The 54,719-nt window shown below is 69.4% G+C and carries 56 protein-coding genes and 1 tRNA gene (2 of these 57 only partly in view); 34 read left to right on the forward strand and 23 right to left on the reverse strand.

What is annotated here, in order from left to right:
* On the reverse strand, positions 1-938 hold the 5' portion of the coding sequence (locus tag VHAB30_RS01345) for a CDP-6-deoxy-delta-3,4-glucoseen reductase (RefSeq protein WP_159275545.1). Its footprint begins 127 nt before the window's first position; 938 of the gene's 1,065 nt are visible here — the first part of the coding sequence; its start codon is at positions 936-938; its stop codon lies off the left edge, out of view.
* A gap of 74 nt (positions 939-1,012) precedes the next feature.
* Here VHAB30_RS01345 and VHAB30_RS01350 point away from each other — a divergent pair, with 74 nt between their 5' ends.
* From VHAB30_RS01350 to VHAB30_RS01360, 3 genes are all read left to right on the forward strand, one after another.
* Entirely contained in the window at positions 1,013-1,948 is a 936-nt protein-coding gene (locus tag VHAB30_RS01350) for an SDR family oxidoreductase (protein WP_159275546.1), read from the forward strand.
* Between the two features lie 12 nt (positions 1,949-1,960).
* Positions 1,961-2,383, forward strand: a complete 423-nt coding sequence (locus VHAB30_RS01355; protein ID WP_159275547.1) for a RidA family protein — start codon at positions 1,961-1,963, stop codon at positions 2,381-2,383.
* Between the two features lie 85 nt (positions 2,384-2,468).
* The gene (locus VHAB30_RS01360) at positions 2,469-2,918 is read left to right on the forward strand and encodes a GAF domain-containing protein (protein WP_159275548.1); all 450 of its coding nucleotides are present in this window, start codon (positions 2,469-2,471) and stop codon (positions 2,916-2,918) included.
* A 104-nt stretch (positions 2,919-3,022) separates the two neighbouring features.
* Here VHAB30_RS01360 and VHAB30_RS01365 read toward each other — a convergent pair.
* Positions 3,023-3,107, reverse strand: a tRNA-Leu gene (locus tag VHAB30_RS01365).
* Between the two features lie 41 nt (positions 3,108-3,148).
* Between VHAB30_RS01365 and cysM the strand changes: the two genes are divergently transcribed.
* The 3 genes from cysM (at position 3,149) to VHAB30_RS01380 (ending at position 4,908) form a co-directional block, all read left to right on the forward strand.
* Positions 3,149-4,051 (forward strand): cysteine synthase CysM, encoded by a 903-nt coding sequence (cysM, locus tag VHAB30_RS01370; protein WP_095746540.1) that lies wholly within the window; start codon positions 3,149-3,151, stop codon positions 4,049-4,051.
* 64 nt (positions 4,052-4,115) lie between these two features.
* Positions 4,116-4,691, forward strand: a complete 576-nt coding sequence (locus VHAB30_RS01375; protein WP_159275549.1) for an NUDIX domain-containing protein — start codon at positions 4,116-4,118, stop codon at positions 4,689-4,691.
* Complete coding sequence (locus VHAB30_RS01380) at positions 4,681-4,908, forward strand: sulfurtransferase TusA family protein (protein ID WP_159275550.1); 228 nt, start codon at positions 4,681-4,683, stop codon at positions 4,906-4,908. The genes VHAB30_RS01375 and VHAB30_RS01380 overlap by 11 nt, the downstream gene beginning before the upstream one ends.
* A 68-nt stretch (positions 4,909-4,976) precedes the next feature.
* Here the strand turns inward: VHAB30_RS01380 and galU are convergent, their stop codons facing one another.
* Together galU and VHAB30_RS01390 are read right to left on the reverse strand one after the other, a co-directional pair.
* Positions 4,977-5,870 (reverse strand): UTP--glucose-1-phosphate uridylyltransferase GalU, encoded by an 894-nt coding sequence (gene galU / locus VHAB30_RS01385; RefSeq protein ID WP_159275551.1) that lies wholly within the window; start codon positions 5,868-5,870, stop codon positions 4,977-4,979.
* Positions 5,871-5,973: 103 nt separating this feature from the next.
* The gene (locus tag VHAB30_RS01390; RefSeq protein ID WP_159275552.1) at positions 5,974-8,844 is read right to left on the reverse strand and encodes a valine--tRNA ligase; all 2,871 of its coding nucleotides are present in this window, start codon (positions 8,842-8,844) and stop codon (positions 5,974-5,976) included.
* Positions 8,845-8,949: 105 nt separating this feature from the next.
* On the opposite strand from VHAB30_RS01390, the gene yaaA reads away from it, so the two are divergent.
* From yaaA to VHAB30_RS01440, 10 genes are all read left to right on the forward strand, one after another.
* Positions 8,950-9,735, forward strand: a complete 786-nt coding sequence (gene yaaA / locus VHAB30_RS01395; protein WP_159275553.1) for a peroxide stress protein YaaA — start codon at positions 8,950-8,952, stop codon at positions 9,733-9,735.
* A 153-nt stretch (positions 9,736-9,888) separates the two neighbouring features.
* Positions 9,889-10,731: a 2OG-Fe(II) oxygenase gene (locus tag VHAB30_RS01400; RefSeq protein WP_159275554.1), complete on the forward strand. Its 843-nt coding sequence runs from the start codon at positions 9,889-9,891 to the stop codon at positions 10,729-10,731.
* Positions 10,732-10,750: 19 nt separating this feature from the next.
* Entirely contained in the window at positions 10,751-11,650 is a 900-nt protein-coding gene (locus VHAB30_RS01405) for an alpha/beta fold hydrolase (protein ID WP_095949647.1), read from the forward strand.
* Positions 11,647-12,528: an NADPH-dependent 7-cyano-7-deazaguanine reductase QueF gene (gene queF, locus VHAB30_RS01410; RefSeq protein ID WP_159275555.1), complete on the forward strand. Its 882-nt coding sequence runs from the start codon at positions 11,647-11,649 to the stop codon at positions 12,526-12,528. The genes VHAB30_RS01405 and queF overlap by 4 nt, the downstream gene beginning before the upstream one ends.
* Before the next feature lie 143 nt (positions 12,529-12,671).
* Positions 12,672-13,577, forward strand: coding sequence for an SDR family NAD(P)-dependent oxidoreductase (locus VHAB30_RS01415; RefSeq protein ID WP_062479791.1), 906 nt, complete (start codon positions 12,672-12,674; stop codon positions 13,575-13,577).
* Positions 13,578-13,704: 127 nt separating this feature from the next.
* The gene (locus VHAB30_RS01420; protein WP_095746534.1) at positions 13,705-14,595 is read left to right on the forward strand and encodes a LysR substrate-binding domain-containing protein; all 891 of its coding nucleotides are present in this window, start codon (positions 13,705-13,707) and stop codon (positions 14,593-14,595) included.
* Positions 14,596-14,608: 13 nt separating this feature from the next.
* Complete coding sequence (locus VHAB30_RS01425; protein WP_099795466.1) at positions 14,609-15,496, forward strand: LysR family transcriptional regulator; 888 nt, start codon at positions 14,609-14,611, stop codon at positions 15,494-15,496.
* 115 nt (positions 15,497-15,611) lie between these two features.
* Positions 15,612-16,766: a mandelate racemase/muconate lactonizing enzyme family protein gene (locus VHAB30_RS01430; protein ID WP_159275556.1), complete on the forward strand. Its 1,155-nt coding sequence runs from the start codon at positions 15,612-15,614 to the stop codon at positions 16,764-16,766.
* A gap of 76 nt (positions 16,767-16,842) precedes the next feature.
* Positions 16,843-17,850 (forward strand): Bug family tripartite tricarboxylate transporter substrate binding protein, encoded by a 1,008-nt coding sequence (locus tag VHAB30_RS01435; protein ID WP_159273126.1) that lies wholly within the window; start codon positions 16,843-16,845, stop codon positions 17,848-17,850.
* Position 17,851: 1 nt separating this feature from the next.
* Positions 17,852-18,559 carry an arylmalonate decarboxylase gene (locus VHAB30_RS01440; protein ID WP_159275557.1) on the forward strand — a complete coding sequence of 236 codons (708 nt, stop codon included), beginning with the start codon at positions 17,852-17,854 and terminating at the stop codon, positions 18,557-18,559.
* Between the two features lie 33 nt (positions 18,560-18,592).
* On the opposite strand, the gene VHAB30_RS01445 is transcribed toward VHAB30_RS01440, so the two are convergent.
* Complete coding sequence (locus tag VHAB30_RS01445) at positions 18,593-19,795, reverse strand: M20 aminoacylase family protein (protein ID WP_159275558.1); 1,203 nt, start codon at positions 19,793-19,795, stop codon at positions 18,593-18,595.
* Positions 19,792-20,790: a tripartite tricarboxylate transporter substrate binding protein gene (locus VHAB30_RS01450; RefSeq protein WP_390903969.1), complete on the reverse strand. Its 999-nt coding sequence runs from the start codon at positions 20,788-20,790 to the stop codon at positions 19,792-19,794. The genes VHAB30_RS01445 and VHAB30_RS01450 overlap by 4 nt, the downstream gene beginning before the upstream one ends.
* Positions 20,791-20,918: 128 nt before the next feature.
* On the opposite strand from VHAB30_RS01450, the gene VHAB30_RS01455 reads away from it, so the two are divergent.
* Positions 20,919-21,962 (forward strand): GlxA family transcriptional regulator, encoded by a 1,044-nt coding sequence (locus VHAB30_RS01455; protein WP_159275559.1) that lies wholly within the window; start codon positions 20,919-20,921, stop codon positions 21,960-21,962.
* Positions 21,963-21,978: 16 nt separating this feature from the next.
* Here the strand turns inward: VHAB30_RS01455 and VHAB30_RS01460 are convergent, their stop codons facing one another.
* From VHAB30_RS01460 to VHAB30_RS01470, 3 genes are read right to left on the reverse strand one after another with little or no spacing between them, the layout of a single operon-like run.
* Positions 21,979-23,358, reverse strand: coding sequence for an MmgE/PrpD family protein (locus tag VHAB30_RS01460; RefSeq protein WP_159275560.1), 1,380 nt, complete (start codon positions 23,356-23,358; stop codon positions 21,979-21,981).
* Positions 23,359-23,368: 10 nt separating this feature from the next.
* On the reverse strand, positions 23,369-24,529 hold the full coding sequence (locus tag VHAB30_RS01465; protein ID WP_159275561.1) for an acyl-CoA dehydrogenase family protein: 1,161 nt from the start codon (positions 24,527-24,529) through the stop codon (positions 23,369-23,371).
* Positions 24,530-24,534: 5 nt separating this feature from the next.
* Positions 24,535-25,317 (reverse strand): citryl-CoA lyase, encoded by a 783-nt coding sequence (locus VHAB30_RS01470; protein ID WP_159275562.1) that lies wholly within the window; start codon positions 25,315-25,317, stop codon positions 24,535-24,537.
* A 144-nt stretch (positions 25,318-25,461) separates the two neighbouring features.
* Between VHAB30_RS01470 and VHAB30_RS01475 the strand changes: the two genes are divergently transcribed.
* The 3 genes from VHAB30_RS01475 to VHAB30_RS01485 are packed head-to-tail and all read left to right on the forward strand — an operon-like array spanning position 25,462 to position 30,335.
* Positions 25,462-27,798, forward strand: a complete 2,337-nt coding sequence (locus tag VHAB30_RS01475) for an acyl-CoA dehydrogenase (RefSeq protein WP_159275563.1) — start codon at positions 25,462-25,464, stop codon at positions 27,796-27,798.
* A 44-nt stretch (positions 27,799-27,842) separates the two neighbouring features.
* Positions 27,843-28,832 (forward strand): Bug family tripartite tricarboxylate transporter substrate binding protein, encoded by a 990-nt coding sequence (locus VHAB30_RS01480; RefSeq protein ID WP_159275564.1) that lies wholly within the window; start codon positions 27,843-27,845, stop codon positions 28,830-28,832.
* 3 nt (positions 28,833-28,835) lie between these two features.
* On the forward strand, positions 28,836-30,335 hold the full coding sequence (locus VHAB30_RS01485) for a class I adenylate-forming enzyme family protein (protein WP_159275565.1): 1,500 nt from the start codon (positions 28,836-28,838) through the stop codon (positions 30,333-30,335).
* On the opposite strand, the gene VHAB30_RS01490 is transcribed toward VHAB30_RS01485, so the two are convergent.
* Positions 30,298-30,765, reverse strand: coding sequence for a nuclear transport factor 2 family protein (locus VHAB30_RS01490; RefSeq protein WP_159275566.1), 468 nt, complete (start codon positions 30,763-30,765; stop codon positions 30,298-30,300). The two genes, VHAB30_RS01485 and VHAB30_RS01490, sit on opposite strands and share 38 nt — an antisense overlap.
* Before the next feature lie 181 nt (positions 30,766-30,946).
* On the opposite strand from VHAB30_RS01490, the gene VHAB30_RS01495 reads away from it, so the two are divergent.
* Together VHAB30_RS01495 and VHAB30_RS01500 are read left to right on the forward strand one after the other, a co-directional pair.
* On the forward strand, positions 30,947-31,126 hold the full coding sequence (locus tag VHAB30_RS01495; protein ID WP_062477985.1) for a DUF3606 domain-containing protein: 180 nt from the start codon (positions 30,947-30,949) through the stop codon (positions 31,124-31,126).
* 180 nt (positions 31,127-31,306) lie between these two features.
* On the forward strand, positions 31,307-31,987 hold the full coding sequence (locus tag VHAB30_RS01500) for a hypothetical protein (protein WP_159275567.1): 681 nt from the start codon (positions 31,307-31,309) through the stop codon (positions 31,985-31,987).
* Here VHAB30_RS01500 and VHAB30_RS01505 read toward each other — a convergent pair.
* The gene (locus tag VHAB30_RS01505) at positions 31,933-33,090 is read right to left on the reverse strand and encodes a DNA topoisomerase IB (protein WP_159275568.1); all 1,158 of its coding nucleotides are present in this window, start codon (positions 33,088-33,090) and stop codon (positions 31,933-31,935) included. The two genes, VHAB30_RS01500 and VHAB30_RS01505, sit on opposite strands and share 55 nt — an antisense overlap.
* Before the next feature lie 102 nt (positions 33,091-33,192).
* Between VHAB30_RS01505 and VHAB30_RS01510 the strand changes: the two genes are divergently transcribed.
* Complete coding sequence (locus tag VHAB30_RS01510) at positions 33,193-34,248, forward strand: purine-nucleoside phosphorylase (RefSeq protein ID WP_159275569.1); 1,056 nt, start codon at positions 33,193-33,195, stop codon at positions 34,246-34,248.
* A gap of 6 nt (positions 34,249-34,254) precedes the next feature.
* Here VHAB30_RS01510 and VHAB30_RS01515 read toward each other — a convergent pair whose 3' ends face one another.
* A complete protein-coding gene (locus VHAB30_RS01515) occupies positions 34,255-34,938 on the reverse strand; it encodes a TIGR02117 family protein (protein WP_159275570.1) in 684 nt (227 codons plus the stop codon).
* 7 nt (positions 34,939-34,945) lie between these two features.
* Positions 34,946-36,130, reverse strand: coding sequence for a DNA polymerase IV (dinB, locus tag VHAB30_RS01520; RefSeq protein ID WP_159273409.1), 1,185 nt, complete (start codon positions 36,128-36,130; stop codon positions 34,946-34,948).
* A gap of 169 nt (positions 36,131-36,299) precedes the next feature.
* On the opposite strand from dinB, the gene VHAB30_RS01525 reads away from it, so the two are divergent.
* A complete protein-coding gene (locus VHAB30_RS01525; RefSeq protein ID WP_159275571.1) occupies positions 36,300-37,151 on the forward strand; it encodes an RNase A-like domain-containing protein in 852 nt (283 codons plus the stop codon).
* A gap of 20 nt (positions 37,152-37,171) precedes the next feature.
* Complete coding sequence (locus VHAB30_RS01530) at positions 37,172-37,450, forward strand: contact-dependent growth inhibition system immunity protein (RefSeq protein WP_159275572.1); 279 nt, start codon at positions 37,172-37,174, stop codon at positions 37,448-37,450.
* 7 nt (positions 37,451-37,457) lie between these two features.
* On the opposite strand, the gene VHAB30_RS01535 is transcribed toward VHAB30_RS01530, so the two are convergent.
* Entirely contained in the window at positions 37,458-38,051 is a 594-nt protein-coding gene (locus tag VHAB30_RS01535; protein WP_235926384.1) for a YiiX family permuted papain-like enzyme, read from the reverse strand.
* 87 nt (positions 38,052-38,138) lie between these two features.
* Here VHAB30_RS01535 and VHAB30_RS01540 point away from each other — a divergent pair, with 87 nt between their 5' ends.
* Entirely contained in the window at positions 38,139-38,699 is a 561-nt protein-coding gene (locus VHAB30_RS01540) for a putative glycolipid-binding domain-containing protein (protein WP_095949630.1), read from the forward strand.
* A 44-nt stretch (positions 38,700-38,743) separates the two neighbouring features.
* Complete coding sequence (locus tag VHAB30_RS01545; protein WP_159275574.1) at positions 38,744-39,862, forward strand: hypothetical protein; 1,119 nt, start codon at positions 38,744-38,746, stop codon at positions 39,860-39,862.
* Here VHAB30_RS01545 and VHAB30_RS01550 read toward each other — a convergent pair.
* Both VHAB30_RS01550 and VHAB30_RS01555 read right to left on the reverse strand, forming a co-directional pair.
* On the reverse strand, positions 39,859-40,851 hold the full coding sequence (locus VHAB30_RS01550; protein ID WP_159275575.1) for a Bug family tripartite tricarboxylate transporter substrate binding protein: 993 nt from the start codon (positions 40,849-40,851) through the stop codon (positions 39,859-39,861). The genes VHAB30_RS01545 and VHAB30_RS01550 overlap by 4 nt on opposite strands.
* Entirely contained in the window at positions 40,848-41,774 is a 927-nt protein-coding gene (locus tag VHAB30_RS01555) for a LysR family transcriptional regulator (RefSeq protein ID WP_159275576.1), read from the reverse strand. Before VHAB30_RS01555 ends, VHAB30_RS01550 begins: the two co-directional genes overlap by 4 nt.
* Positions 41,775-41,893: 119 nt before the next feature.
* On the opposite strand from VHAB30_RS01555, the gene VHAB30_RS01560 reads away from it, so the two are divergent.
* The 4 genes from VHAB30_RS01560 to VHAB30_RS01575 all read left to right on the forward strand — a co-directional run bounded on the left by VHAB30_RS01560 (position 41,894) and on the right by VHAB30_RS01575 (position 47,720).
* Entirely contained in the window at positions 41,894-44,671 is a 2,778-nt protein-coding gene (locus VHAB30_RS01560; RefSeq protein ID WP_159275577.1) for a tannase/feruloyl esterase family alpha/beta hydrolase, read from the forward strand.
* On the forward strand, positions 44,668-46,020 hold the full coding sequence (locus VHAB30_RS01565) for an alpha/beta hydrolase family protein (RefSeq protein WP_159275578.1): 1,353 nt from the start codon (positions 44,668-44,670) through the stop codon (positions 46,018-46,020). The genes VHAB30_RS01560 and VHAB30_RS01565 overlap by 4 nt, the downstream gene beginning before the upstream one ends.
* A gap of 29 nt (positions 46,021-46,049) precedes the next feature.
* Positions 46,050-47,024, forward strand: coding sequence for a tripartite tricarboxylate transporter substrate-binding protein (locus VHAB30_RS01570; protein WP_159275579.1), 975 nt, complete (start codon positions 46,050-46,052; stop codon positions 47,022-47,024).
* A 282-nt stretch (positions 47,025-47,306) separates the two neighbouring features.
* Positions 47,307-47,720, forward strand: coding sequence for a hypothetical protein (locus VHAB30_RS01575; RefSeq protein WP_159275580.1), 414 nt, complete (start codon positions 47,307-47,309; stop codon positions 47,718-47,720).
* Positions 47,721-47,802: 82 nt separating this feature from the next.
* Here the strand turns inward: VHAB30_RS01575 and VHAB30_RS01580 are convergent, their stop codons facing one another.
* Positions 47,803-48,447 (reverse strand): O-methyltransferase, encoded by a 645-nt coding sequence (locus VHAB30_RS01580; protein ID WP_159275581.1) that lies wholly within the window; start codon positions 48,445-48,447, stop codon positions 47,803-47,805.
* A gap of 81 nt (positions 48,448-48,528) precedes the next feature.
* Between VHAB30_RS01580 and VHAB30_RS01585 the strand changes: the two genes are divergently transcribed.
* Entirely contained in the window at positions 48,529-49,161 is a 633-nt protein-coding gene (locus VHAB30_RS01585; protein ID WP_159275582.1) for a TetR family transcriptional regulator, read from the forward strand.
* A 49-nt stretch (positions 49,162-49,210) separates the two neighbouring features.
* Here VHAB30_RS01585 and VHAB30_RS01590 read toward each other — a convergent pair whose 3' ends face one another.
* The 3 genes from VHAB30_RS01590 to VHAB30_RS01600 all read right to left on the reverse strand — a co-directional run bounded on the left by VHAB30_RS01590 (position 49,211) and on the right by VHAB30_RS01600 (position 52,012).
* Positions 49,211-50,368: an alpha-hydroxy acid oxidase gene (locus VHAB30_RS01590; RefSeq protein WP_159275583.1), complete on the reverse strand. Its 1,158-nt coding sequence runs from the start codon at positions 50,366-50,368 to the stop codon at positions 49,211-49,213.
* A gap of 135 nt (positions 50,369-50,503) precedes the next feature.
* On the reverse strand, positions 50,504-51,397 hold the full coding sequence (locus VHAB30_RS01595) for a LysR substrate-binding domain-containing protein (protein ID WP_070062186.1): 894 nt from the start codon (positions 51,395-51,397) through the stop codon (positions 50,504-50,506).
* A 33-nt stretch (positions 51,398-51,430) separates the two neighbouring features.
* A complete protein-coding gene (locus tag VHAB30_RS01600) occupies positions 51,431-52,012 on the reverse strand; it encodes a TetR/AcrR family transcriptional regulator (protein WP_062478023.1) in 582 nt (193 codons plus the stop codon).
* A gap of 88 nt (positions 52,013-52,100) precedes the next feature.
* Here VHAB30_RS01600 and VHAB30_RS01605 point away from each other — a divergent pair, with 88 nt between their 5' ends.
* A complete protein-coding gene (locus VHAB30_RS01605; protein ID WP_095746511.1) occupies positions 52,101-52,523 on the forward strand; it encodes a nuclear transport factor 2 family protein in 423 nt (140 codons plus the stop codon).
* 73 nt (positions 52,524-52,596) lie between these two features.
* Positions 52,597-53,040 (forward strand): cyanase, encoded by a 444-nt coding sequence (gene cynS / locus VHAB30_RS01610; protein WP_159275584.1) that lies wholly within the window; start codon positions 52,597-52,599, stop codon positions 53,038-53,040.
* A gap of 14 nt (positions 53,041-53,054) precedes the next feature.
* On the opposite strand, the gene VHAB30_RS01615 is transcribed toward cynS, so the two are convergent.
* From VHAB30_RS01615 to VHAB30_RS01625, 3 genes are all read right to left on the reverse strand, one after another.
* Positions 53,055-53,819 (reverse strand): SDR family oxidoreductase, encoded by a 765-nt coding sequence (locus VHAB30_RS01615; protein ID WP_062478031.1) that lies wholly within the window; start codon positions 53,817-53,819, stop codon positions 53,055-53,057.
* Between the two features lie 161 nt (positions 53,820-53,980).
* The gene (locus VHAB30_RS01620) at positions 53,981-54,583 is read right to left on the reverse strand and encodes a Pr6Pr family membrane protein (protein WP_159275585.1); all 603 of its coding nucleotides are present in this window, start codon (positions 54,581-54,583) and stop codon (positions 53,981-53,983) included.
* 13 nt (positions 54,584-54,596) lie between these two features.
* Positions 54,597-54,719: the end of a DUF1161 domain-containing protein gene (locus VHAB30_RS01625; protein ID WP_159275586.1), read on the reverse strand. The gene runs 240 nt beyond the window's last position; only the last 123 of its 363 coding nucleotides appear in the window; the start codon falls outside the window, past its right edge — the gene reads right to left on this strand; the stop codon is at positions 54,597-54,599.

Consider the following 54,719-nt stretch of genomic DNA (forward strand, 5'->3'; position numbering starts at 1 on the left):
ACCTGGTGGCCCGACAGGTCGGTGAAGTCTTCCAGCACCGCCTGGTGGACGAAGCCGGTGCGGCCGGTCCAGTTGTCTTCCGGCGTGGCGTTCGACACCACGGGCACGTAGCGCAGGTTCGGCATCGCGGCCAGCTGCTCGCGCAGCCAGGCGTCCATGTAGAGGTCCTCGGGGCGGCGTCCGCCCCAGTAGATCGCGGCGGGCCGCTCGATGCCCTTGAACTGCATGTGCTCCAGCAGCGCCTTGATAGGCGCGAAGCCCGTGCCCGAGGCCAGCAGGATCATCGGCTTGTCGGAGTCTTCGCGCAGAAAGAAGCTGCCGAACGGGCCTTCGATGCGCAGAATCTCTTTTTCCTTCATCGCGCCGAAGACGTGGTCGGTGAACTTGCCGCCCGGCAGGTGCCGCAGGTGCAGTTCGAGACCCGTGCCCGGCACGGCCACCGTGTGCGGCGCGTTGGCCATCGAGTAGCTGCGGCGCGCGCCGTCGCGCAGGATGAATTCGACGTACTGGCCTGCATAGAACTGCAGCGGCTCGCCGGCCGGCAGTTGCAGGCGCAGCATCATCACGTCGTGCGACTGGCGCGTGAGCGCCATCACGCGCACCGGCATCTTGCGGATCGGCAGCGCGCCGGCCTCGGTGACCTGGCGCGACTCCAGCACCACGTCGCTCGTCGGATGGGCGCAGCAGGTCAGCACGTAGCCGGCCAGTTGCTCCTCGGCGCTCAGCGCCTTGCTCTGGTGCGGGCCGAGCGTGACCTCGCCCGACAGCTTCTTGCACTTGCAGGAACCGCAGGCGCCGTCCTTGCAACCGTAGGGGAGGCCGATGCCCTGGCGGATGCCGGCCGCGAGGATGGTTTCGTCGCCCTGGACCACGAAGTGGCGCCCGCTGGGTTCGACGGTGATGGAAAAGCCCGCTTCGTGCGGCGCTGTAGCAGTCATCGGTATTCTTCGGGGGTGAACTTTCCCGGCTGCATGCGGCCGGGACAACTGAATTGAGACAGGAAACCCGGATTTTGCCTTCAATCAATAGTCCCTCCGGCGCACTGCCGGCCCGGTTCCGGCGCGAGCGCCTGCTGATCGTCGGCTGCGGCGATGTCGGCCAGCGCGTGGCGCGCAACCTGCGCGGGCGCATGCAGCTGGTGGCGCTCACGTCCTCGGCCGACCGCGTCGCGGCGTTGCGCGCGGCCGGCATCCGGCCGCTGGTGGGCAACCTGGACGACCGCGCCACCCTGCGCCGCCTGGCAGGCATCGCCACCCGCGTGGTGCACCTGGCGCCGCCCGCCCGCGAAGGCGGCGCGGCCTGGTGGCGCGACCAGCGCACCGTGTCGCTGGCGCAGGCGCTGCGGCTGCGCTCGCTGCCCTCGGCGCTGGTCTACGGCTCCACCAGCGGCGTGTACGGCGACTGCGGCGGCGCGCGCGTGAGCGAAACGCGCGGCGTGCGCCCCGACACCCCGCGCTCCCACCGGCGCGTCGATGCCGAGCGCGCCGTGCGCTGGTTTGGCCGCAGCACCGGCGTGCGCACCAGCATCCTGCGCATCCCGGGTATCTACGCGCCCGACCGCGAGAACGGCACGCCGCGCGGCCGCCTGGAGCGCGGCACGCCCGTGCTGCGCCGCGAGGACGACGTCTACACCAGCCACATCCACGCCGACGACCTCGCACGCGCCTGCGTGGCGGCGCTGTTTCGCGGCAAGCCCCAGCGCGTGGTGCACGCGTCGGACGACACCGAGCTGCGCATGGGCGACTACTTCGACCTGGCCGCTGACCTCTACGGCATGCCCCGCCCGCCGCGTGTGGCGCGCGGCGAGGCCGAGCGGCAGTTGCCGCTGCAACTGCTGAGCTTCATGGGCGAATCGCGCCGGCTCGACAACACGCGGCTCAAGCGCGAGCTGCGCGTGCGGCTCGCGCATCCGACGGTGCGCACCGGCCTGCAGCCCACAGAAGCCTGAAGGGACGCACCCGTGAACAAACAGAGCGTGCGCATCCCCGACGGCCATCCGACCTTCGGCTCGACCGCCGTCTTCGACACCTTCAAGTACGCGCCCGGCGTCAAGGCCGGCGGCCTGCTGTTCGTGGCGGGGCAGGTCGGCCTGCGTGCCGACGGCAGCGTGCCCGAGAGCGCCTCGGAACAGGCCGACTGGGCCTTCCGGCGGCTGGGCGTGGTGCTCGAGAGCGCGGGGCTCGGCTTCGCCGACCTGGTGGAGATCGTGAGCTACCACGTCGACGTCGAGCACGAGCTGACGGGCTTTCGCGAGGTGAAGGACCGCTACATCACCGGGGATTTCCCGGCGTGGACGATCCTCGGTGTGGCGGCGCTGGCGCGGCCGGCGCTGCGGGTGGAGATTCGTGCGGTGGCGGCGTTGAAGACCGCGCAAGCGGGCTGACACCGAAGCGGATGCCCAGGGGCCGGGCGTACCATGGCAGGACAGGTTCCAGATCGAACCGATCGAAGCGAAGCGGACGAAACGAATGCCCCAAACGATTGAAGCGTTGCTTGCCGATCAAGGCGCGCAGGCTGTCCTCGCCTACTTGAACGCGCGCGTGCCGCATCGGTACACCGGGATCTACAAGATCCGCGCCGACCTGGTCACGAGCCTCTACCTGCACGACAAGCAAGGCGAGCTGATCCCCGAGAACATTGCCGTCGTGCCCTTCGAGGCGAGCATCTGTCCCTTTGTCCTGCGCGACGGGTGGTTCCGCACCGACGACTCGAGCGTGGACGAGCGCTTTGCCACGCACCCCGGACGGGACTACACCATCAGCTACCACGGCGTTCCGCTCTTGAACCCCTCGGGCGCGGTCGCCGGCACCTTGTGCCACTTCAACTTCACGGCCGTGCCGCTGCCGGACGACGAGTTCGAGCTGCTGCACCAGGCCGCCTTGTCGCTGCAGGTGAAGCTCGCCGACGTGCTTGGCTAGGGCGGGGCGCTGCCCGGCCCGAAAGCCCCCGAGGCAAAGAAAAACCCGCTGCGCCAGTGAAGCGAGCGGGTTTCTTGATGTGGGGGTGAGACGGTGTCGTCTCGTGGTGCCCGGGGCCGGAATCGAACCGGCACACCTTTCGGTGGGGGATTTTGAGTCCCCTGCGTCTACCAATTTCACCACCCGGGCACATCCGGAAGGAAGCCCAAAATTATGGCACAGTGGCTGGCATGAATTATCCGACGATCGAAGACGCCATCGGCAAGACCCCCCTGGTTGCCCTGCAACGCATCCATGCCGCGGAAAACGCCAAGCGCGGCAACGTGATCCTGGGCAAGCTCGAAGGCAACAATCCGGCGGGCTCGGTCAAGGACCGGCCGGCGCTGTCGATGATCAAGCGGGCCGAGGAGCGCGGTGAAATCAAGCCCGGCGACACGCTGATCGAGGCCACCTCGGGCAACACCGGCATCGCGCTGGCGATGGCCGCGGCCATCAAGGGCTACCGCATGGTGCTGATCATGCCGGAGGACCTCTCGGTGGAACGCGCCCAGACCATGAAGGCCTTCGGCGCCGAGCTGGTGCTCACGCCCAAGAGCGGCGGCATGGAATACGCGCGGGACCTGGCCGAGCAGATGGTCGCCCAGGGCAAGGGCCGCGTGCTCGACCAGTTCGCCAACCCCGACAACCCGCGCATCCACTACGAGACCACCGGCCCCGAGATCTGGACCGACACGCACGGCAAGATCACGCACTTCGTGAGCGCCATGGGCACCACGGGCACCATCACCGGCGTCTCGCGCTACCTGAAGGAAAAGAACCCGGCGGTGCGCATCGTCGGTGCGCAGCCGGCCGAAGGCTCGCGCATTCCCGGCATCCGCAAGTGGCCGGTCGAGTACCTGCCGAAGATCTACGACCCGAGCCGCGTCGATGAAGAAATCAGCGTGAGCCAGGACGACGCCGAAGAGATGTGCCGGCGCCTGGCGCGCGAAGAGGGCATCTTCGGCGGCATCTCGGCAGCCGGCGCGCTGTGGGCGGCCATCGAGGTGTCGAAGAAGGTCGAGAACGCCACCATCGTCTTCGTGGTCTGCGACCGCGGCGACCGCTACCTGTCGACGGGCGTTTTCCCCGCCTGATCCCTTCACACTGCGGCGGCGCCTCCGGGCGCCGCACGCCCGAGAAAAAGAACAGAGACTTTCCATGCCCCACCCCAAGTTCTGCCAGGCCTGCGCCACCCCGCTCGAATGGATCGCGTTGATGGAAGACGGCGGTCCCAAGGAGCGCCTGCGCTGCCCCAACTGCGGCCACACGCACTGGAACAACCCCACGCCCGTGCTGGCGGCCATCGTCGAGTACCGCGGCCAGGTGCTGCTGGCGCGCAATGCGGCCTGGCCGGGCAAGATGTTCGCGCTCATCACCGGCTTCATGGAGGCCGGCGAGACGCCCGAGGAGGGCATCGCGCGCGAGGTCAAGGAAGAGACCGACCTGGACGTCAGCGCCGCCAAGCTCGTCGGGGCCTACGACTTCCAGCGCATGAACCAGATCATCATCGCGTACCACGTGGTGGCCGACGGCGAGGTGAAGCTCTCGCCCGAGCTGGTGGACTACCGCCTCTACGACCTGCCCGACCTGCGGTGCTGGCCCGCCGGCACCGGCTATGCGCTGGCCGACTGGCTGCGCACGCGTGGCCACGAGCCGGTGTTCTTCACTGCCGCGGAAAACGAAGAGCGTCGCCGCGGCCTGAACCTGCCGCCGGAGCCTGGCAATGCAAGTTGACCGCGAAATCGACACGCGCGGCCTCAACTGCCCGCTGCCGATCCTGAAGGCGAAGAAATCGCTCAACGACATGGTGAGCGGCCAGCTGCTGAAGGTGGTGTCGACCGACCCGGGCTCGGTGCGCGACTTCCAGGCCTTTGCGCGCCAGACCGGCAACGAACTGGTGGCGCAGGAGACCGTGGGCAGCGACTTCATCCACGTGCTGAAGCGGCGCTAGCGTCGGCAACCGGCCAAAGAAAAAGGGGCCTCGCGGCCCCTTTCTGTTTTCAGCGCTTTGCAGTGCCCTCAGAGCTTCAGGCTCTTGAGGTACTCGCGGAACTGCACGCCCACTTCGGGGTGCGCCAGCGCCAGCTCCACCGACGCCTGCAGGAAGCCTTCCTTGCTGCCGCAGTCGTAGCGGATGCCCTTGTACGAATAGGCGTAGACCAATTCCTTCTTCATCAGCGCCGCGATGCCGTCGGTCAGCTGGATCTCGCCACCCGCGCCCTTGGGCTGGTTGCGGATCTCGTCGAACACGCCGGGCGTGAGGATGTAGCGGCCGGCCACACCGAGGCGCGAGGGCGCGTCTTCGGGCTTGGGCTTCTCGACCATGCGGTTGACCTTCACGAGGCCGTCTTCCACGTTCTCGCCGGCCACGATGCCGTAGCGCTTGACGTGTTCCAGCGGCACTTCCTGCACGGCCAGCACCGAGGCGCCCAGGCGCGCGAAGACTTCGGTCATCTGCGCCAGCACCGGCTGGCCGTCGACAGGGCCGACCATCAGGTCGTCCGCCAGCAGCACGGCGAAGGGCTCGTTGCCCACCAGGTGCTCGGCGCACAGCACGGCGTGGCCCAGGCCCAGCATGCGCGGCTGGCGCACGTACGAGCAGGTCATGTCGTCGGGCGACACCGAGCGGGCGATTTCAAGGAGTGCGTCCTTGCCGCTGGCTTCGAGCTGGCTTTCGAGCTCGTAGGCGGTGTCGTAGTGGTCTTCGATCGCGCGCTTGTTGCGCCCGGTCACAAAAATCATGTCGCGGATGCCCGCGGCATAGGCTTCTTCGACGGCGTACTGGATCAGCGGCTTGTCGACGACTGGCAGCATTTCCTTCGGCTGGGCCTTGGTGGCCGGCAGAAAGCGGGTGCCGAAGCCTGCAACAGGGAATACGGCCTTGCGGATGCGCGTCGGGGAAGAAGTGGACATGGGCGGTTCAGTGTCGTTGGATGCAGGAAAAAGGAGAGGGATGAGGACGGTTACGGCGCGAAGCCGATGACCAAATCCTAATCCCCCACCCGGACCCCGTCTGTCAGCCGAGGCGCACAAGCTGGCCGCGCAGGCGCTCCAGCGTGGCGGTGAAATCGGCCAGGCGCGTGCGCTCCTGTTCGATCACGGCGGGCGGCGCCTTGGCCACGAAGGCCTCGTTACCGAGCTTGCCGTGCACCTTGGCGATCTCGCCCTCGATGCGTGCAATTTCCTTGCCGATGCGCAGTTTCTCGGCCGCCTTGTCGATCTCCATGTGCAGGCACAGGCGCGTCGTGCCCACCACCGCCACGGGCGCCGCTTCGGCGGCGGCCTGCCACGAGGCCTCGTCGTCGAACACCTTCACTTCCTTGAGCTTGGCCAGTGCCTGCAGCACCGGGGCCGCATCGCGCAGGAAGGCCGCGCCTTCGGCGTCGTCGGCCACCGCATACAGCGGCAGGCGAGTCGCGGGCGACACGTTCATTTCGCCGCGCAGCGTGCGGCAGGCGTCGACCAGCGCCTTCAGGCGCGCCACGTGCGCTTCTGCGGCTTCGTCGATCTTCTCCGGCTGGCTCTGCGGGTAGGCCGCGATCATGATCGACGCGCCTTCGCGGCCCGCGACCTTCGACACCTTCTGCCACAGCTCTTCGGTGATGAACGGAATGATCGGGTGCGCCAGGCGCAGCAGCGCCTCGAGCACGCGGATCAGCGTGCGGCGTGTGGCGCGCTTCTGCGCATCGTCGCCGGTCTGGATCTGCACCTTGGCGATCTCGAGATACCAGTCGCAGAACTCGTCCCAGGCGAACTGGTAGATCGCGTTGGCCACGTTGTCCAGACGGTATTCCTCGAAGCCCTTGGCCACTTCGGCCTCGACGCGCTGCAGCTGCGAGACGATCCAGAAGTCGGCGCGGCTGAACTTCAGGTAGCCGTGCGCCTTGCCGCCGACCTGGCAGTCTTCCTTCGTGTGCTCCAGCAGGCCGCAGTCCTGGCCTTCGCAGTTCATCAGCACGAAGCGCGTGGCGTTCCACAGCTTGTTGCAGAAGTTGCGATAGCCCTCGCAGCGCTTCGAGTCGAAGTTGATGCTGCGGCCGAGCGAAGCCAGCGAAGCGAAGGTGAAGCGCAGCGCATCGGCGCCAAAGGCCGGAATGCCCTCGGGGAATTCCTTCTGCGTGTTCTTGCGCACGGCCGGTGCGGTCTCGGGCTTGCGCAGGCCTTGCGTGCGCTTGTCGAGCAGCGCGGGCAGCTCGATGCCGTCGATCAGGTCGACCGGGTCGAGCACGTTGCCTTCCGACTTGCTCATCTTCTTGCCCTGGGCGTCGCGCACCAGGCCGTGGATGTACACGTCCTTGAACGGCACAGTGCCCATGAAGTGCTTGGTCATCATGATCATCCGGGCGACCCAGAAGAAGATGATGTCGTAGCCCGTCACGAGCACGGTCGAGGGCAGGTACAGCGCCAGGTCCTGCGTCTTCTCGGGCCAGCCCAGCGACGAGAAGGGCACCAGCGCCGACGAGTACCAGGTGTCGAGCACGTCTTCGTCGCGCGTGAGCGTCTTGCCCGGTGCCTTGGCCTGGGCCTCGGCTTCGGTCTCGGCCACGTACACCTTGCCGTCTTCGTCGTACCAGGCCGGAATCTGGTGGCCCCACCAGAGCTGGCGCGAAATCGTCCAGTCCTGGATGTTCTCCATCCAGTGGTTGTAGGTGTTGACCCAGTTCTCGGGCACGAAGCGCACTTCGCCCGACTTCACGACGTCGATGGCCTTCTGCGCGATCGACTGGCCGTCGGCACCGGGGCGCGTCATGGCCACGTACCACTGGTCGGTGAGCATGGGCTCGACCACGGCGCCCGAGCGCGCGCAGCGCGGCACCATGAGGCGGTGCTTCTTCACCTCGACCAGCAGGCCCAGCGCCTCGAGGTCGGCCACGATGGCCTTGCGCGCCACGAAGCGGTCCATGCCGCGGTATTTTTCGGGTGCGTTGTCGTTGATGGTCGCGTCGAGCGTCAGGATGCCGATCACCTCGAGCTTGTGGCGCTGGCCCACGGCGTAGTCGTTGTAGTCGTGCGCGGGCGTGACCTTGACCACGCCGGTGCCGAATTCCTTGTCGACGTAGTCGTCGGCAATGATGGGAATCAGCCGGTCCACCAGCGGCAGCTTCACGCGCTGGCCGATCAGGTGCTTGTAGCGCTCGTCTTCGGGGTGGACCATCACGGCCGTGTCGCCGAGCATGGTTTCGGGGCGCGTGGTGGCCACCGTGAGCGTGCCGCTGCCGTCTTCCAGCGGGTAGGCGATGTGCCAGAGCGAGCCGTCTTCTTCCTCGCTCTCGACTTCCAGGTCGCTCACCGAGGTCTTGAGCACCGGGTCCCAGTTGCCCAGGCGCTTGCCGCGGTAGATCAGGCCTTCTTCATACAGCTTCACGAAGGTGTGCGTGACCACCTTGGAGAGGTCGTCGTCCATCGTGAAGTACTCGCGGCTCCAGTCGACCGTGTCGCCCATGCGGCGCATCTGCTCGGTGATGGTGCTGCCCGACTTTTCCTTCCACTCCCACACGCGCGCCACGAAGTTCTTGCGGCCCAGGTCATGGCGGCTGACCTTCTGCTCCTGCAGCTGGCGCTCCACCACGATCTGCGTCGCGATGCCTGCGTGGTCGGTGCCCGGCACCCACAGCGTGTTGGCGCCCTTCATGCGGTGGTAGCGCGTGAGGCTGTCCATGATCGTCTGGTTGAACGCATGGCCCATGTGCAGCGTGCCCGTCACGTTGGGCGGCGGCAGCTGGATCGCGAACGACTCGGCGCCTTCCTTGGGCTGCTGCGTGCCGCGGAAGCCCGCCTTGGCGTAGCCGCGCTGCTCCCATTCCGGGCCCCAGTGCGCCTCGATGGCGGCGGGTTCGAACGATTTGGACAGGCTCTCGAGGCCGGGCTGGGAGGTAGGTTCGCTCATGGGGAATGCAAAACGGCACCCTCGGGTGCCGTTGGTGACAGGGTGGGATTGCCCGGGATTTTACCGGGGCGGCCCGGGGAAACCCCAGCCCCACATAATCAGCTGATGCTGTTCCTGCTTTCCCCCGCGAAGTCGCTCGATTACGACACCCCCGTCCCCTCCGAAACCCCCGCCACCCAGCCCCATTTCGAAGCCCCGCGCGGCCCCTCGGTCGAACTCATCAAGCTGCTGCGCGAGAAGTCGCCCCAGGACATCGCCGAGCTGATGCACCTGTCGGACAAGCTCTCGGCCCTCAACGTGGCCCGCTACGCCGCCTGGTCGTCCAAGAGCACCGAGAAGAACGCCCGCCAGGCCGCCTTCGCCTTCGACGGCGACGTGTATGGCGGCTTCGACGCCCGCAGCCTCACGCCCGCCCAGCTCGCCTGGGCGCAGGACCATGTGGGCATCCTCAGCGGCCTGTACGGCCTGCTGCGCCCGCTGGACCGCCTGCAGCCCTACCGGCTCGAAATGGGCACCGCGCTGGCCAACCGCCACGGCAAGGACCTGTACGCCTTCTGGGGCTCGCGCATCGCCGAGCACCTGAACGAGCGCCTGGCGGCCGACCGCACGCCGGTCGTCGTCAACGTCGCCTCGCAGGAGTACTTCAAGTCGGTCGACCAGAAGGTGCTCAAGGCGCGCGTGGTCGAATGCGTGTTCCAGGAGTGGAAGGGCGACAGGTACAAGATCGTGAGCTTCTTCGCCAAGCGCGCCCGCGGCCTGCTGGCGCGCTGGGCCGTGGTGCACCAGGCGGCCACGCCCAAGGCGCTGGAAAAATTCGACCTCGAGGGTTATGGTTTCGACGCTCAAGCGTCGACAGCCGAAAGGCTGGTGTTCAGAAGAAAGCTAGCATGACCCCCAGGCTGCGCGCACTTCGTGTCGCTTCGCCAACCCCCTTCCAGGGGGCAACACCAGCGGCCCGGCAAAGCCGGTTCCGCGGTGTTTCTGGCGAAGAACTGCGTGGAGTCATGTGTTGCGGGTCTCATTGCAGAGTGGAGGAGCACTGACATGTCCCAAGCGATCAGTCCGGAATTGCGCGAATGGCTGGTGGCCCAGCTCGCGGCCGGCCATTCGGTGCCCGCGTTGCGCATGTCGATGCGGGCGGCCGGCTGGCAGGATGCCGCCACCGACCTGGCGCTGGCCCAGCTCGAAGCCGGCTTCCCCGATGTCGCGGCGGCCCTGGCGCCGGCGCGCACCGAGATGCCAGGCCCCGACCTCGACGGTGCGCCGCTGTACCTCGACGCCGGCGACCGCCGCGTGCAGGTGCTGCAGACCGTGCGGCATCCGCGCGTCGTCGTGTTCGGCAACCTGCTGTCGGCCGAGGAATGCGAAGGCCTGATCGCCGCCGCGCGCGTGCGGCTGGCGCGCTCGCTCACCGTCGAGACCCGCACCGGCGGCGAGGTGCTCAACGTCGATCGCACCAGCGACGGCATGTTCTTCGAGCGCGGCGAGAACGAGATCGTCGCGCGCCTCGAACAGCGCCTGGCCATGCTGCTGCGCTGGCCGCTCGAATACGGCGAGGGCCTGCAGATCCTGCGCTACGCGCCCGGCGCGCAATACCGCCCGCACTACGACTACTTCGACCCGCACGAGCCCGGCACGCCCACCATCCTCAAGCGCGGTGGCCAGCGCGTGGCCACGCTCGTGATGTACCTGCAGGAGCCTGAGCAGGGCGGCGCCACCACCTTCCCCGACATCGGGCTCGAAGTGGCCCCGGTGCGCGGCACCGGCGTCTTCTTCAGCTATGACCGGCCCGACCCCGCCACCCGCACGCTGCACGGCGGCGCGCCGGTGCTCGCGGGCGAGAAATGGGTCGCCACCAAGTGGCTGCGCGAGCGCGAGTTCAAGTGAAAAGAAAAACAGGGACCCGATGAAAGTCACCGCCAACGGCCTGCAGATCGAAGTCGACGACACCGGCGGCGAAGGGCGCCCCGTCATCCTGCTGATCATGGGGCTGGGCATGCAGCTGGTCGCGTGGCCCGACGCGTTCGTGCAGCAGCTGGTCGATGCGGGCTTTCGCGTGGTGCGCCACGACAACCGCGACATCGGCCTGAGCCAGGGCTTCGACCACCTCGGCACCGGCAACCTCGTGTGGGAAACCATCCGCCACCGCATCGGCCTGAAGGTGCGCAGCGCCTACACGCTGCAGGACATGGCGCTCGATTCGCTCGGCGTGCTCGACGCGCTGGGCATTGCCCGCGCCCACATCGTCGGTGCCTCGATGGGCGGCATGATCGCGCAGCGCATCGCCGCCACCGCGCCCGGGCGCACCGCCAGCCTCGTGAGCATCATGAGCTCCAGCGGCGCGCGCGGCCTGCCGGGCCCGCGCCGCGAGGTCGGGGCCATGCTCATGCGGCGCCCGCGCAGCCACGACGAGGCCGCGCTGGTCGCGCACAGCATCAAGCTGCTGCGGCTCATCCAGAGCCCGGCCTACCCGCAGACCGACGAGCAACTGGCCACGCGCCTCACCTTCAGCATGCGCCGCGCCTACCACCCGGCCGGCCTGATGCGCCAGATGCTCGCCATCGGCGCCGACGACGACCGCCCCCAGGTGCTGGCGCGCATCCAGCGCCCGACGCTGGTGCTGCACGGCGACGCCGACGCGCTCGTGCCCATCGCCTGCGGCCGCGATTCGGCGCAGCGCATTCCGGGTGCGACCTTCATCGCCGTGCCCGGCATGGGCCACGACCTGCCGCCCGAGGTCTGCACGATCCTCGCCAACCACATCGCTCCGTTCGCACACGCGGCGGATGCCGGAACCGCCCCATGAGCCACGACCCCACCAACCCCAACACGAACCCCAACACCCCCGAACAGTCGCAGCTCGGCCGCGCCTCGGCCTACGCCGACACCTACGACCCGAGCCTGCTGTTCCCCATCGCACGCGCCACGCAGCGCGAAGCCATGGGCATCCAGGCCGGCGCCTTGCCCTTCTTCGGCGCCGACCTCTGGACCGCCTTCGAGCTGAGCTGGCTGAACCCGCGCGGCAAGCCGCAGGTGGCCATCGCGCACTTCACCATCCCGTGCGAAACGCCCAACATCATCGAGAGCAAGTCGTTCAAGCTGTACCTCAACAGCTTCAACAACAGCACCTTCGCCAGCATCGATGCCGTGCGCGAGCACCTGCGCACCGACCTTTCCGAAGCCGCATGGCGCGGCAGCGACCAGTCGGCCGGCATCGGCGTGAAGCTGCTCACGCCCGACCTGTTCGACCGCGAACCGGTGCACGAGATCGACGGCCTGGACCTCGACCGCCTCGACATCGAATGCACCCACTACCAGCCCGCGCCCGAATTGCTGAGCAGCGACACGACGCAGGTGCACGTGAACGAAACCCTCACCAGCCGGCTTCTGAAGAGCAACTGCCTCGTCACCGGCCAGCCCGACTGGGGCAGCGTGCAGATCCGCTACAGCGGCCCGCCCATCGACCAGGCCGGCCTGCTGGCGTACATCGTGAGCTTTCGCAATCACAACGAGTTCCACGAACCTTGCGCCGAGCGCATGTTCACGGACATCTGGCGCCAATGCCAGCCGACCAAGCTCGCGGTGTATGCGCGCTACACGCGGCGCGGCGGGCTGGACATCAACCCGTTCCGCACGAGCTGGCCGCAGGCGCTGCCGGCGAACATCCGCACGGCGCGGCAGTAACGGCCACCCGCCGGCGGTCGCGCGCTGCCGCCGCTTAAGCCCCTCTTCGGAAACCCCAAACCCGCACCCGCCTGGCCTGTGGCATTCTGAAATTCCCCCGCGAGTTCGCGGGCGAACGAACATCCGAAGCAGAGGCAAGACACATGGTTGAAGGCAAAGTGATCGTCGTCACCGGCGCGGGCGGCGGCATCGGGCGCGACATTGCGCTCGCGATGGCGCGGCATGGCGCGAAGGTGGTGGTCAACGACATCGGCGCGGGGCTCGATGGGGCGGGCGGCAGTGCCGGGCCGGCGCAGCAGGTGGTCGAGGAGATCCGTGCGGCGGGCGGCGAGGCCGTGCCCAACACCGACAGTGTGGCCGATGCCGCGAGCGCGGGGCGCATCGTGGAATGCGCGGTCGACAGCTTCGGGCGCATCGATGCGGTGGTGAACAACGCGGGCATCCTGCGCGACCGGTTCTTCCACAAGATGTCGGTCGACGAGTGGGACGCGGTGATCAAGGTGCACCTGTACGGCGCCTACTTCGTGAGCCGCGCGGCCGCGACGCATTTCAAGGAACAGAATTCGGGCGCGCTGGTGCACATGACCTCCACCTCGGGCCTGATCGGCAACTTCGGCCAGGCCAACTACGCGGCGGCCAAGCTCGGCATCGCGGCGCTGTCGAAGTCCATCGCGCTGGACATGCTCAAGTTCAACGTGCGCTCCAACTGCATCGCGCCTTTCGCCTGGAGCCGCATGATCGGCGCCATTCCCACCGACACCGACGAGCAGCGCGCCCGCGTCGACAAGATCAAGCAGATGACGCCCGCCAAGGTGGCGCCGCTCGCGGTGTACCTGGCGAGCGATGCGGCGGCGGCCGTGAACGGGCAGATCTTCTCGGTGCGCAACAACGAGATCTCGCTCATCAGCCAGCCGCGCCCGGTGCGCTCCATCCACCGCTCCGAAGGCTGGACGCCCGAGAGCATCGCCGAGCACGCCATGCCCGCGATGCGCGCCAGTTTCTTCCCGCTGGACCGCTCGGCCGACGTGTTCAGCTGGGACCCGGTCTGAGAAGGTGTGAACGACCCCGCCATGTCCGGATTCATTCACACCTTCTGAGGACAAACCCGCAAGCGGCTGCAGGCGACGCCGTTCGCCGGACAATGCGCGTTCCTCCCGCTTCCTTCGTGCCCGCCCGGTGAACCTGCACTTCGACCTGTTCGACCTGAAACTGTTCGTCTACGTGGCGGACGCGCGCAGCCTCACGCGCGGCGCCGAGAAGGCCTGCATCTCGCTGGCCGCCGCGTCCACGCGCATCAAGCAGATGGAAGAGGCGGTGGGCGGCAAGCTGCTGCACCGCAGTGCGCAGGGCGTGAGCCTCACGGCGGCAGGGCAGGCCGTGCTGTACCACGCCAAGCGCGTGATGCAGCAGATGGAGCACCTGCGCTGCGACATGCAGGACTTCGGCAAGGGCATCAAGGGCCATGTGCGCGTGTTCGCCAACACCACCTCGATCACCGAGTACCTGCCGCAGAAGCTCGCGGGCTTTCTCACGCAGCACCCGGCCGTGCAGGTCGATCTGCGCGAATACCTGAGCGAAGAGATCGTGCGCGCCGTGGCCGACGGCGAGGCCGACATCGGCATCCTCGCGGGCGATGTGCACACCGGCGAGTTCGATGCGCGCCCGTTCGGGCGCAACCAGCTCGTGCTGGTGGTGCCGCCCACGCATCCGCTGGCGGGCGCATCGTCGGTGGCCTTTGCCGACACGCTCGACGAGCAGCACGTGGGCCTGCACCACGGCAGCGCGATCCACCGCTTTCTGCAGCGCCGCGCCGAACTCGCGGGGCGTGGCTTCAACCCGCGCATCCAGGTCAGCAGCTTCGAGGCCATCTGCCTGATGATCGAAGCGGGCGTGGGCGTCGGCGTGCTGCCGTCGTCGTCGGCGCACAGGCTGTCGATGGCGATGCGCATCTCGACCGTGGCGCTCAGCGATGCCTGGGCCGAGCGCGAGCTCAAGCTCATCGCGCGCAACCGCGAGCAGCTGCCGGCCTCCGCGCGCGAGCTGTTCGATCACCTCACCCTGGCCTGAGGCGCGACGGGCCATGTCCGCCGACCTGAAATCGTTGCGCCTGTTCGTGGCCGTGTCCGACCACGGCAGCATCAGCGAAGGCGCCAAGCGCTGCCATATCGCGCTGGCTGCTGCGAGCAAACGCATCTCCGATCTCGAGGCGCGCGCCCGGCTGCCGCTGCTGGTGCGCCATGCGCGCGGCGTCACGCTCACCTCGGCCGGCCATGGGCTTCTCCTGCATGCGCGCGCCGTGCTCTCGGCCATGGACCGGCTCGGCGCCGAGCTCGACGATTTCCAGAACGGTGTGGCGGGCGTGGTCAGCATCACGGCCAACGCCTCGACCATCGCGCAGTTCCTGCCGGCGCAGATCGGCTCGTTCCTGCGCCTGCACCCCGTGCTCAAGATCGACCTGCAGGAACGCGCCAGCACCGAGGTGGTGAAGGCCGTGCAGGCCGGTCTGGCTGATATCGGCGTGATCGAGGGCCAGACGCCCGCCGACGGCCTCGAATGCCTGCCCTACCGCACCGACGAGCTGGCCGTGGTGGTCGCGCGCGACCACCCGCTGGCGCGCCGCAAGCGCATCGACGTGGCGGAGGTGCTGCGCCACGACCATATCGTGGTGCGCGAAGGCACGGCGCTGCACCGCGTGCTGCTGGCCGCCGCGCTCGAGGCCCAGGTGCCGCTCAAGGTGCGCATGCAGGTGGGCAGCTTCGACATGGTCTGCCGCATGGTGGAGCAAGGCGTGGGCATCGGCGTGCTGCCCTATGCGGCCATCCTGCCGCAGCTGCAGATTCTCAAGCTGCGCTGCCTCAAGCTCGACGCGCCCTGGGCGCTGCGCCGCCACCTGCTGTGCGTGCGCCGCCAGCAGGAGCTCACGGCCGCCGCGCGCTCGGTGCTCGAACACCTCGGCCGCCCCGACTGAGCTGAGGCCATCGGGCAAGGAGCCTTCGCGCCGCGCGAAGGCTCGAACTCGCCAAAAACGAATTGTTCTCCTGCGGCCCTCGCGCAAAGATGCGGGCACACCAAAGGAGACACCCTTGAAGATCATCCGCGTCAGCGCCACGCCGCTGAACATTCCCGTGACCATCGACGTGGTCGGCCTGAACAAGCAGACCTCGCTGTCGCTGTGCCTCACCGAGATCGAGACCGACACCGGCCTCGTCGGCCACGGCATGACCGCCATCACCGAAGAAGAAATCATCGCCGCCGCCGTGCGCGAAGTGGCCGGCCCCGCGCTGATCGGCGAAGACCCGATGGCCACCGAGCGCCTGTGGGAGAAGCTCTACTGGCTGCTCTCGCCGCGCGGCCAGACCGGCTACGCGAGCCACGCCATCGCCGCGCTCGACATCGCGCTGTGGGACTTGAAGGGCAAGGCATTGGGCCAGCCGCTGTGGCGCCTGTTCGGCGGCGCGCGCGCCAAGGTGCCGGTGTACGCCACCTTCGGCTTCGGCTTCTTCGAGCGCGACCAGCTCGCCGCCGCCGCGAAGCTGTGGGTGTCGCAAGGCTTCCAACGCCTGAAGATGACGGTCGGCAACCACGCGCTCGCGCGCCGCGACGAGCCGCGCCCGCTCGACGAGGTCATTGCCGAAGACGTGCGCCGCGTCGCCGCCGTGCGCGAGGCCGTGGGCCCCGACGTCAAGCTGTACGTCGATGCCAACTGCGGCCTCGACCTGTTCCACGCCACCGAACTCGCGCACCGCATCGAGCCCTACGGCATCAGCTTCTTCGAGGAGCCGCTCACGCAGAACGACGTGCGCCAGATGGCGCAGCTGCGCGCGCGCACGCGCATCCCGCTGGCCTGCGGGCAGAACGAGGGCCTGGCCTTCCGCTTTCGCGACCTGCTGGTGAACCAGGCGGCCGATGTGCTGCAGCCCAACGTGACCATCTCGGGCGGCTACTCGCAGTGCCTGAAGATCGCGGGCATGGCCGCGGCCTTCAACGTGCCGATCGACAACGGCGGCGCCTGGCCCTTCCACAACATGCACCTGCATGCGGGCGTGTCCAACGGCGGGCTGGTCGAGTACCACTACGTCGCGGTGCAGATGCTCAAGCAGATCTTCGACGGCCTGCCCGTGCCCGACCAGGGCTGGCTCACGCTGCCCGAGGCGCCGGGCCTGGGCTTCACGCCCAACGCCGAGCGCGTGCGCGAACTCGCGAAGCTGCCGACCTCGCACGGGAAAGGCAAGGCCTGAGCGCCACCCGACGACACTTCCGACCACGACCAGGCCGCGCAGACGGCCGGCGCATCCCGACCACCACGGAGACAAGATGAACGACAGAAGAACAGACGCCATGCGGCCCTCGCGCCGGCATGCCCTGCAGGCCGCCCTGGCCCTGGCCGGCCTGCTGGCCGCCGCACCCGCCGCGTGGGCGCAGAAGTTTCCCGACAAGCCCATCCGCATCGTCGTCGGCTACTCGGCCGGTGGCGGCGTCGATGCGGTCGCGCGCATGCTCAGTGCGCGCTTGCCCGCCGTGCTGGGCCAGCAGGTGCTGGTCGAAAACCGCACCGGCGCCACAGGCCTCATCGCGGCCGACCTCGTCGCCAAGGCGCCGCCCGACGGCTACACGCTGATGATGGGCGACAGCGCTTTGCTCATCGCCAAGCTGCTGCAGCCGAAGATCGCGATCGATCCGCTGACCAGCTTCAAGCCCGTGGCCGGTGCCTTCGTGTCGCCGCTGATGATCGTCGCGGGCAACGACTTTCCCGCGAAGACGCCCGCCGAACTCGTCAAGGAACTCAAGGCGCACCCGGGCCGCTACTCCTACGCATCGTCGGGTGTCGGCACCGTGCAGCACCTGGGCTTCGAGATGCTCAAGCAATCCACCGGCGCGTTCGTGGTGCATGTGCCGTACCGCGGCGCGGCGCAGATCGTGCCCGACGTGGTCGGCGGCCAGGTGCCGCTGGGCGTGGTGAGTGCCACGGCTGCGATGGCGCAGTCGAAGGCCGGCAAGCTGCGCGCGCTGGCGCTGCTGAACAACGCCAAGCTCGAAGGTGCCGAAGGCGTGGCGCCGCTGGCCGAGGCTTTGCCAGGCTTCGACGTCGCGCCGCGCATCTTCCTGCTCGCACCGGCGGGCACGCCCAACGACGTGGTCGACAAGCTCTCGGCCGCCGTGAAGACCGTGCTCGACATGCCCGAGACGGGCACGGCTGCCGCCGCGCAAGGCACGCTGCGCGCCTATGCCACGCCGGCCCAGCTGGGCAAGGACATGGCGGAAGAAACGACGCGATGGAAACGCATCATCACGGACCAGCGCATCGTGGCGGAGGGGAACTGAGGTGACACAGCCCCATCTCGGCCTCATCGTTCCTCCCGCAGCCGGCGCCGTGCCGGTGGACGGACCGCTGCTCTACGGCGACCGCATCCGCTTCAGCGCCAAAGGCCTGGGCCTCGGCGAAATCTCCACCCGCGGCTACACCGAAGTGATCGACTCGGTCATCGGCAAGGCGCTGGAACTCAAGGCGGAAGGCGCAAGCGCCGTCTCCCTCATGGGCACCTCGCTGAGCTTCTTTCGCGGTGTTGCCTTCACCCGCCAGCTGAAGCGCGAGATGGAACAGGCCACGGGCCTGCCCTGTACGACGATGAGCGACGCCATCCTTGCGGGCCTGCGTCACCTGAAAGTGCGGCGCGTGGCCGTCGCCACCGCCTACATCGACGAGGTCAACACGCAACTGCGCACCTACCTCGAGCAGAGCGACTTCGAACCGCTCGCGCTCGAAGGCCTGGCCATCTCCGACGTGCAGGCCGTGGGCCAGGTGTCGACCGAGGTGCTGGTCGATCTGTGCCTGAAGGTGTTCGACGACCAGCCCGGCGCCGACGGCCTCCTGATCTCGTGCGGCGGCCTCGTCACGCTCGATGCCGTGCGCGAGGTCGAGGCGCGCCTGCGGGTGCCCGTGGTGTCCAGCTCGCCCGCGGGCTTCTGGGACCTCGTGCGCACCGCGGGGCTCGATGCGCGCTCGCCGGGGCAGGGCCGGCTGTTCGGCTGAACCCCGCCTGTCCCTACGTGCGCGAAGGCCCGGTCAGCCGGCCTTCGGCAGGTACTGCTCCACCAGGCTCGCCCAGTAGGCGGCACCGACCGGCAGCAGATGGTCGTTGAAGTCGTAGTGAGGGTTGTGCACGCTGCAGCCGCCTTCGCGGATGTGCGTGCCGTTGCCGATGAAGAAATAGCAACCCGGCACCTCTTCGAGCATGAAGGCGAAATCTTCACTGGCCATCACGGGCGGCCCGGTCTCGACCATGCCCTGCGGGCCCACGAGGTTGCGTGCCACCGTGCGCGCGAACGCGGTCTCTGACGGCGTGTTGACCAGCACCGGGTAGCCGCGCTGGTAGTCCACCTCGGCCTCCAGCCCGAAGCTCTGGGCCTGGGCATGCACCAGTGCGCGGATGCGGGCTTCGGCCAGGTCGCGCGCGTCGCGGTCCAGCGCGCGCACCGTGAGCTTCAGCAGCGCCGTCTCCGGAATCACGTTGCTGGCCGTGCCCGCCTGCAGCACGCCCACCGTGACCACCACCGCATGCAGCGGGTCGGTGTTGCGTGACACCACCGTCTGCAGCGCCATCACGATGCTGGCGGCGGCGACTGTGGGGTCGGTCGCCAGATGCGGCATGGCGCCGTGGCCGCCGCGGCCGGTGAGCGTGATGACCACCGTGTCGCCCGAGGCCATCTGCGCGCCCTCGCGGAACAACAGCTGCCCTGCCGGCAGGCCGGGCATGTTGTGCATGGCGAACACCGCGTCACAGGGATAGCGCGTGAACAGGCCCTCCTTCATCATGCGCGAGGCACCGTTCAGGCCTTCCTCGGCCGGCTGGAAGATCAGGTTCAGCGTGCCGTCGAAGCGCCGCTGCTCGGCGATGTACTGCGCCGCGAACAACAGCATCGTGGTGTGGCCGTCGTGCCCGCAGGCGTGCATCACGCCGGGCCGCTGGCTGGCGTGCGGAATCTGCGCGAGCTCGGTCATCGGCAGCGCATCCATCTCCGCGCGGATGCCCAGGCGGCGCGGGCTGTCGCCCAGCTTCAGCTGGGCGACGAAGCCGGTGCCGCCGATGCCGCGGTCCACCTGGTAGCCCCAGGCTTCGAGCCGGTCGGCGACCAGCGCGCTGGTCTGGAACTCCTCGAAGCCCAGTTCGGGGTGGCGATGGATCTGGCGGCGCACGGCGGTGTAGGCGCCGGCGTGCGCCTCGGCCCAGTCGCGCACCGCGCGGGTGTCGTGTGGCGTGTCGGTCATTGGGGTTGCAGGTTGATGCGTTTGGCCAGGGCCTGGAAGCGCGCGGCCTCGGCCGCGAACTGCTTGGCCGATTCGTCGAGCGTGCGCGCAGCGGCCGGCATGGAGCCGGTCGACAGGATCGCCTGTTGCACCTCGGGCTGTTCCAGCGTGGTCGTGAGCGCCTGGTGCAGGCAGGCGGCCGTGGCGTCCGGCGTTTCCTTGCGCACCATCAGGCCGGCCCAGGTGCTGTACTCGAAGTCCTTGAGCAGCCTGCCTTCGGCAAAGGCCGGGGCTTCGGGGGCGAACTTCTCGCGGCGCGGCCCGACCCAGCCGAGGATCTTCAGGCGTCCCTGGTCGGCCAGCCCGCGGTACATCGTGGCCCACGGCATCATCGTGAAGTCCACGAGGCCCGCGCCCATGTCCTGCAGCAGCGGCGCGCCGCCCTTGTAGGGAACGTGCAGCATGGCGGCGCCCACGCGCGTCGACAGGTCTTCGCCCGCGAAGTGGTACAGCGAGCCGTATCCCACGCTGCCGTAACTCAGCGGCTTGCCGCCGGGCGTGCGGGCGAGGGTGATCAGCTCGTCGATGGACTGCGCCGGCAGGTCCTTGCGCGCCAGCAGCACCATCGGGTTGAACGTCACGGGGCCGAGCAGGCGGAACTGGTCGTGGCGCAGCTTCACGGCGGCATTGGCGAGCGGCGTGAGGATCACTTCATTGGGCGACCCCAGGAACACCATGTGCCCGTCGGCCGGTGCCGCCAGCACCTTCTGCGCCGCGATCGCACCGCCGGCGCCGCCGAGGTTCTCGACCAGCACCGGCTGGCCCAGCTGCTTCGACAGCGACAGGTGGATGGACCGCGCGATCACGTCGGACAGGCCGCCGGCCGGGTAGGGCACCATCAGCGTGACGGGTCTGGACACGCAGGCCGCGCCGGCGGCAGGGGCCGCCAGCAGGGTGGTGGCGCTGCACAGGGCGAGCAGCGAGGCTTTCAGGCAGAAGCGGATCAAGGCAGACACCTCATGACAGGACGGGACAGGACGGGACAGGAAGGATCGAACGGTCGGCGGATCGTAGGTTTGCCCGTGGCCTGCCACAATGTTTGATCCAGCCAATCGATGTGCTGTTTCAGCCAGGAGTCCCGCCGGTGGTTCACTTCGATCTGTTGCTTCCAGAAGGCGGCGCACCCGGTGCGCTGTGGTCCGCCGTCGACGTGCTGCGCGAGCTCAATGCCCTGGCGCGCGTGCGTGCGCCGCGCGACGCCTTGCCGGCCGCGAGCTGGCGTCTGCTCGGTGCCGACGGCCGCGCGCACCGCTGGCATGCGCAGACCTGCATCGACGAAGACGAGCGCCGCCATGCGCGCCGTCCGCAGCCGGGGCCGCGCGTGCTGCTGGTGGCGCCGCTGGTGATGCAGTCCATCCCGGCGCTGCAGAAGCTGGTGCGGCGCAATGCCGCCAGCGTCGAGCTGGTGCGCCGGCGCTTCGAGGCGGGCAGCCTGATCGGTGCCTGCGGCACGGGCATCTGGCTGCTGGCGCAGGCGGACTGCATCCTGAGCGCGCCGATCCCCTGGCTCTACCAGTCGGGTTTCGAGAAGTACTTTCCCGGGGTGCGCATGGAAGCCAGGGAGCCGATCGTGGCGGAGCGCGGCTGCGTCTGCGCGGTGGCGCCGTCGCTGCTGCATGCGCTGGTGCTGCACCTGGCGCGCTACGCGGGCCTGGCCGACCTGGCGCACGCGGGTGCCGAGAAGCTGTTGCTCAACACCGAGCGGCAGGCCCTGTCGGCCGCGATGACGGGGACGCAGGTGATGGGCCAGGCGCGCGACACACCGCTGTACCTGGCCCAGGCGTGGATGCAGGCCCATGCAGCTCAACCCCTGCGGCTGGCCGAGGCCGCGGCGGCAGCGTCGGTGAGCGAGCGCACGTTGACCCGCCTGTTCCACCAGCATTCGGGCATGACGCCCCTGAAGTACCTGCAGGGGCTGCGCGTGCAGCGCGCGCAGATGTGGCTCGAAGGCACCTTCCGTTCGGTGGACGAGATCGCGCGCGATTGCGGCTACGGCGACACCAGCGCGTTCTGCCGCATGTTCGCGCGCGCCACCGGCACCAGCCCACAGCGCTACCGCGACCGCTACACCTTTCGCGGCCCGCGCGCGCGTTGGCGCCTGCAGGAGACCTCGCTGCTCGAAGCGTGAGCGGGCGCGCCGTGGTTCAGGCGGCGGAGGAGGTCGCCTGCAGCCAGCGCCCCACGCGGGCCGTGCCGGCCAGCTGCCAGACGCGCTCGCACAGTGCCTTCGCTTCGTCGGCTGTCGCGCCTTCGCCGTAGTGCGCCAGGCGCTGCATCTTGTCCTCGATCTCGGCGCGGCTCAGGCTGTTGCCGGGGTCGCCCTTGGGCTCGTCGACACGGCCGGCCAGCGTGCGGCCGTCGGCCGTGTGCACGCTGACCTTGCCGATCCAGCGCGCGGGGTAGGCGGTGTCGACCTCGTCGTCGAGCGCCATCGTCACCTTCTCGCGGAAGGCCGAGACCTCGGGCGAGAGAAAGTCGCGGTCGAACTCGCCCAGGCCCGCGCGGCCGTGCACGGCGATGAGGCCCAGCACCGTGCCCATGGAGAACTTGCCCTGGTGCACCGTGGCCGGCACCGTCACGCGGCCCAGCACGTCGATGGCGCCCTGGTGCACATGCGTCGTGACCTGGGACACGTCCGCCGGCTTGAGCTTGTTCTGTTCCATCACCTGCAGCAGCGCGTCGGCGGCCGGGTGCGTGTGGCGGCAGGAGGCGTGGTACTTGAACGAGGTCTCGGCCAGCGTCCAGCGCGTGCCCAGGCCGTCGGTGAGCTTCGCCGGATCGGCGTCGCTCGACATGCCCACGCCCAGCCCCTGCGCACCTTCGAGGATCTTCGCCGCGCCCGTGAAGCCTTCCTGCGCGAGGTAGGCCGACATCAGCCCGCTCGCCGCCGCGTGCGCGCAGTGCAGCTGCTTCGAGTCGGCCGCGTCGCGCAGGAACTCCCACACACCGGCCGACTGCGTGCCGGCCGAGCCGAAGGCATGCAGCATCTGCTGCGACGACAACTCGAGCAGGCGGCCCACCGCCGCGGCTGCCGCGAGCGTGCCCGCCGTCGCCGTGGTGTGGAAGGTGCGGTAGTGCGAGCGGCCGAGGAACTCGCCGACGCGGATGCCCACCTCGTAGCCCGCGACCACGGCCGTCAGCAGCTGCGCGCCGCTGGCACCGAGGCTTTGCGCCACTGCGAGTGCGGGTGCGATGACCACGGCGGCCGGGTGGAACACCGAGCCGTTGTGCACGTCGTCCTGCTCCACGTAGTGCGAGGCCGCCGCGTTGACCATCGCCGCGAACAGCGGGGAGCTGGTGCGCCGCGAGGTGAGGATTTCGCTCGGGCCTTCAGCGGGGCCCATCATCTGCGCGAAGCGCTCGATGCTGCGTATCGGCCGCGCCGTGCGGGCCGCGAGCACCGAGCCGAGCCAGTCGAGCATCAGGTCCTCGGTGCGGCGCAGCACGGGCGCGGGAATGTCGGCGAACTTCAGCTCGGCCGCGAAGGTCGCGAGCACCTTGCTGGGGTGGTCGATGGCGTTCATGTGCAGTCCTTCAGAACGAGCGGGGCAGGCCGAGCATGTGTTCGGCGACGTAGCTCAGGATGAGGTTGGTCGAGATCGGCGCCACCTGGTACAGCCGCGTCTCGCGGAACTTGCGTTCGATGTCGTATTCGCAGGCAAAGCCGAAGCCGCCGTGGAACTGCAGGCAGGCGTTGGCCGCCTCCCAGCTCGCCTTGGCCGCGAGGTACTTCGCCATGTTGGCCTGCGCGCCGCAGGGCTGGCGCGCATCGAACAGGCGGCAGGCTTCGTAGCGCATCAGGTTCGCGGCCTCGGTCTCGATGAAGGCTTCGGCAATCGGGAACTGCACGCCCTGGTTCTGCCCGATGGGGCGGCCGAACACCACGCGGTCCTTGGTGTAGGCCGTCACCTTGTCGATGAACCAGTAGCCGTCGCCGATGCACTCGGCCGCGATCAGCGTGCGCTCGGCATTGAGGCCATCGAGGATGTACTTGAAGCCCTGGCCTTCCTCGCCGATCAGGTTTTCGGCCGGGATCTCGAGGTTCTCGAAGAACAGCTCGTTGGTCTCGTGGTTCACCATGTTGAGGATGGGGCGCACCGTCATGCCTTTGCCGATGGATTCGCGCAGGTCGACGATGAAGATCGACATGCCTTCCGACTTCTTCTTCACATCGGCCAGCGGCGTGGTGCGCGCCAGCAGGATCATCAGGTCCGAATGCTGGATGCGCGAGATCCACACCTTCTGCCCGTTGATGACATAGCGGTCGCCCTTCTTCACGGCGGTGGTCTTGATCTTCGTGGTGTCGGTGCCGGTGGTCGGCTCGGTCACGCCCATCGACTGCAGGCGCAGCTCGCCGCTGGCGATCTTGGGCAGGTACTGGCGCTTTTGCGCCTCGCTGCCGTGGCGCAGCAGCGTGCCCATGTTGTACATCTGGCCGTGGCAGGCGCCCGAGTTGCCGCCGCAGCGGTTGATCTCTTCCATGATCACCGAGGCTTCGGTCAGGCCCAGGCCCGAGCCGCCGTACTCCTGCGGGATCAGCGCGGCCATCCAGCCGGCCTGGGTGAGCGCGTCGACGAACTCGGCGGGGTAGCCGCGCGCCTCGTCGACCTTGCGGAAGTACTCGTTGGGAAACTGCGCGCACAGGTCGCGCACGGCGTCGCGGATGTCGGGGAAACGGTTGTCGGTAGCGATCATCGTGTTCAGTCCTGGCGGGGGCCGCCCGCTTCCTTTTCGACGCGTTGCCAGATCTCGATGGCCATCGGGTCGTCGATCTCCTCGAGGATGTGGCCCACGAGGCCGATGGCGCGCGCCATCACGCCGAAGCCGCGAATGATCTTCCACGGAAAGCCGAACTCGGCCGCAATGGCGCCGATGGCGCCCGTGGCGTTGATCGGCAGCGACTTGCCCGACACGCGCTCGGCCTCTTCCTGCACGGCCTGCATCAGTGCGACGTAGTGGCTGGAGAGCCCGTTCTCGGCCGCGATCTGGAACAGGCGCGGCGTGCGCGGATCGATCGGCTTGTGCAGCGGATGGCCCAGGCCCGGCACGATGATCTTGCGTGCGCGGTGGTCGGCCACGATGTCCTTCGCCATGTCGGCCAGCGGGCGGGTGGGCTTCTCGCCGAAGGGAATGGCCTCGTACAGCATCTTCGCGGCGCCTTCGGTGCTGCCCACGAACACGGTGCCCAGCCCGCACAGGCCGGCGGCCACGGCGGCCTGCAAGGCCTCGGGCGCGCCGGCATAGGTGAGCCGCGCGGCCAGCGCGCTGGGCGTCACGCCGTGCTCCACCAGCGTGACGACGATGGCGTTGAAGGTCACGGACTCCTGCGGCGTCGGGATGCGGCCCGTCAGCTCCAGGAAGGCCATGTCGCCCAGGTTGAGGTGGCCGAGGATTTCCGAGGGCAGGTCGCGCCCGCGCACGGTGATCTTGTCGGGCGTGCTGTGGCCGAGGTCGGTGTGCAGGGATTTCTTGATCTTTGTCATGGCCGCAAATCTATCCCCGCGCGCGCCCGCAGGCGCTCAGTGATTGCGAAACCCTCCCTTCCGCAATCGCGAATGCCCGCCGGCGAGGTCTTCGGGCACGCTGCGACTCGTCATTGCAACGGAAAAGAAAAGGCAGACAGCGCGATGGATTCCGACTCACTCCTGGCCGTGCGCGAAGCGGCGCTCGACTACTTCACCCGCAGCGGCGCCACCGCGCGACGCCGCGCCCGCACCGAACACCCGCAGGCCGACGAGGCCAACGGCTGGGGCGAGATCGCCGCGCTCGGCTGGCCCGGCATGCTGGCGCCCGAAGCGGCCGGCGGCCTGGCGCTGGGGCTCGACGGCGCCGCAGAAATTCTGCGCGCGGCCGGCGAGCACGCGGCGCCCGAGCCACTGCTGGCCGTGGCGGGCCTGAGCGCGCTGCTGCTGGCTCGGCTCGACACGCCGGCGGCGCGTGCCCTGCTGGCCGAGCTGGTGGCGGGCCGTAGCCTGCCCGCGCTGGCCTGGCAGGAAAGCGCGGGCGACCTCAGCGCCGTGCCGTTGGCCTGCGGCTGCGAGGCGCGCGCGGGTCATGGGGGCGGCGTGCTGCTGCAGGGCGACAAGCTCATGGTGCTGCCCGGCACCGCCGCCAGCGGCTGGCTGGTGTCGGCGCGCGGCGAGGACGATGCCGTGCTGCTGTGGGTGCCGCGCGGCACAGCCGGCGTGAGCGAGACGATCGTGCCGCTGGTCGACGGCAGCCAGGCAGCCAACCTGCGCTTCGAAGAGGTCGTGCTGCCGGCCGACGCCGTGTTGGCCAGCGGACCGGCCGCGCAGGAGGCGCTGCGCCAGGCGCTTGCGGCCGGGCAGATCCTGCAGGCGGCCGAGCTGCTCGGCGCAGGGCAGGCGATGCTGGCGCAGACGCTGGCTTACCTGCGCACGCGCGCGCAGTTCGGCAAGCCCATCGGCAGCTTCCAGGCGCTGCAGCACCGCAGCGTCGACATGTTCATCCACCTCGAGGTGGCGCAGGCCACGCTCAACGAGGTGCTCGCGCTGGCAAGCGACGGCACCTTGCCTTCTGACCGGCTCGAAGCCGAGGCCAGCCGCGTCAACGCGCGGTGCACCGCTGCCGCGCTGCAGGCGTCGCGCGCGGCGGTGCAGCTGCACGGGGCCATCGGCTACACGCAGGAGTGCGACCTGAGCCTGTTCTACAAGCGCGTGCTGTGCCTGTCGGCGTGGCTGGGCAATGCCACGGCGCACCAGCGCCGGCATGCCGCGCTGACCGGCGAGGCCGAAGCGGCGGCCGGTGGCACGACCGCCTGGCATGGCGAGTTCCTGGCACGCACCACCGACTGGTCCGCCATGCCCGAGGCCGAGTTCCGCCGCATGGTGCGCGGCTTCCTGCAGCAGCGCTATCCGGCGCAGCTGCGCTACCTGTCGCACCGCGCGCGCTGGAGCGAGGTGCGCGAGTGGTACCTCACGCTCTCGGCGCAGGGCTGGATCGCGCCGGCCTGGCCGCAGTCGCACGGCGGCATGGGCCTGCCGGCGGACAAGCTCATTGCCTGGATCGAGGAGCTGGAGCAGCATGGCGTGGCGCGCGCACCCGACCAGGGCATCGTGATGATCGGCCCGCTGCTGATCCAGCACGGCACGCCCGAACAGCAGCAGCGCTTTCTGCCGCGCATCCTCAGCGGCGAGCACGTGTGGTGCCAGGGCTATTCGGAGCCCAATGCCGGCTCCGACCTGGCCGGCCTGCGCACCGAGGCGGTGGCGGGGCGCGACGCGCAGGGCGATCACTTCGTCGTCAACGGCCAGAAGATCTGGACCACGCTCGCGCAGGATGCCAACCACATCTTCATGCTCGTGCGCACCGACAAGGGCGCGCGCAAGCAGGAGGGCATCAGCTTCCTGCTGTGCGACCTGCGCACGCCGGGCGTCACGGTGCGGCCGATCCACACGCTGGCGGGCGAGCCCGAGTTCTGCGAGGTGTTCTTCGACAACGTGCGCGTGCCGGCCGACCAGCTCGTGGGTCGGCTGCACGGCGGCTGGACCATCGCGAAGGCGCTGCTGGGCTTCGAGCGCATCTTCCTGGGCAGCCCCAAGCAGTCGCAGTACGCGCTGGGCCAACTCGCACGGCTCGGGCAGGCACGGCGGCTGTTTGCCGACCCGGTGTTCGCACAGCGCTTCGCGGCGCTGCGGCTCGACGTGCTCGACCTGTCGGCCGCCTACACGGGCTTTGCCGACATCGTGCGCGCGGGCAAGCCGCTGCCGGCGTCGGTGTCGCTGCTGAAGATCTGGGCCAGCGAGACCTACCACCGCATCGGCGCGCTGCTGGTCGAGGCCGGCGAAGAGCAGGGCGCGGTCGCGGGCGACCAGGTGCTCGACGGCCAGAGCTTCAACGTGCTCTCGCCGCTCATCGGCTCCACCGCCGCCATGATCTACGGCGGCACGAACGAGATCCAGCGCAACATCCTCGCGCGACAGGTGCTCGACCTGCCGGCCTGAGCGATGTGAGCCGCCAAAGACATACACAACTGGAGACAACGCTCATGCAATCCCTCGACTTTCTTTCGCGCCGCCAGCTCATGGCCGCGCTGGCGGGCAGCGCGGCGCTGGCCGCACTGCCTTCGCGCGTTTTCGCGCAGCAGCCGCTGCCGCCGCTCATCAAGCTGGTGGTCGGCTATTCGGCCGGCGGGCCGGTGGACGGCGCCGCGCGCCTGCTCGCGCCCGCGCTGGGCCAGGAGCTGGGCACGCAGGTGATCGTCGACAACCGGCCCGGCGCCGCCGGCTCGCTCGGCGGCAACGCCGTGGCCAAGGCGCCGCCCGACGGCGCGATGCTGTTCTTCGGCGCGAGCCCGACCATCACCATCAACCCGAACGTGCAGCGCAGCATGCCCTTCGACCCGATGAAGGACCTCACGCCGCTGGCGCCGCTGGTCGACTACACCAACGTGCTGGTGGTCAACAACGACCTGCCGGTGCGCAACGTGGGCGAGCTGCTGGCCTATGCCAAGGCCAAGCCCGGCAAGCTGTTCTACGGCTCGGCGGGCGTGGGCGCGTCGAACCACCTGAGCGGCGCGCTGCTCGAGAAGATGAGCGGCGTGCAGCTCACGCACGTGCCCTACAAGGGCAGCGCCCCGGCGCTGGCCGACGTGATGGCCGGCACCGTGCCAATGATGTTCGACATCATCGCCACCTCGCGGCCCTTCATCCAGTCGGGCAAGTTGCGCGCGCTGGCCGTCACTTCGCGCCAGCGCAACCGCATGCTGCCCGACGTGCCGACCATGATCGAGTCGGGCGTGCCCGGCTACGACGTGGGCGGCTGGTTCGGCCTGTACGGTCCGGCGCGCATGGACTCGGCGCTGGTGGCGCGCGTGAACGCCGCGGCGCAGAAGATGCTGGCGCGCGAAGACATCGCGCACCGCCTGCGCGAGCAGGGCTACGAGGTCTGGGCGGGCGCGCCGGAGGTGCTGGCGACCAAGGGCGTGTCGGACCGCAAGCTGTGGGCCAGCGCGTCCAAGGGCATCGAGGCGGAATAGCCGATGCAGCCCCGCATTCATCACCTGCTCGAAGACCGCGCGGCCCGCACACCGGACGCGGTGTTCCTCCACGAACTCGATGGCACCACCACGTATGGCGCGTTGCAGGCCATGGTCGAGACCGCCGCGAACGACCTGCTCGCCGCCGGCGTGCGGCCGACCGACCGCGTGCTGCTGGTGGCCGAGAACTGCGCCGCCCACATTGCGCTGCTGCTGGCCTGCAGCCGCGTGGGCGCGTGGTCGTGCGGCGTCAACGCGCGCATGTCACCGGGCGAGATCGCGGCGATTGCCGAGCGCGCCGACGCGCGGCTGTGTTGCTTCACCACCGACGCGTCCGATGCGGCGCGCACGCACGCGCAGCGCGCGTCGGCCGTGCCGGCCACGCTGCCCGGCGTGATGTTCACCGCCGCGCGCGCCGACGCCCGCCCCGAGCCCGACCCGGCGCTGGCCGATGCCGCCGCGATCATCTTCACCTCCGGCACCTCGGGCACGCCCAAGGGCGTGATGGTGTCGCACCGCGGGCTGCTGCACTTCGGCCGCGTGTCGGCGGCGGTGCGTGCGCTCGACACGCGCGACCGCGTCTACGCCTTCCTGCCGATGACCCACATCTTCGGCATCGGCACCGTGCTGATGGCCGCGCTCACGGGCGGGGCCGCGCTGGTGCTGCGCGCCAGCTTCTCGCCGGCCGACATGCTCGAGGCGCTGGCGCACGGGCAGGTGTCGAACCTGCTCGGGCCGCCGACCATGTACGCGCGGCTGCTGGCGCACATCGAGGCGCAGCAGCTGGCGCCGCGCTTTCCGCAGCTGCGCTACGTGTACACGGGCTCCGCGCCGCTCGACCCGGCGCTCAAGCAGCGCGTGGAGCGGCTGTTCGGCCAGCCGCTGCACTACGGCTACGGCCTGTCGGAGTACGCGGGCTCAGTATTTCTTACGCGTACCGAGGCGCCACGCGCCGACACCTCGGCCGGCTACGTGGTCGACGGTGGCGAGGGGCGCATCGTGACGTCCGAGGGCACCGAGGCCGCCGTCGGCGACACCGGCGAGATCTGGCTGCGCGGCCCGGGCCTGATGCTGGGCTACTTCCGCGACGCGGCCGCCACCGCGCAGGTGATGCGCCCGGGCGGCTGGTACGCCACCGGCGACCTCGGCCGCTTCGACGCCGACGGCGCGCTGTTCGTGGTGGGGCGGCTGAAGGAAATGATCATCCGCTCGGGCTTCAACGTGTACCCGGCCGAGGTCGAGGCGGTGATCGGGCGCTTCGCCGGTGTGCATCTGTGCGCCGTGGTCGGCGTGCCCGAGGCCGACGGCAACGAGCAGATCGTTGCCTTCGTCGAGCTGAACCCCGGCGCGGTGCTCGACGAGGCGGCGCTGCGCGCGCACCTGGCCGAGCACCTGTCGCCCTACAAGCGGCCGGCGCGCATCGAGGTGATCGACGCGATGCCGACGACGGCCAACGGCAAGCTGCTCAAGCGGGAACTGCAAGCGCGGGCCCGGCTGCCCTGAGATTCGCAGGAAGGTCGCCGATGACACTGCGGCGCCCCTTCTGCGTGTCCATGTACTCGCGCATGCGGGCGATGCGGCCCTCGCGCAGTTCGAGGATGAAGCAGTAGTCGTTGTCGTAGTGCCGGCCGTTGGCGAGCGTGGCCTGCAGGCGCATCTCCAGCACCACGGTGTCGCCTTCGCAGAGCAGGTGGGTGAAGTCCACCGCGACGTCGGCCACGAACAGCTTGGGAAACTCCTCGACCAGGAAGCGCACGATCGTCGGCGGCCCGATCATGTGGTCGGTGAAGCCCAGGGCCACGCCGGTGGCGTTGTCCTTGGGCGCCAGCCATTCGGCGTCGTCGGTGAAGGCGGCGCGCACGCGCTGCGGGTCGCGGCTGGCGAAGGCCTTCCAGGCGTCGACGACGGCGCGCTTGTTCTGCTCGGGGGTCATGGGGTGCGGCGGATGAAGTGAAGGAGCGGCGACGATAGGGGCGCCGCGTTGCGCCGGCCCGCTGCTTCCGGACATCTGCAACGCGCTCTCGGACTTATCCTGCAAGGAGCCGCGCTGCTGTCCGCCAGCCGATGCGCCGTGCAGGCCGCATCGTGGGAGCCTTCAACAAGGAATCCACGCCATGGCCGATGACCTGAGCAAGCGCGGACCGCAGGATGCGGCCCGCATCAATGTCAACGAACTCCACGAGGTTCGCTACTGGACCCAGACGCTGGGCGTGACCGAGGCGCAGCTGCGCTCGGCCGTCGCGGCCGCTGGGGTCGAGGTGAAGGACGTGCGCACCTACCTCGGCAAACCCTGAGCGCGCGCTGCAGGTGCGGCCCGGCGAGCAGGGCGCGCGTAGGCAGGCTCCTACAGCCGCGGCGCGGAGCGGGGCCGATACTCGTGGCCTTGTTCCCGCCTTCAGGAATCCTGCCTTGACCGTGCTCCCTGCCGCCTCTCGTCCCACGGGCCGCGCGCCCTTGCGGGCCGCTGCGCCGCGATGAAGTCGTCTCCCAGCGCCCGCAGCTGGATTGCGGCCGGCGTGCGCCACGAGCTGCTCACGCGCGCCCTGCCGGCGCTGCGGCACGACATGACGGCGCCCGTCTCGGTGATCCGCATGGCGGTGCTGATGCTCAAGCGCCAGGTGGCGGCCGACCCCGTCGACCCCGCGGCCTGCGAGGAGCGGGTGAACCTCATCGACAGCCAGGTGTCCGAGCTGGTGGCCGCGATCCGCTCGCTGCGCGACTGGGAGCTGGCCACCACCGACGACGGCATCACGCGCAGTGCGCTGGTGGCGCAGTGCATGACGCTGATGCGCTCGGCCTTCGACCTGCACGGCGTGGCGCTCGAGGTCGACGAGGCGCTCGCCGCCCCGCAGGACGATGAGCCGCGCTGGCCCAATGCCGCCGCGCTGCGCTACCTGTTCCTGGGCGCGCTGGGCTACCTGCACGACGGTGCGAACGAGGCCGGCACCATCCGCATCGAGCCCGACGGCACCGACGCGCTGCGCCTGCACGCCCGGGTGCGCGAGGCCGGCGGCGCGAACGCGGTGCTCGACGCCCACCGCGCGCCGCGCGCCCTGGCCATCGACACCGTGGCGCTGCAGAACCTGGCCGAAGACCTCGGCTACGCCGTGCTGCTCGACGCCGACACCGTGCGCTTCGCCCTCGCCGCGGGCTGAGGCGTCCGCAGGAAGGCGAGCAATCGCCGCTCCGCCGCCACCAGGCCGCGCGCCGGGCCGGCCGTGGCGGCGCGGGCCGCGATCTTCTCCAGCAAGGTGCCCGTCGCCGCCGTGTCGTCCTCGCGCGCCAGCGCCTCGCCCAGCGCCAGCACGGCCGGGTGCACGTAGGCTTTCTTGCAGACCGCCGGCGTGTTGCCGAGCTGCCGCGCCACGGCCGCGAGGATGTCCCTGGCGCCGGGCCGGCGCTCGCCCTCCCAGGCACAGGCCCGCCGCGTGAGCTCCAGCGCCTGCACCGTGCCGTGCCAGGTGCGGAAGTCCTTGGCGGTGAAGCGCTCGCCGTCGCCCTTGCCTGTGTCGGTGGCGTCGGCGATGTAGTCGTTCACGTCGTTGGACGACACGCCGCGCACCTCGCCCGCTTCGTCCGTGTACTGGAACAGCGCCTGTCCCGGCAGTTGCTGGCACTGGCGCACCACGCGGGCCACGCGCGGGTCGTCGATGCGGGCCTCGTGCGCCACGCCGCTCTTGCCGCGAAAGCGCAGCCGCAGCGCCGAGCCCTGCACCGCCGCGTGGCGGTTGCGCAGCGTGGTGAGGCCGAACGAGCCGTTGCTGCTGGCGTAGGCCTCGTTGCCCACGCGCAGCAGCGTGGTGTCGAGCAGGCGCACCAGCGTGGCGATCACCTGCGCGCGCCCAGGTGTGCGGGTGCCGGCGCGCAGGTCGCGCGCCACGCGGGCGCGCAAACGGGGCAGGGCGCGCCCGAAGGCCGCGAGGCGCTCGAACTTGGTGCCGTCCTGCAGCACGCGCCAGTCGGGGTGGTAGCGGTACTGCGTGCGGCCGCGCGCGTCCAGGCCCGTGGCCTGCAGGTGGCCCTGCGGCAGCGGGCAGATCCACACCTCGGTGTAGGCCGGCGGAATCGCCAGGCTGCGGATGCGCGCGAGCGCGTCGGCATCGCGCAGCCAGCGGCCGTGCGCGTCGCGGTAGCGAAAGCCGTCGCCCCACTTCAGCCGGCGGATGCCCGGCATGCCGGGGTTCACGTAGACCAGCCCGCCGGCCAGCGCTGAGGTGGCAGCCGGTGCGGGCCGGCATGGGGTTTGCATCGAAGGCATGTCATCGCGCTTGTGCCAGCATCGACAATCGTGCGGTGTAGGACGCCGCACGCTGTTGCCGAGGCGCGCTTTCCTTTCCTTCCTTCTCTTCGGATTCCACCCATGTCCCTCCTGAACTCCCGTCGCTTCTCTCTGGGCAGCCGCGGCCTGGCGCTGTGCGGCGCCGTGCTGCTCGCCACGGCCTGTGCCTCCACTTCGCCCACGGCCGACACCCGCGCTGCCGCCGCCGCCCCCGTCAAGGTGAAGGTGTTCGTGGCCGCCATGTTCGAGATCGGCCAGAACACCGGCGACCGCGCCGGCGAGTTCCAGCACTGGTACGAGCGCTACTGGAAGGGCGCGACGCCCGTGGCCGTGCCCGGCGCGCTGCAGCCCGTGTACTGCAACGCCGACGGCGTGTGCGGCGCGGTGCTGGGCATGGGCAAGGTCAACTCGTCGTCGTCGATGCAGGCCATCCTGCTGAACCCGAAGTTCGACTTCTCGCAGGCCTACTACGTGATCTCCGGCGTGGCCGGCACGCCGCCCCAGCGCGGCACCATCGGCGAGGTGAGCTGGGCCACCTGGCTGGTCGACTACGACCTCGGCCACCGCTGGGCCCCCGAAGAGAACAAGCCCGGCGAACCCACCTTCATGCCGCGCAAGGGCTACGAGGAGTACCGCCGCTTCAAGCTCAACCCCGACCTCGTCGGCTGGGCCATGAAGCTGTCGGCCGACACGCCGCTCAAGGACGCGGAATCGGCGCGCAAGTACCGCCTGCGCTACCCCGACGCCGCCGCGCGCCGCGCCCCCTTCGTGGGCACCGGCACGCACATGACGGGCGACACCTTCTTCCACGGCCCCGGCATGTCCAAGCAGGCGCAGTACATCGCCAGGCTGTATGGCGCCGACGACTACGTGATCACCGAGATGGAAGCCGCCGCCATCACCCTCGTGATCAAGCGCACCCACGGCACCGACCGCGTGATGAGCCTGCGCGGCGCGGTCAACTTCGACCAGGGCAACCCGAAGGAAAGCACGCTGCAGCACCTGGACCCGGCGCCGGGCGAGACGGCGGGCGGCTTTGCCGAGACGGTGGAGAACATCGCGCTGGTGGGCACGCGCGTGGTCGACCACATCGTGAAGAACTGGCCCACCTGGTCGGCGGGCGTGCCCAAGCCCTGAAGATCGTCAGGGCTGCAGCACGGGCTGCAGGTGCCACGTCACGTTGAAGTCGAAGGGCGTCCAGCGGCTCACCGTGACGCCCGCCTGGCGCAGGCCCCGGCCGGTCCAGGTGTTGCAGGTCTCGAACAGGTGGTAGCTGCCCCGGGCTTCGTAGAAGGCATCGTCGTTCGCGTAGTGCGCGCCCGCGATCGGCACCGCGCGGCCTGAGGGCAGCGTGGCGCGCACATGGGCCACGAGCTGCGCGTACTGCGCCTGCGAGAGCGGCAGCTTGTAGGCCCCGCGCCGCAGCTGTGCGCGCTGCAGGTAGGTCACGTGCAGCAGCGAGCGGTTGCCACCCGACAGCGCCCCGAAGGCGCGCGCGGCCGTCAGGTCGCCCCAGGTCGGCGTGTGCAGGTAGAACTCGCGGTCGCCCCAGCCGATGGCGACGAACTCGGCATCGGGCGGCGGCGCCTTGAAGTCGGACAAGGGAAAGAGCTGCAGCCAGTCGATCGTGGCCGAGCGGACCGGAAACACCAGGTCGGTGTGCACGCCGTTGCTCAGCACCCAGGCCTCGACGGTCGCTGGCTCGGCCGGCGGTTTCGCGTTGGCCGGCAGGAAGACCAGCGCGCAAGCCACGGCCACATACAGCGTGATGGCGAGCAGCAATCCCAGCAGGGTGAGGGCGATGCGTCTCAGCCAGCGTCGAGTCATGGTGGTGTCAGAAGAGCGACGCCGTGGTCGCCACCGGTGCCGCGCTGCGGGCGTTGCCAGCGGGCGCCAGCGCCTCGGGGCTGCCGGCCTTGGCCAGCGCGCCCACGCGCACGCCCAGCAGGCGCAGCGGCCGCTCCAGCGGCACGCGCTTGAGGCACTGGCCGCCGACCTGGCGGATGGTCTTGCCGTCGTCGGTGAAGCGGTCGATGGTCTGGTCGCGCGTGGCGATCTTGAAGTCGTCGTAGCGCAGCTTGATGCCGATGGTCTTGCCCACGTAGCCCTTGCGCTGCAGGTCTTCGGCCAGCTTCTCGCACAGGTGCGTGAAGATCGCGCCCAGCTCGGCGCGGTCGCGCACCGCGTGCAGGTCGCGCTCGAAGGTGGTCTCGCGGCTCATCGACACGGGCTCGCTCTCGGTCACGACGGGGCGGTTGTCGCGGCCCCAGGCCACCTCGTGCATCCACGCGCCGGTGGCCTTGCCGAAGGTGTCGATGAGCCAGCCGCGCTCGCGTGCCGCGAGCTGGCCCACGGTCTCGATGCCGAAGCGCTTGAGCTTCTCGTCGGCCTTCGGGCCGATGCCGTTCACCTTGCGGCAGGGCAGGGGCCAGATGCGGCTTTCGAGGTCGTGCTCGTAGACCACCGAGATGCCGTTGGGCTTCTCGAACTCGCTGGCCATTTTTGCGATGAGCTTGTTGGGCGCCACGCCGATCGAGCAGGTGAGGCCCGTGGCGTCGAAGATCGACTTCTGGATCAGCCGCGCCAGCGAGCGCCCGCCGTCGCGCTGGCCGCCGGGCACGTCGGTGAAGTCGATGTACACCTCGTCCACGCCGCGGTCTTCCATGAGCGGCGCGATGTCCAGGATCACCTGCTTGAAGGTGCGCGAGAAGCGCCGGTACTCGTCGAAATCGACCGGCAGGATCAGCGCCTGCGGGCACAGCTTGGCGGCCTTCATGAGCCCCATGGCCGAGCCGATGCCGAACTGACGCGCGGGGTAGGTGGCGGTGGTGATCACGCCGCGCCCCGTGTAGTCCTTCAGGCGCGGAAAGGCCTCGATCGGAATGTCGGCCAGCGTGGCGCCCTCGGGCAGTTCGCGGATCGCCTCGTCGACGCGGCGCCGTCCCCCGCCGATGACCACCGGCAGCCCCTTGAGCTGCGGGTAGCGCAGCAACTCGACGGACGCGTAGAACGCGTCCATGTCGAGGTGGGCAATGCGGCGGATCGGAGGGGCCGGGGGCGGCGCGGGCTGGAAACTCACGGTGACAATTGTCTCGCTCTCCGGGCATGTTCGCCCGCCCCCGTGTCGCGTGCAAGAATGCGGCGGAATTTCAATCCCCACGCAGGTGGCGAACGGAAAGGAATGCACGATGGGTGACGACGAGGTGGAAGGCGGCCTGTCGGTCGCGCTGACGCCGGTGCAGATGGCGGCGGTGCTCGGCGGCGAAGACGTGCCCGAGTCGGCCAGCCTCAGCAACCGGCTCTGGGGCACGGCGGCGCTGATCGGCGGCGTGATCGAACTGGTCGGCGCCGGCGTGCTGTGCGTGGCCCCCGAGCCCACCATGGCCAGCAAGGTCGGCTGCGTGGTGCTGGGCGCGCACGGCAGCGACGTCACCGCCACGGCCGCGCGCCAGATCTGGACCGGCCAGACGCAGCGTACCGCCACCGCGCTCACCGCCGACGCCACCGCGCAGGCGCTGGGCGCCTCGCCCGAAACCGGCGCGCAGGTGGGGCTCGCGGTCGACGTGGCGGTGCCGCTCTTCGTGGCCGGCGGGCTGGCCGCATCGCGCGTGATCGCGGTGCGCGCGAGCCGCTTCAAGCTCGAGCCCGTGCGCCTCATCGAGCACGAGGGCATTGCGGGCTCCAAGGCCGGCGGCCATACCATCCGCGAGCACGTGGGCAAGTCGGCGCAGGAGCTGCTCGACCGCTTCGCGAAGAAGCCCAGCCTGCAGCGTTCGTCGTCGTTCTTCGACCTGGCCACCGCCGAGTCGGCCATCAGCCAGACGGTGCGCGCCAATGCCCGGGCCATTCGCGCGTGGTCGCGCTCCGCGGCGGTGGGCTCCAAGCCCGTGGCCTTCGAGCACGACATCGCCGCCGTGGTCGGCATCGGCGTGCAGCGCGGCAGCACCGCGGTGAGCCAGCTCACCAAGGTGCGCGTGACGCTGAACATGCGCACGTACAACGGCAAGCCGTTCTACATCCTCACCGCCCATCCGTTCTGATTTTTCCTCACGACCCCACGATGCGATTCGAACTGATCGACCACCTCACCAAGGTCTATTTCGGCCAGGACGCCGACATCCTCTTCGGCGAAACCGGCGCCGAGATCATGGCCTCGTACCGCGAGTCGAGCACCGAGGCCGAGCTGGCCGCGCTGCGCGCCGAGATCGCCGATTACCTCGGTTCGCACGACGACCTCGAAGCGGCGTTTGCGCGCGACTTCTCGCGCGACTACATCCCTGAAGATTTCGGCACGCCGGCGAAACAGTTTCTCGACAGCGTGCTGGCGGCGGTGCAGTAGCGGGTCGTCAGCGCGATTCGACCGTCACCAGCAGCGGCGAGTCGAACATCGCCACCGGCGAGATCACCGGCTCGTCCATCGGCACGGTGTCGCCGTAGCGCTCACGCATCTTGGCGCGCACGGCCGGGTCGGCGAGGTTGAAGCTGCGGATCTTCTGCAGCTCGCCGATGCGCACGCCCAGTGCGCGGTCGTAGAGCTTCCACACCAGCTCCGAGCAGTAGATGCGCGAATCCGACCATTCGAAGGTCAGGTCGTACGGGCGGCCCGCGAAGTCCGAGGTGCGCGCATGCAGGCGCGCCACGGCGCCGGGCGTGAGCCGCGTGCCGGCGTCGCGCAGCCGCTTCACCACGTAGCGCCCGCCGTTGCCGCGCGCCGTCCATTGCGCGAGCGGCGTGTAGCGCACCGTCGAGACCGCCTCGAACACGTAGGGTTTGCCCTCCCGCAGCAGCACGATGCCCATGTGGCTGTAGCGCGAGCCCGTGGCGCGCTGCACGGCCAGGCTTTGCGCCGAGCGCGAGGTGTGGAAGATGATGTCGCCGTCTTTCAGCGGGGTGGCCGCATGGCCGGCGCCGGCTGTCAGGAGGGTGAAAAGGGCAGACAACGACGCGGAAAGGGCTTTCGACATGCAGGGCATTTTGCGGGATGCCGCTTGCGCCCCGCGGCATGCCGGTGCCATGATCCGCGCCATATGCAAACCGTCGCCTCCATCCTCTGGCGCAGGCTCGATGCACCGGGCCACGATGCCTGTCGCCTCGAACGCAACGCCTCGGCCTGGCAGCTCGACGGCGCGGCGGTGTTCCGCACCGAGGGCGGACGCATCGCCCAGCTGCACTACCGCGTGCGCTGCGACCTGCTCTGGCACACGCAATGGGGCACCGTGCGCGGCTGGCTCGGCGAGTCGGCCATCGACCTGTCGATCACGCGCGACGCGCGCGGCCACTGGAAGCTCAACGACGAAGCCGTGTCCGACATGTCGCACTGTGTCGACCTCGATCTGGGCTTCACCCCCGCCACCAACCTGCTGCAACTGCGCCGCCTGAACCTCGCACCCGGCGAAAGCGCCGACGCACCGGCGGCCTGGGTCGACATCGAAGACGGCGGGCTCAGCGAGCTGATGCAGCGCTATGAACGGCGCAGCGACAGCACGTATGCGTACGAGGCCAAGCGCTTCGACTACGCGGAAGTGCTGGCCGTCACGGCCGAAGGCTTCGTGAGCGACTATCCGCGGCTCTGGCGCGCGGAGGACTGACGCGTTGTTTGGAGTTGTCGGGCGCTGCGCCTGAACGCGGCGGCATGGGCTTTCTGAGTTTCGCCTTCAATGCAGCCACCGTGGTGCTGCTGATGTTCGGCGTCCTGGTTCTCGGCGTCGTCCTGCTGCGGATCTTCGGGGCGCTGGAGCGGCGGATGGACTCCCGGGCGGCCGGGCGTTTCTTCAAGTTCACGGGCTACTTCACGCTGGCGACCTGCGTTGTTGTGCTGGTGGGCGGCTTCGTTCTTTACGTGACGCGCGCGCCGGACAAGGCGGAACTCGAGCGAGGCATGGCCAAGCTCTTTACCTACCCGTCCAACCGCATTCGCATCGACCTGAACAATGTCAGCGCAGCGCAGCGCCATGAACTGGTGCGTGCGCTGCAGCCGTTGCTGGCGAGCACGTCGCGCGAGTTCTACCAACGCGTCACCACGCGCCGCGGCGGTTACGACGTCGAGGCGACGCTGCCGAGCTACTACCGCCTGACCGCCGATCGCCTGGAGATCGCCACGGGCGAGAGCTTCGGCAACGGCAGGACGATCCCCGTGCTATTCCCGCAGGTGCTGGCACACGCGGCCAACGCCGCCACCGTGCCGGCGCTGCCTGCCGCGATCGACGCGCAGATCGTGGCGGGCGACCAGGCACCGGTCCCGTTGTCGCTGGTGTCGAAGACCGCCGAGCTGATGGTGCTCACGCGCCAGACGCTGCGGGGCACGCAACCCTTGCCCGCGCCCTGCCTGATGGCGATCCAGGCGCAGGTGCCCACCGATCACTTCGAGTGGCTCTTCGGGGCCGACCGGAACGGCCTGGGCAAGGACGTGCGCTTGCAGGTGAACGCCGTGCCCGGCGTGCTGCCGGCCGGCACGTACGAACTGCGCCAGCTGACGTTGCTGGGCTCGGAGCGCAAGCGCGTGCTCTGGGAACGGGCGGCCGCGCAGGGGCATGTTTCGGTGCAATTGGGCCTGGCGCCCGTCGGCCTGCGCGAGAGCCCCGGCTGCGAGGCCCGCCTGCTCAAACAGCTCGACCGTGCATGGACCGTCACGGCGTTGCGCAACGTGTCGCCCGCACTGGCCAGCGCGGTGAAGCAGGTCGACATCGAACAGCGCCCGGCGCGCTTCAGCCCCTGGTACGCGGGCTTCGGCTGGGTGGCCGCGCAGCCCTAGTCGAACTGCGCCCGCGCCCCCGCCACCAGCGCGCGGTTGCGCCGCCGGTCTGCCGCAATCTCCTGCGCGAAGTCCTCGAGGCTCCCGCCGGCCGGCAGGTTGTAGGCCTCGCGCAGGCGTGCGCGCAGCGGGTCGCCTTGCAGCAGGCGGTTGATCTCGCCGTTGAGGCGCTGCACCACCGCCGCCGGTGTACGCGCCGGCGCGAAGATGCCGAACAGCGAATCGCGATTCGCCTTCTCGTAGCCCAGCTCCGCGAGCGTGGGCACCGCCGGCAAGGCTTCGATGCGCGCGGGCGCGCCGACCGCCAACGCCTGCAGCCGGCCGCTCTCGATGTACTGCAGCTGCTGCGCCGCGACGTTGGTCGACAGCACCTCGAACTGGCCGCCGAGCGCATCGTTGAGCTGCGGACCGCCGCCCTGGTAGGGGATGTGCGTGATGTCGGTGCGGCTTTGCAGGCGCACCTGCGCAAGCACCATGTGGCCGATGGTGGCCACGCCCGAGGTGGCCCAGCGCACCGCGCCGGGCTGGCGGCGCGCCAGCGCGATCAACTCCGCAAAGCCGCGGCCCGCGAAGGCCGGCGTGCCCACGACCAGCACCGGCGTGCGCATCACGCTGGCCACGGGCACGAAGGCGCGCAGCGGGTCGTAGGGCGCGCGCGCGAGCAGCGGGTGCAGGGTGAGCGGGCTGATGGCCGAAAAGGCCAGCGTGTGGCCGTCGGGCGTGGCGCGTGCGAGCGCGTCCATGCCCAGGCTGCCACCTGCGCCGGCGCGGTGTTCGATGAGCACCGGCACGCCCAGCGACTGCGCCAGCGGCTCGGCCAGTGCGCGCGCCATGCCGTCGCTCACGCCGCCCGGCGGGTAGACCACGATCAGGCGCACGGGGCGGCTGGGCCAGGGCGACGAGGCTGCGTGCGACAGGTGCGGCAACGCACACGCAGCCGCGAAGCCGACGCGTTGCAGGAAATGGCGGCGCAGCAGCGGCACGGTCATGCGGCGGGCTTCCCCTCGGCCAGCCCACGCAGCAGTGCCGCGAAGTGCCGCGCCGGCAGGTTGTCTTCATCCGCGCGCGACACCAGCGTGAGCGGCGCGTCGAGCTGGCCGCCGTCGGCCAGCCGCGTGTAGGCGATGGCGTGCGCGTGCACGCCGGTCATCGAGGTCGGCACCACCGACAGGCCGACGCCCGCGGCCACGAGGTTCAGGTTGGTCATCATGCGATCGACTTCGGCCACCACGCGCGGGCGCAGGCCCTGCGCGTGGCACAGCGCGAGCAGCTCGGCATAGAGGCCGGGCGCGCCCGGGCGGCGCACGAGGATGATGCCTTCTTCGCAGAGTTCCGACAGCGGCAGCGGCTTCGCGGGCTTCTTGCCATTTGCGGCAGGCGCGAAGCGGTGATCGCTCGGCATCGCGACCCACACGGGCTCGCGCAGCAGCGTCTCGAACACCAGGCCCTCGGGCCGCGCCACCGGCACGCGCAGCAGGCCGCAGTGCAGCCGGCCCGCGGCCAGCGCCTCGGTGAGCTCGGCGGCGTTGTCCTCGCGCAGCTGCAGCTCCACGCCGGGGTGCGCGCGGCGAAAGGCGCGCAGCGCCTCGGGCATGAAGCGGTGCGCCGCGGCCGAGCTGGTGAAGCCGACCGCGAGCGTGCCGGTCTGGCCCTGGGCCACGCGCGCCATGCGCTGCTTCATGGCCTCCATGTCCTGCAGCATGCGCAGCGCCTCGGCCTGGAACAGCCGGCCGGCGTCGGTGAGCGCCACGCCGCGCGGATGGCGCTTGAACAGCAGCACGCCCAGCTCGCGCTCCAGCGCCTTGATCTGCAGGCTCAGCGGCGGCTGCTGGATGCCCAGCTGCTCGGCGGCGCGCGTCATGTGGCCGGTGCCGGCCACGGCCACGAAGTACCTCAGGGCGCGTATGTCCATATGTTTTTTGTATTGAATAGGCCTTGTTATTTTATTTGACCCTAGGTCACACGGAATCTATCGTCCGGCCGCCCCTTCAAACAAGCCGCCCGCCGAGGCGGTACGCCGGAGACAAATCCATGCGCACACTGCGCCCTGCCTCGAAGTTTCGTGTCGTCGTTGCGCTGATCGGCGCGTCGTTGGTCCTGGCCGCCTGTGGTGGCGGCAGCGGGGGAGGAGGAAGCCCCGGCTTCTTCCTGCCGACCCCGCCGCCCGCCAGCGGCGACACCCCGCCCGCCGAGGAGCCGCCCGGCACTCCGCCCCCGCCCGTGCTGCCCGTCGTGGCCTGCGCCGACCTGGCCGGCAAGAGCCTGCCCGCCGCGCTGATCAGCCTGCCCACGCAGGGCGCCACCGTCACCAGCGCCACGCCCGTGGCCGCGGGCGACGCGGGCAACACCCTGGGCGATTACTGCCGCGTGCGCGGCACCATCGCGCCGGTGGACCCGGCCTCGCAGCTCATCCATTTCGCGGTCAACCTGCCCGAGCAGTGGAACCAGAAGACCATCCACTTCGGCGGCGGCGGCTTCGACGGCGTGCTCATCGACGGCACCGAGGTCATCCGCTTCGGCCCCGCCGGCAAGCCCGCGCCGCTGGCGCTGGGCTACGCGACCTACGGCGACGACTCGGGCCACCAGTCGAGCAGCATCACCGACGGCAAGTTCGCGGCCAACGACGAGCAGCTGGCCAACTACGGCGGCCAGTCGCTCAAGAAGACGCGCGACGTGGCGCAGGCGCTGGTGTTCGCGCGCTACGCAGTGAAGCCCAGGCACGCCTACTTCCTCGGCACCTCGACCGGCGGGCGCGACGCGCTGAGCTACATCCAGCGCTGGCCGCAGGACTACGACGGCGTGATCGCCAACGAGCCCGCGCTCAACTACACCGGCACGCGCCTGTCGAACGTGGCGGTGGGCCGCGCGCTGTACAACGACGGCGGCAAGGGCTGGCTCAACCTGACGGAGACGCTGCTGGTGCAGAAGGCCGCGATGCAGGCCTGCGACAAGCTCGACGGCGCGATCGACAACATCGTGAGCAATGTGGAGAGCTGCCGCCAGCTGAACACGCAGATCCTCGCCTCGCTGCGCTGCCCCAATGGCGCGGACACGGCGGACACCTGCCTGTCGGACGCGCAGATCGACACGGTGCACGCCATCGAATCGCCGCTCGAGTTCACGACGTACGCGCTGGCCAACGGCGTGAAGCGCGCGGGCGGCTACAACCTCCTCGAAGGCGCGCTCGTGGCCGGCCCGTACACCACACGCGACCTCGGCACGCGCAAGGCGCCGGGCAACCCCGCCACCTCGGCCGACGCCAACATGTACGTCACGGGCGACCAGTGGGTGAAGTTCTTCGTCACGCGCGATGCCGGTTTCAACACGCTCACCTTCGATCCGCAGAACCCCGGCGCGTATGCGGCGCGCGTGGCCGAGGTCTCGAAGCTCACCGACGCGACCGACCCGAACCTCGCGCCCTTCTTTGCACGCGGCGGCAAGCTGATCATGCTGCACGGCCTGGCCGACGAGGTGATCAGCCCCAACTCGACCATCGACTACTACCGGCAACTCGTCGCCACGCTGGGCCAGGCCGCGGTCACGCAGAACGTGCGCTTCTACACCGTGCCCGGCATGGGTCACGGCACCGGCAGCTTCATTCCCAACTGGGACTCGCTCGCGGCGCTCGAAGGCTGGGTCGAGGCCGGCCTCGCACCCGCCACGCCCGTGGCGGTGGACGCCGTGGCCGGCAGCTACGGCCGCACGCGCCCGCTGTGCCAGTTTCCGTCGTGGCCCAAGTACCGCGGCAGCGGCAGCCTCGATGCGGCCGTCAACTACAGCTGCGTGACCGAGGTCGGCGACCCGCTCGCCTGCCCGAACCTGCCGGCGAGCGCCACGCGCTACAAAGGCGGCAACAGCTTCGGCGAGGAACTGCAGGTGCAGATCGACCCGGCCAGCCTGGCCTACACCGTGACCATCGATGCCAGCCACGAACCCGCGCGGGTCGGCACGCAGCGCAGCGGCTCGCTCGTGTCGCAGGGCAGCTGCAGCTACGCGAGCGGCGAGAGCGGCGCGGTGTTCAGCTTCGGCGCCGGCGGTGTGCTGCTGGGCGGCGTGAACCCGCCGAGCGGCAGCGGCTTCTCGCCGCTGGTGGCGTTCCAGAACACCTTCCAGAACGTGTCGCCGTCGACGGACTTCCGCTCGGTCTCGCTGATCTTCAATGCGGCCGGCGTGGAACAGCTCGGCGCGGGCACCACGGCGGCGTTCTCGTCGGCGGGGCGGCTGCGCAATGCGGGCACCTTCCAGTTCTGCCGCAGCCCGGCGTCGAACAGCTTCATGACCTATGACCAGACCTGCAAGAACACCGAGAAGGGCTACCTCAGCTACAGCACGGCGCGCGGGGCTTTCGACATGTACACGACCTCGACCTCGTCGAGCGGCACCGCCGAGACCGAGGGCGGCACGCTCACCGGCTCGGTGGTGATCGGGCTGATCAACGGCGTATCGACACCGCTGTACCTGCGGCGGGTGGCCACCGCCGTGCCGGCGGGCGACACCAGCAGCGGCGCGGCCACCGTCATCCGGCCGGGTCTGCGCCTGCTCGCGGTGCAGCAGACCCTGATGCCCGGCGCGGCCGATGGCAGCTACGCCATGGCCAGCGTGAAGGGCGAGAGCCGCGAGGCCACCGTGGTCGGCACGGCCTTCAACCTCGGCGGCGCGGCCACCACGCTGGGCTACGACACGCCGGTGCTCGGCGTGGCGCAGGCCGGCGCCGGCCGGCCGGGCCACCTCATCTTCAACAGCGGCGTCGTGGGCTTCGTCTCCGCCGACGGAGCGAACGCGACGCTGGACCTCGGAGTACGCCATTGAAAAAATACCTCTCGCAACTTGCGGCCTTCGCTTGGCTGGGTGCGGCGCCGCTGCTGTCCGCGCACGCGGCACCCGCGACCACGCCGAAGCCCACGGCCTGCCCGTCGCCCGTGCCGGAGACCGCGCGCTGCTACACCGGCGAAGACGGCGTGGGCTCGTTCTACTGGATCGCCATTCCCAAAGACTGGCAGCGCGGCGTGCTCGTGATGCACGCGCACGGCGGCCCTGAAACTGGCGCGCCCAAGCTCGCGCGCAGCGAGGAAGACCTCAAGCGCTGGGCCGTCACCGTGAAGGCCGGCTATGCCTGGGCCGGCTCCACCTACCGGCGCGGCGGCTACGGCGTGACGATGGCGGCGCAAGACACCGAGCGGCTGCGCCAGATCGTCGTGCGCCACTTCGGCCAGCCCCAGCGCACGCTGCTGCATGGGCAGAGCTATGGCGCGGGCGTGGCGGCGAAGGCGGCCGAGCTCTATGCGCCCGTGGGCGAAGCGAAGTCGCCATACGACGGCCTGTTGCTCACCAGCGGCGTGCTCGGTGGCGGCAACAGCGCCTACGACTTCCGGCTCGACCTGCGCGTGGTGTACCAGTACGTCTGCCGCAACCACCCCAAGCCCGATGAGCCCCAGTACCCGCTGTGGATGGGTCTGCCGATGGACGCGAAGCTCACGCGCGCGGACCTCGCGGCGCGCGTCAAGGACTGCACCGGCGTCGGCACACCGGCCGCGCAGCGCACGCCCGAGCAGGCGGCGCGACTGAAGACGATTGTCTCGGTCGTGAAGATCCCCGAACGCTCGCTCGTCGGCCACCTCAACTGGGCGACGTGGCTGTTCCAGGACCTCGTGCAGCAGCGCCTGAACAGCCGCAACCCCTTCGGCAACATCGGTGTGGTCTACAGCGGCTCGGCCGACGATGCGGCGCTCAATGCCGGCGTGCTGCGCTACGCGGCCGACCCGCAGGCCCAGGGCGCGCTCGCGGCCGACAGCCAGCCCACGGGCCGCACCTCGCTGCCCACCGTGGGCCTGCATGCCATCGACGACCCCACGGCGTTTGTCGAACTCGAGAACGCCTACCGCCGCATCCGCGACGCGGCGGGCACCGGCGGGCATCTGGTGCAGAGCTTCAGCGCCGAGCGCGAGCACAGCTACCTCAGCGATTCGGAATACCCCGCGCTCTTCGGCGCGCTGCTCGACTGGATCGACAAGGGCGAGAAGCCCACGCCGCAGAGCCTGGCGCAGCGCTGTGCTTCGCTCATGCCGCGCTACGACACCGACGGAAAGAACGGCTGCCACATCCAGCCCGAGTGGCAACCCCCGACGCTCGAAAGCCGTGTGCCTTCGCGCGCGCCCTGAATTTCTTTTTGACCTTGACGGAGACTTCCATGAAAAAACTGTTCGCCCTCGCGGCGATGGCCCTGGCTGTGTGCGCCCACGCACAGGACTTTCCCGCGGGCAAGCCCGTGACCATCGTCGTGCCCTTCGCGGCCGGCGGCCCGACCGACCGCGTCGCGCGCGACCTCGCCGAGGCGCTGCGCAAGCCGCTGGGCGGCGCCAGCGTCATCATCGACAACGTGCCCGGCGCGGGCAGTTCCATCGGCGCGGCCAAGGTCGCGCGCGCCAACCCCGACGGCTACACGCTGCTGCTCAACCACATCGCGATGGCGACCGTGCCGACGCTGGTGCGCAACGTGCCGTTCAAGGTCGAGACCGACTTCGAGTACCTGGGCATCGTCAACGACGTGCCCATGACGCTCATCGCCAAGCCCAGCCTGCCGGCCACCAACTACAAGGAGCTGACCGCCTGGATCGCCACCAACAAGGGCAAGATCAACCTGGGCAACGCGGGCATCGGCTCGGCCTCGCACCTGTGCGGCCTGCTCTACCAGAGCGCCACGAAGACCGAGATGACGCCCGTGCCCTACAAGGGCACGGCACCCGCCATCACCGACCTGATCGGCGGCCAGATCGACCTCCTGTGCGACCAGAGCACCAACACCTCGCCGCAGATCGAGGCGAAGAAGGTCAAAGCCTATGCCGTGACCACGCCCAAGCGCCTGACCACGCCGCTCTTGAAAGACCTGCCCACGCTCGACGAGGCCGGCCTGAAGAACTTCCAGGTGACGATCTGGCACGGCCTGTACGCGCCCAAGGGCACGCCCGCGCCGGTGCTCAAGAAGATCAGCGACGCGCTGAAGGCGGCACTGAAGGACGCCGACTTCATCAAGCGCGAGGAAGCACTCGGCGCCGTGGTCGCCACCGACGGCCGCATCGAACCCGAGGGCCACAAGAAGTTCGTGGCGGCGGAGATTGCGAAATGGAGCCCGATCATCAAGGCGGCGGGGGTGTACGCGGACTGAGGTTGTCGGCTGGCGTCAGCCGCCCGGTGCGACGGACTCTCCGCTCCATCGGACGCGCGACGCCTGTAGGTGATGCCGCATGGCCGCGGCTGCCACTTGCAGACCGCGTGTCACCAGCGGGAGGTAGATCGTCTCTTGCTTCACGAACGCCGCTTCCCAGGCCCGCGGGGTTTCCGTGCGTTCGCTCATGTGCGGCGAGATTGGGTTGTGCACGCGCAAGTTGGGGCACCAGCCAATGTGTCACGCTATGCTGTCGCCCCCATAACCAGGAGCGAAGAGCGAATGAAATCTCGTTGGAAGATCTGGGCCTCGATCACGGCCTTGATGGCGATATCGGGCTGCACGCAGTATCCGATCGCAATGACGGCTGAGACGTTCGAGACCATCATCGAGGGGCGCTATGACCCGAGCAAACAAGGGCTTCTCGCCGACTGCATCTTCGACGGATGGGACACGGTGATGAATTACGCAGCGTTTTCTCAGGCAAGGCTCGTCAAGCGTGCATGGGGCTACCGGGTAGATTCCATCTCAATGACCAACAAGCTGATGGCTGCGGAATTGCGAGACGATGGAATCGTCACCATCTCGCGCATGAAGGAGCGGCGCATGGTCACCACGCTGGTACCTGAGACCACCGCCGCAACCGCTTGCCTCACTCGCTATGGCGCGACCTTCTCGAAGATCGGCGGCCCGTAGGATCACGAGAGACCATCGAGCTGCCGACGACCCCTCGTTTTTTTATTGCAATCTCTCTTCGATGGAGGTTGCGAAAAAAGCCTCACCCCAACCGCATCGACAACTCCACGTCACCGCCGAACGGCACCGACAGATACCCGCTGTCAGGCGAGCGCACGCGCGCCAGGTACTCCGGGCTGTGGTCGGCGTTGTCCGCCACGATCAGCGCGCCCGGCCGCAGGCGCGGCTCGACCAGCGCCAGCACGTCGGGGTAGAGCGCCTTCGCGCCATCGAGCAGCAAGAGGTCGATGGAGGCTGGCAGGTCGACGGCCAGCGTCTGCAGCGCATCGCCTTCGCGGATCTCGACCAGGTCGGCCACGCCGCCTTCGGCCAGGTGCGCGCGCGCCCTGGCGACCTTCGTGGGCTCGAACTCGCTGCCGATCAGGCGGCCGCCGCCGTTGTCGCGCAGCGCCGCGGCCATGTACAGGGTGGACAGGCCGAAGGAGGTGCCGAACTCCACGATGTGGCGCGCGTTCGTGCTGCGCGCCAACTGGTACAGCAGCACGCCGGTCTCGCGCGACACCGGAAGCCACAGGTCCTTGAGCCGGCTGTAGAGCGCGATGTACTCGGTCTTGCTGTGCATCAGCCGGTGGCGTTCCTCCGGACTGACGTCGGCGATGGCCGGGCTGGCCTCCTGGAACAGGCGGTCCAGCAAGGGCGCCAGGGGTGCGGTGGTCAAGGTGGTCACGGGGTTCTTTCGTGTGAAAAGCAGATGGGAAATACTATGAAGAACCCTTCATGTTTTCCATTCGCGTTCCGCCACGCTCCCATGATCGATCGTCGAAGCACCCCGATCTCCTCTCGCAGGCAGCCCAAGCAGGCGCGCTCGGCCGACCTTCTTGGGGCCATTCTTCAGGCAGCCATTCAGGTTTTGGCGAAAGAAGGCGTGCGCCGCTTCACGACGACGCGCGTGGCCGAACGCGCGGGTGTGAGCGTGGGGTCGGTGTACCAGTACTTCCCGAACAAGGCGTCGATCCTGTTCCGCTTGCAGAGCGATGAATGGCGGCAGACCACGGAGTTGATGCGCGGCATCCTCGGGGACACGCAGCGTCCCGCGTTGGAGCGCCTGCGCCTGCTGACGCATGCGTTCGTGCGCTCCGAATGCGAAGAGGCCGATGTGCGAACGGCGCTCGACGACGCCGCGCCGTTCTACCGCGACGCACCCGAGGCACAAGAGGTGCGCGCCGCCGGTGACGAGATCGTCCGCGTGTTCATGCAGGAGGCGCTGCCAGCGGCTTCCGATGCCACGCGCCAAATGGCAGGCGACCTGATCGTGGCGACGCTCAGCGCCGTGGGGAAAGAGTTCTCGGAGCGCCCCCGCACCGACGCCGAGATCGAGGCCTGGGCGGGCGCGATGGCCGACATGTTCTGCGTCTACATGGAAAGCCTCGCGTCGCGCTGAGCACTCCGCGCCGAATCGGCCCGCCCTCGACGGGGCCTTCAGCCGCCCCTCAGAACGTCCCCGGCAACAGGATGTCCGACTTCACATCGTCGATCTGCGTGCGACCGCAGAAGGCCATCGTGATGTCCAGTTCCTTGTGGATGATCTGCAGCGCGCGCGTCACGCCTTCCTGGCCGTAGGCGCCCAGGCCGTACAGGAAGCTGCGGCCGATCAGCGTGCCGCGTGCGCCGAGCGCGCGGGCCTTGAGCACGTCCTGGCCGCTGCGCACGCCGCCGTCCATCCACACTTCGATCTGGCTGCCCACGGCGTCGGCGATGGCCGGCAGCGCGGCGATGGAGGAGGGGGCGCCGTCGAGCTGGCGGCCACCGTGGTTCGACACGATGAGTGCGTCGGCGCCACTGGCCACGGCCAGGCGTGCGTCTTCTTCGTCCATGATGCCCTTGAGGATCAGCTTGCCGCCCCAGCGCTTCTTGATCCATTCGACGTCCGCCCAGCTCAGGGCCGGGTCGAACTGCTCGGCGGTCCACGACGACAGCGACGACAGGTCTTTCACGCCCTTGGCGTGGCCGGCGATGTTGCCGAAGGTGCGGCGCTTGGTGCCCAGCATGCCCATGCACCAGCGCGGCTTGGTCGCCAGGTTGATGAGGTTCTTGATGGTGGGCTTGGGCGGCGTCGACAGGCCATTCTTGATGTCCTTATGGCGCTGCCCGAGGATCTGCAGGTCGAGCGTGAGCTGCAGCGCCGACACGTTGGCGGCCTTGGCGCGGTCGATCAGGCGTTCGATGAAGTCGCGGTCCTTCATCACGTAGAGCTGGAACCAGAAGGGGTGGCGGTCGGTGTTCTCGGCAATGTCTTCCAGCGAGCAGATGCTCATGGTCGAGAGCGTGAACGGGATGTCGAAGGCCTTGGCGGCGCGCGCGCCCAGGATTTCGCCGTCGGCGTGCTGCATGCCGGTCAGGCCCGTGGGCGCGATGGCCACGGGCATGGCGACCTCCTGGCCGATCATGGTGGTGCGGGTGGAGCGGCCTTCCATGTTCACGGCCACGCGCTGGCGCAGCTTGATCTTCTGGAAGTCGCTCTCGTTGGCGCGGTAGGTGCCCTCGGTCCAGGCGCCGGAGTCGGCGTAGTCGTAGAACATCTTCGGCACGCGCCGCTGGGCGATCGCCCGCAGGTCTTCGATGCAGGTGATCTTGGAAAGGTCGGGCACGGGGGAGGTCTCCTGGCTGGTGTTATTGAGGTCAAGGCGGGCCGGCTACGCAGGCCACGGCAGCGCCGGGGGTCGAGTCTGCAGGGGAAACGCGCCGGCGACCTGAAAAAAGCCCGCACCCCGTCTGAAAATTATTCAGCCCGGCTCGCGCAGCGCCTGGCGCAGCCATTCGACGAAGGTGGCGCATTCCCAGCGTTCCATGGTGCCGGGGCGCCAGCACAGGAAGTAGGCGTTGGGCGAGGGCGCGCTGTGCGGCGACAGGCGCACCAGCCGGCCGTTGTCCAGCCAGGCGCGGCCCAGCCGCAGGTGCATGAGCACCACGCCGAAGTCTTCGGCGGCCGCATCGAGCGCCAGGCCCAGGTCGTTGAACTGGTGGCCCACGGCCGGCTCGGGCAGGCCGATGCCGCAGGCCTTGAACCAGATGCGCCACGACTCCAGCGGCGTGCGCAGCATCTGCACGCGCGCCACCTCGGCGTCGGTCGAGAAGTGCTGCTCGAAGGGCCCGTGGCGTTCCAGGTAGGCCGGGCTGCACACCGGCGAGACGTCGTCGGCCAGCAGCTGGCAGAACTCGCGGTCGTGGAACGGGCCGGTGCCGAAGCGCAGTTCGATGTCGGCGTCTTCGGCCGTGAAGTTGCGCACCGGCATGGTCACCTGCAGCATCAGCTCGATGGTCGGGTAGGCGTCGCGGAACTCGGCCAGCCGGGGCAGCAGCATCTGGCGCGAGAAGGTGGGCGTGACCGCCACGCGCAGCCGCCGCACCTGCGACGCGGGCTCGCGACCCGGCACCTGCTGCAGCGCCGCGATGGCCTCGCGCACGCGCGCCAGGTAGGCCACGCCGTCGGCGCTCAGGCCGAAGTCGTTGCCCGTGAAGAGCTTGAGCTCGAGCTGCGTCTCGAGCTGGCGGATGCGGTGGCTCACCGCGCTGGGCGTCACGCTGAGCTCCTCGGCCGCCAGGTTCACGCTGCGCAGCCGCGCGACGGCCTCGAAGGCCTGCAGGCCCTGGGTCGAGGGGAGTCGCGTCGATGCCATGTGTTTTTTGGGGAAGGAGTGAGCGATGCGATGTTATCGAAGGGCGACCAGCGCATCGAGCAGCCGCCGCAGGTCGTCGACCGCCTCGCGCGCCAGCGCCGCATCGCCCATCTGCGCCTTGACGATGGCGCCGTCGACGCCGAGCGCGGCCGCCTGTGCAACGGCCATGCGCTGCGGGCCGTCGGGCAGCAAGCCGGCGATCACCTCGACCATCTCGCGCTTGTGCTCGCGCGCGATGTCGGCGGCACCGGCCACGCTGGCGCCCACCTCCACCACCGAATTGATGAAGGCACAGCCCCGAAACAGCGGGTCGGCGAACCACTCGGCCATCACGTCGGCCAGCACCGGCAGCGCCTGCCCCTGCGCGATGCGTTGCTGCGCGTCGCGACGGCCCAGCGCATCGACGAACCAGGCCATCCACACGCCATGCCGGTGGTCGAGAAAGGCGCGCACCAGGTCGTCCTTCGAGGGGAAGTGCCGGTAGAAAGTGACCTTGGTGACGCCCGACGCGGCGATCACGCGGTCGATGCCGGTGGCGCGGATGCCGTCGGCGTAGAAGAGCTCGTGCGCCGTGAGCAGGATGCGCTCGCGCGCGGGCAGTGCAGAGATGTCCATGCGGCGATTGTAGGCATGTAGACAGGTCTGTCTACTCGTGGCACATTGCGGACCTTCATCACTTCATTTCTTTGACTAAAAGACCGCCATGGAATCCCGCCCGCCGCTGCCGCCCTTCACCCTCGAATCCGCCCTCCAGAAAGTCCAGGCCGCCGAAGACGCCTGGAACTCGCGCGACCCCGTGCGCGTGAGCCTGGCCTACACGCCCGACACCGAATGGCGCAACCGCGCCGACTTCGTCAACGGCCGCGCGCAGGTGGTGGCGTTCCTGTCGCGCAAGTGGGAGCGCGAGCACGACTACCGCCTGAAGAAGCAGCTGTGGGCCTTCATGGACAACCGCATCGCGGTGCGCTTCGAGTACGAATGGCACGACGCCGCAGGCCAGTGGTTCCGCAGCCACGGCAACGAGAACTGGGAGTTTGCGCAGAACGGCTTGATGCAAAGGCGCTACGCGAGCATCAACGACCAGCCCATCGCGGAGTCGGAGCGCAAGTTCCGTTGGGAGCGATAAGGCGCAGGGGCCGACAACGGGCATGCCTGTTGCTTGCCCTGTCGCATCCCTTCATACCCAGGAGCCAAGCCGCATGAACCGCAACGACGTCACCGAGAAGATCATCACCGTGAAGGTGTCCAAGGGCATCCAGTGGGCCGACGTGGCCAAAAAGGTCGGCCTGTCGAAGGAGTGGACCACCGCCGCCTGCCTCGGCCAGATGACGCTCGACGACAAGCAGGCCAGGGTCATCGGCAAGATCTTCGGCCTCACGCCGGAGGAGCAGAAGTGGCTCCAGGTCGTGCCCTACAAGGGCTCGCTGCCCACGCCCGTGCCCACCGACCCGCTGATCTACCGCTGGTACGAGGTGGTGAGCGTGTACGGCACCACCATCAAGGAACTGATCCACGAGGAATTCGGCGACGGCATCATGAGCGCCATCGACTTCAGCATGGACATCCAGCGCCAGCCCGACCCGAAGGGCGACCGCGTCAACGTGGTGCTGTCGGGCAAGTTCCTGCCGTACAAGAGCTACTGACGTTCGGCGCTCAGTCAGTACACCGGCGCCGCCGGCTTCGGCCGCGGCGTCGGGGCCGGGCGCCAGCCCGGGCCCGCCATGCCGTAGCGCGCGCCCTCGATCGCACCCGCAATGGCACGCGCCACACCATCGACCGGTGTCGTCAGCCGCCGCCGCGTGCGCATGCGCTCGAAGGCGTAGCTGTCGGCGATGCGCTCGGCCAGCGGGTCGGCGGCCTCGGCCACGTCGGGGCTCACCAGCGAGACGTGCACGCGCCCCGCGTGTTCCCGCCGCAGCCCTTCGGAAATCGCCTGCACCGCGTACTGCGTGCCGTGGTACACGGCCGAGTCGGGCGTGGCGCCGCCCATGGCCACCGGCGCGACGTTGACGATGTGGCCCCAGCCCTGCTCCTGCATCGTGGGCAGCACGGCCGCCACGCCCAGCAGCATGCCGCGCAGGTTGACGTCGATCATCAGCTCCCATTCCTCGATCTTGCGCTGCCACAGCGGCGACAGCGGCATCACACCGGCGGCGTTCACCAGCACGTCGATGCGGTCGTGCGTGTCGAGGGCGAACTCGGCAAAGGCCTCCATGTCGGGCCGGTGCGTCACATCGAGCCGACGGAAGCTCGCCGAGCCGCCGGTGGCATTGATCTCGGCCGCGAGCGCCGCGAGCCGTTCGGTGCGGCGCGCGCCGAGCACCACATGGGCGCCGCGCCGCGCGAGCCGCCGCGCCGTCGCCTCGCCGATGCCGCTGCTGGCGCCGGTGACGAGAACCACTGTGTCCTGGATTGCACTCATACAAAACTCCTCATGCGGGTCGATGCGCCACGGCGCGAGGGGTGCGCCGGGCATGCAGAGGAGTCTCGGGGCGAAGGGGCCGGAGGCGGTATCCGGATCGAACGAGGTTTTTGCCTGATCCTGCGAAATGCAGAAAACGGCGGGCCGTGCGCGGGGCCGCGTCAGGCGCGCCGGCCCAGCCGGTTCCCCAGCGCCAGCAGCGCCCATCCCGCCAGCCCGAAGGTCAGCGCGATGCCTGCGGCGTAGACGGCCACGCCGCCGTAGCCGCCGACGTTGGCGGGGTTGAGGAAGGGGTAGGGGTACCAGCCGGTGCGGCTGCCGCGCACCAGCGTGTAGGCCAGGTAGGCCATCGGGAAGACCAGCGTCCACAGCAGCTGCCGGCCGCCGAGGCGCGTGCGCGGCGGCTGCAGCAGCCAGTCGAGCAGCACGACACACGGCATCACGTGGTGCAGCAGCGTGTTGATCCACGGCCGCAGCGCGCCGAGGTCGACGTCGCGCAGCAGCAGCGAGAAGACGATGCCGACCACCACCATGTTCACGGCTGAGATGGCGCGCAGCCCCTCGTCGGGCCCCGTGGACGCCGGCCGCCAGAGGCGACGCGCCCCCAGCACCAGCACGATGGCCGCGAACAGGTTCGAGAGGTTGGTGAAGAAGCTGAAGAAGTTGACGACGTCGAAGCCCATGCGGACATGGATCGCCAGCTGCCAGCCGATCGCCACCAGGGTCAACAGGCCGAAGAAGAGGCGCAGCGCGGACCAGGCCATGGGATGCCGGTCCTCAGGGCCTGCAGCTGCCGCCCATGGACACCGAGCCGTCCTTGCATTCGGTGAGGATGGGCTCGCCGCGCGATGCGGGCGCCGAGGTGGCGCTCGGGGCCGGCGAGGCCGCGCCGCCTTCGCG

It is taken from the genome of Variovorax boronicumulans, assembly GCF_009811375.1.
GTDB lineage: Bacteria > Pseudomonadota > Gammaproteobacteria > Burkholderiales > Burkholderiaceae_C > Variovorax > Variovorax boronicumulans.

Excerpts from the sequence above, each read along its gene's own strand:
- VHAB30_RS01495 (WP_062477985.1), top strand. The coding sequence starts at position 30,947 with ATGGCCGATGACCTGAGCAAGCGCGGACCGCAGGATGCGGCCCGCATC.
- VHAB30_RS01575 (WP_159275580.1), top strand. The coding sequence starts at position 47,307 with ATGAAATCTCGTTGGAAGATCTGGGCCTCGATCACGGCCTTGATGGCG.
- VHAB30_RS01470 (WP_159275562.1), bottom strand. The coding sequence starts at position 25,317 with ATGACAAAGATCAAGAAATCCCTGCACACCGACCTCGGCCACAGCACG.
- VHAB30_RS01600 (WP_062478023.1), bottom strand. The coding sequence starts at position 52,012 with ATGGACATCTCTGCACTGCCCGCGCGCGAGCGCATCCTGCTCACGGCG.
- VHAB30_RS01390 (WP_159275552.1), bottom strand. The coding sequence starts at position 8,844 with ATGAGCGAACCTACCTCCCAGCCCGGCCTCGAGAGCCTGTCCAAATCG.
- VHAB30_RS01540 (WP_095949630.1), top strand. The coding sequence starts at position 38,139 with ATGCAAACCGTCGCCTCCATCCTCTGGCGCAGGCTCGATGCACCGGGC.
- VHAB30_RS01605 (WP_095746511.1), top strand. The coding sequence starts at position 52,101 with ATGGAATCCCGCCCGCCGCTGCCGCCCTTCACCCTCGAATCCGCCCTC.
- VHAB30_RS01485 (WP_159275565.1), top strand. The coding sequence starts at position 28,836 with ATGCAGCCCCGCATTCATCACCTGCTCGAAGACCGCGCGGCCCGCACA.
- VHAB30_RS01585 (WP_159275582.1), top strand. The coding sequence starts at position 48,529 with ATGATCGATCGTCGAAGCACCCCGATCTCCTCTCGCAGGCAGCCCAAG.
- VHAB30_RS01375 (WP_159275549.1), top strand. The coding sequence starts at position 4,116 with ATGCCCCACCCCAAGTTCTGCCAGGCCTGCGCCACCCCGCTCGAATGG.
- VHAB30_RS01570 (WP_159275579.1), top strand. The coding sequence starts at position 46,050 with ATGAAAAAACTGTTCGCCCTCGCGGCGATGGCCCTGGCTGTGTGCGCC.
- VHAB30_RS01415 (WP_062479791.1), top strand. The coding sequence starts at position 12,672 with ATGGTTGAAGGCAAAGTGATCGTCGTCACCGGCGCGGGCGGCGGCATC.
- VHAB30_RS01490 (WP_159275566.1), bottom strand. The coding sequence starts at position 30,765 with ATGACCCCCGAGCAGAACAAGCGCGCCGTCGTCGACGCCTGGAAGGCC.
- queF (WP_159275555.1), top strand. The coding sequence starts at position 11,647 with ATGAGCCACGACCCCACCAACCCCAACACGAACCCCAACACCCCCGAA.
- VHAB30_RS01560 (WP_159275577.1), top strand. The coding sequence starts at position 41,894 with ATGCGCACACTGCGCCCTGCCTCGAAGTTTCGTGTCGTCGTTGCGCTG.
- galU (WP_159275551.1), bottom strand. The coding sequence starts at position 5,870 with ATGTCCACTTCTTCCCCGACGCGCATCCGCAAGGCCGTATTCCCTGTT.
- VHAB30_RS01475 (WP_159275563.1), top strand. The coding sequence starts at position 25,462 with ATGGATTCCGACTCACTCCTGGCCGTGCGCGAAGCGGCGCTCGACTAC.
- VHAB30_RS01460 (WP_159275560.1), bottom strand. The coding sequence starts at position 23,358 with ATGAACGCCATCGACCACCCCAGCAAGGTGCTCGCGACCTTCGCGGCC.
- VHAB30_RS01550 (WP_159275575.1), bottom strand. The coding sequence starts at position 40,851 with ATGACCGTGCCGCTGCTGCGCCGCCATTTCCTGCAACGCGTCGGCTTC.
- VHAB30_RS01435 (WP_159273126.1), top strand. The coding sequence starts at position 16,843 with ATGAACGACAGAAGAACAGACGCCATGCGGCCCTCGCGCCGGCATGCC.
- cynS (WP_159275584.1), top strand. The coding sequence starts at position 52,597 with ATGAACCGCAACGACGTCACCGAGAAGATCATCACCGTGAAGGTGTCC.
- VHAB30_RS01360 (WP_159275548.1), top strand. The coding sequence starts at position 2,469 with ATGCCCCAAACGATTGAAGCGTTGCTTGCCGATCAAGGCGCGCAGGCT.
- dinB (WP_159273409.1), bottom strand. The coding sequence starts at position 36,130 with ATGGACGCGTTCTACGCGTCCGTCGAGTTGCTGCGCTACCCGCAGCTC.
- VHAB30_RS01500 (WP_159275567.1), top strand. The coding sequence starts at position 31,307 with ATGAAGTCGTCTCCCAGCGCCCGCAGCTGGATTGCGGCCGGCGTGCGC.
- VHAB30_RS01380 (WP_159275550.1), top strand. The coding sequence starts at position 4,681 with ATGCAAGTTGACCGCGAAATCGACACGCGCGGCCTCAACTGCCCGCTG.
- VHAB30_RS01515 (WP_159275570.1), bottom strand. The coding sequence starts at position 34,938 with ATGACTCGACGCTGGCTGAGACGCATCGCCCTCACCCTGCTGGGATTG.
- VHAB30_RS01545 (WP_159275574.1), top strand. The coding sequence starts at position 38,744 with ATGGGCTTTCTGAGTTTCGCCTTCAATGCAGCCACCGTGGTGCTGCTG.
- VHAB30_RS01525 (WP_159275571.1), top strand. The coding sequence starts at position 36,300 with ATGGGTGACGACGAGGTGGAAGGCGGCCTGTCGGTCGCGCTGACGCCG.
- VHAB30_RS01620 (WP_159275585.1), bottom strand. The coding sequence starts at position 54,583 with ATGGCCTGGTCCGCGCTGCGCCTCTTCTTCGGCCTGTTGACCCTGGTG.
- VHAB30_RS01615 (WP_062478031.1), bottom strand. The coding sequence starts at position 53,819 with ATGAGTGCAATCCAGGACACAGTGGTTCTCGTCACCGGCGCCAGCAGC.
- VHAB30_RS01405 (WP_095949647.1), top strand. The coding sequence starts at position 10,751 with ATGAAAGTCACCGCCAACGGCCTGCAGATCGAAGTCGACGACACCGGC.
- VHAB30_RS01445 (WP_159275558.1), bottom strand. The coding sequence starts at position 19,795 with ATGACCGACACGCCACACGACACCCGCGCGGTGCGCGACTGGGCCGAG.
- VHAB30_RS01595 (WP_070062186.1), bottom strand. The coding sequence starts at position 51,397 with ATGGCATCGACGCGACTCCCCTCGACCCAGGGCCTGCAGGCCTTCGAG.
- VHAB30_RS01510 (WP_159275569.1), top strand. The coding sequence starts at position 33,193 with ATGTCCCTCCTGAACTCCCGTCGCTTCTCTCTGGGCAGCCGCGGCCTG.
- cysM (WP_095746540.1), top strand. The coding sequence starts at position 3,149 with ATGAATTATCCGACGATCGAAGACGCCATCGGCAAGACCCCCCTGGTT.
- VHAB30_RS01425 (WP_099795466.1), top strand. The coding sequence starts at position 14,609 with ATGTCCGCCGACCTGAAATCGTTGCGCCTGTTCGTGGCCGTGTCCGAC.
- VHAB30_RS01400 (WP_159275554.1), top strand. The coding sequence starts at position 9,889 with ATGTCCCAAGCGATCAGTCCGGAATTGCGCGAATGGCTGGTGGCCCAG.
- yaaA (WP_159275553.1), top strand. The coding sequence starts at position 8,950 with ATGCTGTTCCTGCTTTCCCCCGCGAAGTCGCTCGATTACGACACCCCC.
- VHAB30_RS01505 (WP_159275568.1), bottom strand. The coding sequence starts at position 33,090 with ATGCCTTCGATGCAAACCCCATGCCGGCCCGCACCGGCTGCCACCTCA.
- VHAB30_RS01530 (WP_159275572.1), top strand. The coding sequence starts at position 37,172 with ATGCGATTCGAACTGATCGACCACCTCACCAAGGTCTATTTCGGCCAG.
- VHAB30_RS01465 (WP_159275561.1), bottom strand. The coding sequence starts at position 24,529 with ATGATCGCTACCGACAACCGTTTCCCCGACATCCGCGACGCCGTGCGC.
- VHAB30_RS01480 (WP_159275564.1), top strand. The coding sequence starts at position 27,843 with ATGCAATCCCTCGACTTTCTTTCGCGCCGCCAGCTCATGGCCGCGCTG.
- VHAB30_RS01555 (WP_159275576.1), bottom strand. The coding sequence starts at position 41,774 with ATGGACATACGCGCCCTGAGGTACTTCGTGGCCGTGGCCGGCACCGGC.